A 55,629-nucleotide genomic window follows, 5' to 3' on the forward strand; every position below is an offset into this window, starting at 1 on the left:
TTCGAGCACACGCACGTCCTCGACGGCGAACTGGCGTTCGACTTCTTCGCCGGAACGGATGCCGGCGACGGAACCGCTGGAACCCCGGGTTCGTCGGGGTAGCTAGACACCGGCTCGCCGCGAGTGCAGGCACCGGTCTGGACGTTCGAGACCGAGACGCGACTACTCCACGTACACCCGCGTCACGTGCCCGCCGCAGCCGCATTGCTCGACGTACTCGTACTCCAAGTTCCCGTCGAACCGTTCCGCGAGCGCGTCGTACAGGTACGTCTCCGGGTGGCCGTGGTCGCCGTGGGTGACGAGGTTGACGTGGTGGCCGGCGGTCGTGTGTTCGACCGCGGCGACCGCCTCCGCAACGACGAGGTCGCGGTCGGCGGCGTGTCGCGGGAGTTCGAGGTTCGCGGACCACGAGGTGTCGTGGACGCGGTCGGTCGCGGTGTCGGGCGTGTCGTGGTCGTGGGCCGCGGGTCGCGAATCGGTCGTCATTACGCTTCGAGGAACGGCGTCCGGCTCAAAGAGCGACTATCCGAACATGTTCGTCCGAGCTGTGCGAGGCCGGGAAGCGGCGTGTAGAGCCTATTGCAGGCGTGTGAACCACGACGTGTATGGAGATACAACGCAAGACCATCGCGAAGGCAATCGTCGTCGTGTTCGTCTTCAACCTCGTCGTGATGGGTGCGGGCGCGTGGTTCGCCTATCAGGAGGCCCCACCCATCCCCGACGAGGTGGTCGGACCCGACGGTGACGTCGTCGCCAACGGCGACGTGATTCGAGAGGGCAAGACGGTGTTCCAGAAAGACGGCCTGATGAACCACGGGTCGATACTGGGCAACGGCGCGTACTACGGCGCGGACTACACCGCCGACGCGCTGGATTTGAAAGTCGGGTTCATGCGGAACTACTACGCCCAAGAGCGCTACGGTGAACCCTACGACGAACTCGACTCCGCAGACCAAGCGGCCGTCGCCGACGTGGTGAAATCCGACCTCGACGACAGCTACGAGGGCGGCGCGATTCGGTACACCGCGGCCGAGGTCTACGCCCACGAGCAGGTTCGACAGGAGTACGTCGAGCGCTACCACGAGGGCGACCACGAGCGCGGCGTGCCCGTGAACATGATCGACTCCGAGGAGGAGGCGCGGGCGTTCGCGGACTTCGCCATGTGGACGGCGTGGTTCTCGCACACCGACCGCCCCGACGGCACCCACTCGTACACGAACGACTGGCCGTACCAGCCCGGCGCGGGGAACGACGCCACCGCCGCCTCGATGACGTGGAGCGTCGTCGCCATGGTGCTTCTCGTCGCGGGGGCGGGCCTCGGCATCTGGCTGTACAAGTCGGTCGAACTCCCCGAGCCGTCGGCCGAGAACATCACGGTGCCCGAACCGGGTGACGTGAGCGTCTTCCCGAGCCAGCGGGCGGCGCTCCGGTTCATCCCGGTCGCCGCCGGGTTGTTCTTGGCGCAGGTGCTGTTGGGCGGTCTGCTCGCGCACTTCTACATCGAGCGCGCCGGCTTCTTCGGCATCGAGTCGCTATTCGGCGTGCCCATCCTGCAACTGCTCCCGTTCGCCATCGCCAAGACGTGGCACATCGACCTCGGCATCCTCTGGATAGCCGCGACGTGGCTCGGCGCGGGGCTGTTCCTCCCGCCGCTTCTGACCGGCTACGAGCCGCCGAAGCAGTCGAGGTACATCAACGTCCTCCTCGGCGCAATCGTCGTCGTCGTGGTCGGCGGCCTGTCGGGCATCTGGCTGGGCGCGAACGGCTACATCGACGGCTCGCTGTGGTGGATTCTCGGCAACGAGGGGCTCGAATACCTCGAAGTCGGGAAGCTCTGGCAGTTCGGCATCCTCGCCGGCTTCCTCATCTGGGCGGGGCTGGCGGTCCGCGGCCTGAAGCCGCTTCTCGACAAGGAACCGCCGTACGGACTGGCGCACATGATTCTGTACGCCGGCGGCTCCATCGCCCTCCTGTTCACCGCGGGCTTCCTCTTTACCCCCGAGACGAACATCGCCGTCACGGAGTTCTGGCGCTGGTGGGTCGTCCACATGTGGGTCGAGGGGGCGTTCGAGTTCTTCATCGTCGCCATCGTCGGCCTGACGCTGGTGTCGATGAACCTGCTGTCCCGCCGGAGCGCAGAGAAGGCCGTCATGCTCCAGGCGCTGCTCGTCATGGGGACGGGCATCATCGGCGTCTCGCACCACTACTGGTGGGTCGGCATGCCCGACATGTGGGTGCCCATCGGGAGCGTCTTCTCGACGCTCGAACTCATCCCGCTGGTGTTCATCCTCTACGAGGCGCTCGGGCAGTACCGCGCGATGTCGGGCGAGTCGTTCCCGTACCGCCTGCCGTTCATGTTCATCGTCGCCAGCGGCGTCTGGAACTTCGTCGGCGCGGGCGTGCTCGGCTTCTTCATCAACCTCCCGCTCATCAACTACTACGAACACGGGACGTACCTGACGGTCGGCCACGCCCACGCCGCGATGTTCGGCGCGTTCGGTTTCCTCGCGCTCGGCATGGTCACCTACATGCTCCAGCTCTCCATCGACCCCGAGCGCTGGGACGGCTCGTGGCTGCGCGCCGCCTTCTGGTGTTGGAACGTCGGCCTCGTGTTGATGGTGTTCGTCTCCGTCCTCCCGGTCGGCTTCCTCCAACTGGAGACGGCGTTCACCGGGAGCTACGCCGCCGCCCGGAGCGTCGCCTTCTACGACCAGCCGCTGATTCAGACGCTGTTCTGGGCGCGGCTCCCCGGCGACACCCTCATCATCCTCGGGACGGTCATCTACGCGGCCGACCTCGTCAGAAAGCGGTTCGTCCTCCGGCAGTCCGCCGACGACCCGAGCGTCGAGGACATGGCCGTCGCCGAGGGAATCCTGGGCGACGACTGACGGGCGAGGCTCTGTCGAACCTCGCATTTTCTGATATTTGTCGGAGTCGTGCTGCATAGAGCGCGCGAGTCGGTCACTGGCCAGCTCTCATCTGACGAGATGCGAAGCGATAGACACCCCCACAAAACTTATCGAATATTTGTTAGTAGTCTAATTCATGGATGTGGTTCTTACTAATCTAATCTGGCTCGTCGTATTTCCGGCGGCTATCGTTACTGGGTCTTTCTATACAATACAGCGTTTGCTGAGGAGGTTGCTACAAAACCAAAATATCGACAGTAATCAAATTGGTGTCGCTGTGTTTGTGATTGGTGCCTACTTCCTCGGACACCCACTGTATCCTTCTTTGGTCCCTCTTATTAGAGATTCAACCCCGTGGCTGTTCTCAGTTGGGGGAGTCTACTTTACGCTTGGATTATTTTCGTTTGTACATCAGCGATACCCATACTGCTCTGCCATCGGATGTTGGCTCGCATCGCTGGCGGGAGTTGTGGTCGCTCTCCTTGCTGCGAATAGACTTCAATTCTCTGCAGTTCTTCGTCTCCTCGGTTCCAATAGTATCGAGATTTCGCTATACTTGTCCCTTCCACTCGCAGCAATGTTCCCTGTGGGTTATGTTTCTCGGCAGAGTAGTCGTAAGCCGATTATTCTCTCTCATCTACTCGTGTTCTCGGTATATGTGCTTGCGTTAGTCAACTCAATTCCAATGACAGAGCGAGTGCGAGGTCCAGCAGCACTCGTATTCATTGCATTTGGCGTTATCGGGGTTCTGCTTGGAATACCACTATACGTTCTCGGTAACACGCTGACCCCCAGTTCGCTCGGATGACCAACTCGCACGTGATTTCCTCGGTCTATTCACTCACTTCGGTGCGAAACAAAGGATAGCGAATTACTGCATACAGCCTCTGTCCGTGTCACACCACCTCATCAGATAACGGATGCACAACAGCGCAACCGACGACTGATTCACCGTCTCTGTTTTTCGCCGACATCGGACTGCCGACTCACTCCCACGCGAGCACCAGCCCCGTCGCGGCCCCGACGACGACCGTCCCGCCGAGCGTCGCAATCACGCCCAGCGCCCCGAGGAACAGCGGGACGACGAGAAACAGGGCAACGCTCCTCGCGAGCGCCGCAACCGGCCCCATCCCGACCGGCGCTTCGAACGGGCTCCCCTCCATCACGACCACCGCGAGTTCGAGCAGGTACATCGGGACCGGGAGCGCGAGCAACCCGACGAGGCCGCCGACGAGCGCGCCGCGGAGTCGGGAGGTCGGCCCGCCGAGTCGCCGCCAGAGCAGACTGGCGAGCAGGCCGCCGCCGAGAAACCCCCCGGCGACGAGCACCGCCATCGGTCCGGAGGGGACGGCCGGGTCGCCGCCGGTCAGCAACGCGACCACCGGCTCAGCGAGCACGTACCAGAGCGCGAACGCGCCGCCCGCGAGGGCGAACGTGAGCGACGGGCGACGACGCGCGGCGGCGAGGACCGAGGTCCGAGGCATACGAGAGATTCGTCGTACCGGGAGAAGAGGTTCGCGGGCGGGGGAGAACCGACCGACGGCGGGCGAAACCGGACCGAGAAACGACGCGGTCGGACGCTACTCGACGACGATTGCGCCCTTCATCCCGACCGTCTCGTGGGGCGTACAGGCGTAAGTGTACGTCCCGGCCGCCTCGAACGTGTGTTCGAACGTGTGACCGCTACTGCCCGCCAACTCCGATTCGAAGGAGCCGTCGGCGGCGGCGACGTTGTGCGACCCGCCCTTGCCGTTCCACTCCCAGACGACCGTGGTGCCGGAATCGACCCGTACGGCGGCCGGGCCGAAGCCGAACGCCCCGCCGTTGGCCTGTGATCCCACCGTCACCGTGACTGTCGACTGCCCGGTCGCGTCCACGACGCCGTCGTAGTTGTCCACGTTGTCGAACCAGCCGTCGAACTGCGGGGCGCTCCCGCCGCCGGACCCGCTCTCCGCGCCGGTCGTCTCGCCGGAGTCGGTCGTCGGCTCCGCGGTCGATTCGGCGGTCGTCTCGCCGCCGTCGTCCGCCTCGGCCGCGTTCGCGGCGTCGCCGCCGGAGCCGGAACAGCCGGCGAGCGCCGTCGACAGCGCCGCCGTCGCAGTCAGTGCCGTAAAACGCCGTCTCGTGAGGTTGGTGTCGCGCGTCATCGGCTGTACCTCGGCGGCGACGGATGCAAGCGATTGTCCCGAACGTGTTCGGGTTGACTCCCGCGGACCGCTATTCCGAGGCGTCAGTCGCCCGCCGACCGAGTCGCGGGCATCGGGCCGTCGTAGCCGTCGGGCACGTACGCACAGAGCGGGTCGCTCGCCAGCGGGTCGCCGGTGTGTGCGTAGGCCCGCGAGCGACTGCCGCCGCAGACGTGGCGGAACTCGCACGCGCCGCACTTCCCGCCGAGGGCGTCGCGGTCCCGGAGCGACCGGAAGAGGTCGCTCTCACGGTATCGTTCGACGAGTCCGCCGTCGCGGACGTTGCCGGCGGTCGCCGGGAGGAACCCCGACGGGAACAGGTCGCCGGTGTGGCTGACGAAGGCGAAGCCGTCGCCCGCGGTGATGCCGAGCCGGCGGCCGATGCCGTCGGTCGGGGGCGCGTCGCTCGCGTCCCGCCGGCGCTGGATAGCGACCCGCCGGTAGTGGGGCGCTTCGGTCGTCTTGACGCCGAAGGGCGCGTCCTCGCTCACCTCGGTCAGCCACTCCATGACGCGCTCGGCGCGCTCGGGGGAAATCGGGTCGAGGACGCGCCCGCGCCCGACGGGGACGAGGAAGAACACCGACCAGAGCACCGCGCCGAGGTCGGCCACGAGGTCGCAGAGCGCGGGGAGTTCGTCGACCGTCTGGGCGCAGACGGTCGTGTTTATCTGGAGCGGGAGGCCGGCCTCGCGGGCGGCGCGGGCGGCCGCGACGGTCTGGTCGAAGCTCCCGTCTTCTCCTCGGAAGGCGTCGTGTGACGCCGCGGTCGCGCCGTCGAGGCTGAGCGCCATGCGCCTGACGCCCGCGTCGGCGAGGTCTGCGACCGTCTCGGGCGTCAGCGACGACGTTCCGCTCGGGGTGAGCGTCATCCGGAGGCCGAGGTCGGTTCCGTACTCGACGAGCTCCGCGAGGTCCGAGCGCGCCAGCGGGTCGCCGCCGGAGAGGACGACGAGTTGCCCCGGGCCGAACTCGCGGGCCTGGTCGAGCAGGCGTTTTCCTTCGGCGGTGGTCAGTTCGTCGGGGTGTCGCGCGGGCGTCGCGTCCGCCCGGCAGTGGTCGCACGCGAGGTCGCACGCCTGCGTGACCTCCCAGATGAGGACGAACGGCCGCCGCGAGGTGTCGATGCTCGACGGGTCCGGCGGGGCGGTCGCAGTCGGCGGCGCGCCGGCGTCACTTCCCGCGTCGGCGTTGGCTTCGGTGTCGACGTGTGGCGGTCGAGACATGGCTCTTGTCGTGCGGTTCGGCGTCGCGGAAGGTGAGCCACGCCCCGAACGTGTTCGGCCGACTGGCCGGGGAAACCGAATCGAACACGTTCGGGGTGAGCTTCCTGCGCTGTCGCCCCCACGACACGCATATGGACCGCGAGGCGTACCTCGACGGACTCGACGCACCGACCGAGCGAGCGGTGGACTTCCTCGACGTGCGGGAGCTGCCGCCGCCGGAACCGCTCACGGAGACGATGAACCGCCTCACCGACCTCGACGGCGAAACCGTATTCGTCCAGCTTAACGACCGCGAGCCGAAGTTCCTCTACCCGAAGCTCGACGACCGGGGATTCGCCTACTGTTCCGCCGAGCGCGACGAGGGCGTCGTCACCGCGATTTGGGAGCCCTGAGTCGGCGCGGTCTCCGACACCCCTCCTGCGTGCCCCTCGTCAGCACCGGGAGCGGCTCCGTTTTCGACCCGAAACGTATCGGTCGCACCTAATTTGGCATAATCGTTAATGTAATAATACCCCATGCGTTTGTACGTGGTATGAGTTCAGACCACACGAATACCACCCACTCCGAATGGTGTCCCGACTGCGGCTCCGAGATGGCCTTCACCGGCACGCAGCCGGCCGGGCTCGCGCAGTTCTTCTGCGAGCAGTGTCGGTACCGCCGCGACCGCTTCGTCGGCGGCGACTGAACCCCCGTTCGTCTTCTCGGGATTCGCGCGCTCGTTTGCGACCGCGCCTCTCCGCGTCTCACGGCGTGGTACGGTTCGCGAAGATGTTCGGAGCGCGTCTCCAACCCGGACAACCAGTGTCCGTTTATACCAGTATCCGGGCACTCGATTCAACCGGAGGGAGACACAGATGCTATCCACGACTCGGCGGCGGACGCTCCAGTGGCTCGGACTCGGCGGCGTCGCATCGCTCGCCGGCTGTGCGACGAAATCGCCGACCGCCGCGCAGTCGCTCGACGAGACGGAGGAACCGACACAACAGGGTTCGACGAACCTGGTGGACCAAGTCGCGGCCGACCCGACGGACATCCCCGGTCCCATCGACCGGAGCGAGCCCGCCGAGGTCGACGTGAGGCTCCGGCCGGAGGAAGTGACCGCCGAGGTCGAAGACGGCGTGACGTTCACCTACACGACGTACAACGGGCAGGTTCCCGGCCCGCTCGTCCGCGTCCGGCAGGGCGACACGGTGAACGTGACGTTCGAGAACCCCGAGGAGAACACCATGCCGCACAACGTCGACTTCCACGCGGTCGCCGGCCCCGGCGGCGGCGCGGAAGCGACGATGACGAACCCCGGCGAGACGGCACACCTGCGGTTCAAGGCGACCTACCCCGGCGCGTACATCTACCACTGCGCCGTGCCGAACATGGACATGCACATCAGCGCCGGGATGTTCGGGCTCATCCTCGTCGAACCGCCGGAGGGGATGCCCGAGGTCGACCACGAGATATATCTCGGCCAGCACGAACTCTACACCGACAAGGACGCCGGCGAGGAGGGCCAACACGCCTTCGACTACGAGGCCATGCGGAACGAGGACCCGACGTACGTCCTCATGAACGGCGAGAAGTACGCGTGGACGCCCAACGGTCGGGGGCCGGCCGCGACGGTCGGCCTCGACGAGACGGTTCGGGTGTACTTCGTCGACGGGGGGCCGAACCTCTCCAGTAGCTTCCACCCCATCGGAAGCGTCTGGGAGACGCTCTACCCCGAGGGGTCGCTGACGACCGAGCCGCAGACCCACATCCAGACGCGACAGGTGCCGCCGGGTAGCACGACCATCGCGACGATGAGTTCGCCCGTCCCCGGCGACTTCAAGCTCGTCGACCACTCGCTGTCCCGCGTCGTCCGCAAGGGCTGTATGGCGGTCGTCCGAGCCGAGGGGCCGGAAGACCCCGAGATATTCGACCCCGACCCTGACCCGCAGTAGCGCCGTTGCACCGACTGGCAACCATTGATCGCTGTTTTTCGCCCGTCTCTGTCGAAACCTCTCGGTGTTGAGAGCACACGCGTGCAACGCTTAGCGGGTGAGTTCAGCGCGTCAACGTCGCTGCCGTGGGAGTTCACGTCTGTAAATCTCGGAAACGTATCGGAGCACTACTCCCAGTAGGAATCGACCGATTCACCGGCGAGTCGTGCGCGGACGAACAGGTACGCGAAATGAACTGGAACGTAGCCGAGACAGAGTATCCAGCCCTGTGGCTTCGAGACTAAGTCCCACGTGCGTTCAACGCCTCTCGGAGCATCCATCGAGAGCGTTTCCAAGCCGGCTATCGAATCAAGCGCAGGTCCGACGACTATCACAAACACGCAGATGTAGAGGATAGCCACGACGAGGATTTCGAGCGATTGGTGAGAACGCATCGTTCCGCAAGTGGTGTACCGTATCGGGCCGAAAATAAAGCTACTCTGAGGCCGGTTGGCATCCATCGTGTACTCGACCGTTCCGACCGCAACGGAGCGCCGGCACCGACCGGTCGTCCCCGGACTGACCGGGTTTCCCCTGACGCTGTTGACCCCCGCCGGAGCTAACAGAACCCGCGTGTCGGAAGCGACTGCCGAGAATCGGCCACAGCATTATCCCGTTCGCTTTCGAAGTGCCAAGGATGCCAGACGACAAACAGGGCCGAAACAAGCAAGCGGCCAACGAAGAACAGCGCCAGCGCGAACGAGCGCTCCAAGAGGCGCGTGACCGCGCCGACGAACCCGCCCCCGGGGAGCAGCTCGGTGACCTCGACGATGCGCTTGAAATTCAGGACTATCCGACCACGACGGAGCAACTCGTCGAGAACTACGGCGACTACGAGGTCGAAACGCAAGGCGGGTCGAAGCCCATCCACGAGGTGCTCGCCTCGGTCGACAACGAGATTTACGACTCCGCGGACGACGTTCGCGACCGGATTCAGCGATTGATAAATCGGAGATGAGTGCGTCCGGATCCGTCTCCGTCGTGGCGATATTTCGGTAACCTGCGCTCCGAGCCGTGTCCGGGCTGTCTGTGCCACTCGTTGGCCCGTCCACATCAGTAGCTCCCGCCCCGCGACGACGTGTTTTGACAGCACCAAGCACCATCGACTCGTGCCACGACCGCGACGAGCGCCGCACCGAACAGTGAATTGAACGTGTTCGGGGGTGGGCCTACGCCCGTGGCGACCCCACTTCGAACTATGCCAGACATTCCGTCCCTGTTCGGCGGCGGGTCGCGAGCCGACCGCTTCGACGATATCGACCAGTTCGTCCCCGAACACCTGCCCGACCCGGACGCCTTCCTCGACGGCCACCGCGTCCTCGACGGCGACGACCACGTCGCCGTCCACCGGGTCGCCCGCGACCTGTTCGAAGCGCGGGGCGTCTACGACGTGACGTTCGGCTACAACCTCGCGCGGCTGAACCTCGACCGCCGCCACCCGGACGCGGGGTTCCGCTACGCGGAGGACCGAGACGACCCGTCGGTGCTTCTCGCGGAGTTCACGCCGACGACGCCGTTTTGCCCGCAGTCGAAGACGCTCACCGTCGGCGCGTTTCGGGCGTGGAACGGCCTCGACGACCGTCACGACTACGACCGCGTCCGAGTCCGCGTCGCGCCGATGCACCAGCAGGCAGACGCCATCAACGCGGAGCTCGACGCGATGGACCCGGCTGACGCGCAGGCGGAGACGGACGACTCGGTCCCCGATACCGGGTCGTCGACGGGTGAGCGCGACAGCGACGAGCCGGATTCGGTTTCGCTGTCCGAGGAGTTCGAGGCGGCACTGAAGCGGCTGTCGGGCGAGCCGGAGTAAATCAGGTGTTCGTCCGCGGGAGTTGGCCCCGCGGTTCAGTCGTCGACAGCCGGGGCGAACACGAGCACTGCGGTGCTGTCGACCGGCGCGCGCGGCGAGATGTCGCGGTCGCCGCCGAACCGCAGCAGCTCTCCCGCGGCAACCTCGTGCGTCTCGCCGTCGAGCGCGAGTTCCATCCGGCCGGTGACGACGTGGAAGACGATGTCGAACCCGGGGTGGGAGTGCGCCGGCACCTCGTCGCCGGCTTCGAGGCGGAGTCTGACGGTTTTCGGACGGTCGGTCTCGAAGACGGGCGCGTGCATCTGCGGCGGGAGGTCGTCGAGCGCGGCGTGTTCTGGCATCACGAGTGAGTCGTCGACCGCACGGTCGGTAAGCCTGCGGCCGAACGCGTTCGGGGGACGCGGGACCGGAAGCGACCGGATGTGAACGAGAGCCAGCGCGAGCGCGACCGAGGTGGCGAAGGCAGGTGCTCTTTTCACCTTCGCGGGCGATGACGTGTTCAATGCCCTCCATAGTTGACGAAACCCTGTTCAGCGAACCCACCGGCGGCCTCTTTCCAGTCGTCCAACTCTCTGGCGCGCTCGTCTTCTCGGGTCTGTACTGGCAGTACGCAGTCGTGGAACAGTCCCTATCGGGCGGGTGGCTACTGTTCATGATAGCCGGGACCGCCCTGTCCGGCATCGCGGAGTCGCTCCCGGAGGACCGACGACGAGCGGCCGGCATCCTGCGTGTCGCGGCGGTTCTCGTCCTGACGTGCCTGCTCGCACTCCTCTTTCTTGCACCCGAACTGCTCGGGATGTGAGTGGGTGCGAGACCGTCCCTGACGCGCCGACTCAGTCAGCGCCGTCGTCCGCACCGCCAGCCGACGCGGCCGCGCCGCCGACCAGCGATTGCGGGCTGTGGAGCCAGATAACTCGCAGGAGGTTCGCAGCGAACGCCGCCACACCGGCGAGCACGAGCGCCCAGCCCGCCGTCTCGACGCCCGTCGAGAGACCGGCGAGGTCGCGTGCGACGACGGCGGCGACGCCCGAGACGACGAGACCGAAATCGAGGCGGGCGAGGCGGGCGTCGTAGAGGTCGTCGAGCATCGGCACGGGTTCGAGGCCGAGGCGGTCGCTGTATCGGTGGACCCAGACGATGAAGGGGACGACGTGGTAGAGCGTCCCGAGCACGACGAAGCCGACGAAGCCGAGCCGGAACAGCGACCCGGTTCCCGGCGCGCCGAACAGTCGGTCCCCCGCCAGCGGGTCCGCGAGCCACGCGGGGAGCGTCAGGACGGCCCACCCGGCGAGCGCGACGGCCGCGACGGCGTACCGGGTGAGCATGGGCGTCCAATCGACCGCCGACTCGACGAGGCGACGGGCGAGAATCGCGGCGATGCCGAAAAGCGAGAGGGCGACGAGCGCGCCGCCGACCCGCGCGAGCGTCGGGTCGGAGGCGAGTCGCCCACCGGCGAGCGCGACGACACCGACGGGGTAGCCGACCTCCTCGAATCGGCGGAGCCACACGTCGACGCCGCGGAGCTTCGTCTGGGTGAACATCGTCGCGAGTTGGTAGAGCGCGCCGACGACGGTCGTCACGACGACGCCGAAGACGGCGAGCGTGACGTGGGCCGCGCGGACGCTCGCGTGGCTCACGCCGATACCGGCGAAAAGCGGGCGCGTGAAGTCGACCGCGAGCAGGACGCCGAGCGCGGTGACGACCGCGAGAAAGCCGAGTGCGAGGCCGAAGTGGCGCTCGGTCACGTCGAAGTCGTCGAGTCGGGAGAGCGTGCGCGCGACGTTGTAGGCGAACGTCCAGAAGCCGAGGAGCGCGACGGCACCGAAGACGGGGAGCCACGCGAACGCCCCGAGGAGGAAGCATCCCGCGAGGCCGGCGAGACCGACGCTGACGACCCACAACTGCGTGGTCGCGAGTCGTCGGGAGTAGAGTTCGACGCCGGACCAGACCGGGACGAACTGCGTCATCGCGCCCATGATGGTGACGCACACCCACCCCGCGAGCAGGAGGTGGACGTGCGCGAGTCGGGCGGCACCGGGAGCGACGCCGACGGCGAGAGCGACCCGGAGGCCCACCGCGGCCGCGAGGAAGCCGAGCGCGACGACGAAGTGCCGGAGCGGAATCGTCATCGGGGGCTGTCGGGCCGTGTCGACATCGGCGGGAATGACGCTCATACGCGGACTAGCGCGGCGCGAAGCCCTACCGGTGACGCCGAACATATTCGACGAGAGTGGAGAAACGGCGGAGACGGGTCGGGACAGCGATGTACGACTCGCGGCCGCGACCCGCGACCCGCGGCCGCGGCGCTACCGCTTCGGGAACGTCGCCGCGAACTCGTCGGGAGCGCGTTGTTCGACCGTGTAGTTGTCGACGTCGAACGCGTCGACTTCGGCCTGCATTTCGTAGAACAGCGGCTTCGGGTCGTGGTCGTTGAGAATCGTCAGCGACTCGCCGGCGTCGAGGTCGTCGAACGCGGCGTGAATCTTCGGATGGCGCTCCGCCGGTGGGAGGTCGCGCACGTCGAGGGTGGTGTCTGCCATACGCGTCGTACCTCGCCGGGGACCGCCGAGTCAGTTGCCCCGAACACGTTCGACGACCGGGCGACCACAGACGTACCGCAGCCGTAAGCAGTCAGAACTGATATACCTCCCATTTCGGAACTACCACTACGACATGGACATCGAAGCGAGGATCCAACGTCGGCAACGCCGGGACGGTGAGCCTCGCCTCCTCGTCGATTACGACTCGCTCTCGCCGGTCGCGCACACCGACGACCCGGTGAACTGCGGACCGGTGTTAGAGCGACTGCTCGACTACCTCGACCCGGTGTTCGACGGTCACCTCCCGCCGAACGCCTACGTTTACGGCCCCAAAGGGTCGGGGAAGTCGGCGGTCGTGACGGCGCTGTTCGACCACCTCGTCCGCGTGTCGAGCGTCAACAACGCCGCCATCCACACGACGACCCGCGTGCAGGCGACGTTCGCGCCGCGGTTCGTCTACGTCGACGCGCGCGAAACGACGAGCGCGTTCGCGTTCTACCACGCCGTGCTCGACGCGCTCGTCGATGAGTCCGTGCCCAAGCAGGGTATCAAGACCGAGGCGCTCCAGTCGCGGCTCAAGGACGCGCTCGACGGGCCGAAGACGGGTGCCGTCGTCGCCGTCGACCACCTCGAAGAGCCGGGGACGCTCGACGGCGAGGCGTTCGTCGACCTCTGTGCCGGGCTTCCGAGCAAAGTCAGTTGGCTGGCTATCGGGCGCGCGCCGCCCGACGAGACGGTGCTGACCGACTACACGGCCGGCGCGATTCAGTTCGAACCGTACCAGAGTCAGGTGCTCGTCGACGTGCTGATGACGCGAGTGTCGGCGGCCGGGTCGCGGCGGACGCTCGACCACCGACTCGCTCGCGACATCGCGGAGTGGGCCGACGGCGACGCTCACGACGCGCTCGCGGCGCTGTTCGGCGCGGCCGACGAAGCGGTCCGTAACCAACACCGGAGCATCACGGCCGCCGACGTCGCCGCCGGAATCGCCGCGGTCCCCCAACCCTGCGTCTCGCTCGGCCGCGTGTTCTCGCTCCCGGAGAACCGCCGGCAGGTGCTCCACGAACTCCTCGCGTTGCGCCCCGACCAACAGCAGTCGGTGCAGGCGACGAGCCAGCACATCGCCAAATCGGTCGACCTCTCACCGACCACGGTCAAGCGCATCCTCTACGAACTCGCAGAAGACGGCATCACCCGCCGGGTCACGGCGGAGCGCGTCGAACGGAAAGGCCGGCCGCCGAGCCGACTCGAACCGCAGTTCCCGACGGTCGTGTTCGAACGCCTGTTCGACGCTCGGTAATCTGCTTCCACTGAGCGACAACGAATTTATTATAGCAGATTGTCACAATTTCGTATGGGATTGACGATTAAGCGACGGTCCAGCGCTGCCCTCCTCGCTGTCTGTTGTGGATTCCTTTCTACAATGATTGCTGTGGAGGTTATCGGTGGCTATCTCTCGATGGAAGGAATGCCAATCGTGTACGGCCTTCTGGGACTGTCAGCAGTCGGAACTCTCGTGTCGAACCGGTGCAGCCGAATCTCGTCGTGGAAGTCTGTGCCGCTGTACGGAGCATTGACGTTTGGCAGTTCGATTCTCCTATTTCTCTATCTGTTCTCTCTCACAGCTGCATGATGGTCCGTGACTCGACGCTGGTGCATCACGAGACGCCGTCGGTTTCGAACCGATACCCGACTCGCGCCTGTATTCAGCACGGCCCCGACAGCCGCTCTGCGACTGAGGATTCGACCAGCGCCCGAGTCGAAAACCCGCCACCAACGCCGTCGTCGCCGCGGTGCAACGCTTACGCGCGGGGACAGAACTATACTTCGCCCACGGGACCAGTAGGTAATGACGACCACCTCGACGCTCGTCCGCGCGCCGCCCGGCGGCGCTCCGTCGAACCGCTTCGGTGCAGCCGCGGCTCCGAAGGGCGTGTCGAACGCATGACAGACGTATCGAGTCGGGAGGACGACGTGGTCGACGCCGTCGTCGAGACGCTCTGTGCGGCCGCGCCGTCGATTCGGGCGGGACTCCCCGGCCGTCGCGTCTACGAAGAGGGCACGAACCCCAGCGGCGAGCGCCAGATGGAAGCCGACACCTACGCCGACGAACTGCTGTTGAAGCGGCTTCGCCCCCTCGACGGCGTCGGCGAGTACGCCAGCGAGGAGCGCCCCGACGTCATCGACATCGGCGAGGGGCTTTCGGTCGCGCTCGACCCGCTCGACGGGTCGACGAACCTGAAGCCGAACAACGTGATGGGGACGCTGTACAGCATCTACGACGAACCGCTCCCCACGGGCGGCGAGAACCTGCTCGCCGCGGGCTACATCCTCTACGGCCCGGTGACGACGCTCGTGGCCGCCCGCGACGGCGTCGTCAGCGAGTACATCCTCGAATCGGGTATCAAGCGCCCGCTCCGCGAGGAACTAACGCTGCCCGGCGACCCCGCCATCTTCAGCTTCGGCGGCCGGGTCAACCGCTGGTTCGACGACTTCGAGGCGTTCGCCCGCGAGACCGAACGCACCGAGGGGATGAAGCTCCGCTACGGCGGGTCGATGATCGGCGACGTGAACCAGATTCTCCACTACGGCGGCCTCTTCGCGTACCCCGCACAGACCGACGCGCCGGGCGGCAAACTCCGCCAGCAGTTCGAGGGCTTCCCCATCGGCTACATCATCGAGTGCGCCGGCGGGCGGTCGTCCGACGGCGAACAGTCGCTCCTCTCGGGAACGCCCGAGGACATCCACGACCGCGTGCCGGTCTACATCGGCAACGACTCGCTTGTCGAGTCGTTGGAAGCGCGGCTGGACTGACGGTCCCGATTTATCGGCGTCACGGCGAGTCGCGGGTGCTGACGTGACCTGTTTCTGCGCCTGACACGACGCAGTTCCGAAAACCAGTCGTCGAGCCGGCGGTCCGTCACCCACTGGAGACGCGGAAGAATGAACTCGGGAGGAGCCAAGCTAACAAATATGATATATGTATTTTTTCTAGATATATTAGGGTGGCAGAGGTTGGGCCTATATTAGCCATATGTCGATATATTCGGAATAGTATACTTGATTTTTAGGATAAATCGGAGTTAATTCGATAGTTATCCTTAGTTTTGAGATCACATGGACAATAGCCCGTCTCTGTTCATTCGCGGCGCTTGCGATTGAAACACCCAATAGTCGCGCTTTAGGCGCAGAAATACGATACTACGGATTTCGAGTTCGGCATCGGAGACCCGACCGAAAACACAGTATTTTGATACTACTTGCTAAATATACTATTTCGGGTATTTTTGCTGGCGAAGCGAGCAACTGCCTGCGGTCTGCGACGGAGTGCCGGTTCCAACAAACCGAGTTGGTCGAGTGACCGTCGGACGACAGAGCGCGCGAGAACCCGATTAGCATTACACGCTTATCGATGTCATGGAAGTCGGCCGGTGCGGCTCAGTCGAAGCGCCCGTTGTTCGAACTCCGCGCGGCCATGTTCATGTTCACCTCGATGATGTTGGCCGTGCTCGTGACCATCTCGGGGATGGTGTCGCGGAACTGCTCGCCCTTGATGCGACTCGTCGGCCCGGAGACGCTCAGCGCGCCGAGGACGGTGCCGTTGCGGTCGCGAATCGGCGCGCCGACCGCGCGGAGTCCCTCGATTTCCTCCTCGTCGTTGCAGGCGTACCCTCGCTCGCGGATGGCGTCGAGTTCGTCGAACAGCTCGTCGCGGTCGGTGATGGTCGCGTCGGTCTTCGCCGGGAGGCCGTGTTGGTCGACGATTTCCTCGACGCGACTGCGCGGGAGGAACGCGAGGATGGCCTTCCCGGTCGACGACGCGTGGAGGTTGTCAGGGCGCTGAATCTTCGAGCGCTGGTACTGACTCCCGACGGCGCGCTCGCCGCGCACCTTGAGCAGACTGATACGCAGGCCGTGCTGTTCGGTCGAGAGGTGGGCGTACTCGCCGGTCTTCTCCGCGAGCGCCTCGACCTCCTCCTTGCCGACCTGGTAGAGTATCTGCTGGTTGCGCACGTACTCGCCCAGAAGCAGGAACTGGAGGCTGAGGTGGTAGCTGTCGCCCTCCTTGGCGACGAGGTTGTTCTTCCGCAGGGTCGCAAGGTGGTTGTACACCGTGGACTTCGAGAGGTCCAAGTAGTCGACTAACTCCGCGACGCGCGCCCCGTTCAACTCCTCGAGCGCCCGGACGACGCTGACCGCCGTGTCCACCGTGCTCAGCGTGCGGGACGGCGCATCGGTGTTGGGGTTCTCGGGCATGCTACCAGAACGTCCATCTGGTGTGATAGCTGTTCCGAATATCTTGCAATCGAACTCGGACGAGGGGAAACGGTGTTGGGACCGGCTATCAGAGCTGCTATCGCTCGATGATTGTCCAGCAAGCGACCCCCCGTGGGACGGCCGGAACCCGACTGGCGTGTGAACGAGCGCGCGACCCGAGACAGGACCGAGACACACCCGAAGCGACGCCCGTCGCCAGACTCCCATCAATTGTCGGATACGTGGAATCGGCTTCGTACTCGATATCCGACCGCTCGGCGTCGCTGTGTGCGGTTGCGCCGCATACGGCTTAGAGAGTAGTTGCATATAGCGACAACACCCGGAGTAAAGCGCGTATCCGCATGATTCTCGGGAGTAATCCGATAACTCACGGGACGGGGATTCGACCGACGCGGCGTAGAAAACTACGGTTCGAGTTCGAGCGCCCACGCACTGCCGGGATACGGGGTTCCACGCGGAACACGGGATAATTCGGAGCCGCGTGTCACATATCGAGACAGGCGACGCGGCCGCGACGAAATCGCGGCAGAGGCGCGAATCTGGCCACGAACTGTCTGAAAACAAAGGATTAGTCCACAAGCGGGAGCAGGCCGTCGGCCGCGACTCACGCGCCGGCGAGGCGTGCGAGCGTTCCAGCGAGAACCGACGCCGCGGTCGCGCAGTCCGCCCAGTCGGTCCATTCGCGCGGGTTGTGCGAGAGGCCGTCCGCCGACGGCGCGAACAGGAGCACGGCATCGGTGACGCCGGCAACATTTGCAGTATCGTGCATCGCCGCGGAGTGCATCCGTTTCGCGTCGATATCCTCGGTCGCGGCGGCGTCGAGGGCGGCGGCGACGCAGTCGTCGGCCATCCGACTCGGGCGCTGGTCGCGGTAGCGGTCGAAGCTCGTCTCGACCGGGTGGGCGGCTTCGAGTTCGTCGAGCGCGGCCTCGGCCCGCTCGGCGATGGCGTCCATCGCGCGGTAGTCCACGTCGCGGATGTCCATCTGGAGCGTGACCTCGCCGGGGACGATGTTGCGCGCGTTCGGGGCCACGTCGAACTGGCCGACGGTCCCCACGGCGGTCGAACTCTGGTTCTGCGCCACGTCGTCGGCCGCGGCCCGGACGTCGACGACGAACTCGCTGGCGGCGACGAGCGCGTCGCGGCGCTCGTCCATCGGCGTCGCGCCCGCGTGGTCGGCCTCGCCGACGATGTCGGCCGCACAGGTCGTGATGCCGGTGATGGCGTCGACGACGCCGACCCCCGCGCCCGCGGACTCCAGCACCGTCCCCTGTTCGATGTGGAGTTCGGCCCACGCGTCCCACGCCGCGGCGTCGATGGTGTCGGTCCCGCGGAAGCCGATGGCGTCGAGGTGGGCGTCGAGCGTCGTGCCGTCGGCGTCGCGGAGCGCGAGCGCGTCGTCGGCGTCGCGCGCACCGGTCGCCACCGACGACCCGAGCAGGCCGTGCGAGAAGCGCGCGCCCTCCTCTTCGGTGAACGAGACGACGTCGATTGGGCGGTCGAGGCTCGCGCCGGCGTCTCGTTCTTGGAGCGTCCGCACCGCTTCGAGCGCCGCGTAGACGCCGAGCGGGCCGTCGAAGATGCCGCCCTCGGGGACCGAATCGAGGTGACTGCCGGCGGCGACGGGGGCCGCGTCGGGGTCGGCCCCGTCGGGAACCCACCGCCCGGCGATGGTTCCCACGGCGTCGATGCGGACCGAGAGGCCGGCGTCGCGCAGTCGCTCGACGAGGAACTCGCGGGCGCGGCGGTCTGCGTCGCTCCCGGTCAGGACGGTGCGGCCGCGCCCCGCCGGCGCGTCGATGTCGCCGAAACGGGCGTTCGCTTCGATATCCTCGCGGAGTCGTTGCTGGGAGGCCTGCATGTGCGACTCAACTCGCGAACAGCGGATAATAGTTGTGCGTGTTCGTGGCAGATTCTACGGGTCGAGGGGGACGACGGCCGGCGAGACGCGCGGCTGGTCGGGGTCGAACAGCCGGGTCTGACCGCCGCGTTAGAGTGCGCGAATCGTCTGACACACCACGTCGACGCCGATGTCGAGGGCGTCTTCGTCGATGTCGAACCGCGAGGTGTGGTGGCCGAACTCGTTGCTCGCGCCGATGCCGACGTAGGTCGCCTTCCCGCCGTGTTCCTGCACGCGCCGGATGAGGTAGGAGGCGTCCTCGCTGCCGCCGATGTCGAGTCGCGGGACCGTCTCGGTCACGTTGTCGAGGTCGGCCGCCGACGCGAGGACGGCTTCTATCATCTCGTCGTCGGCCGTGAACGTCGCCGTCTTCCCGTACAGCCCCGTCTCGACCGATACGTCGTGCATGCCCGCGGCGTGGTCGAGGACGCGCCGGGCCTTGTCGAGCATGTACTCGTTCAGGTCGGCGGTCCCGCCGCGGACCTCGACGCGGAGGCGCGCCTCCTCGGCGATGATGTTCTGCGGGTTGGGCGATTCGAACTTCCCGACGTTGATGCGGGTCGTCCCGTCGGCGTGGCGCGGAATCCCGTAGAGGTTCTGGACCGCGGCCGTCGCCGCGTGGAGCGCGTTGCGCCCCTCGTTGGGCGCGTTGCCCGCGTGGCTCGGCGCGCCCTCGAATGTCACGTCGAGTTTCGCGTTCGAAAGCGGGTTCTCGTAGGCGGCGATGACGGTTCCCGTGGGGTTGCCGAGGCCGAGGTGGAGCGCGAGGAAGTAATCGATATCCGCGAGCAGGTCGGTCTCGCTCATCGGTTTGCCGCCGCGGCCGCCCTCCTCCGCCGGCTGGAAGAACAGTCGGAGCGTGCCGTCGAACCCGCCGTCGTCGTCGAGGGCGCGGGCGATTCCGAGCCCGATGGCGGTGTGGCCGTCGTGGCCGCACGCGTGCATCTCGTTGGGATGCGTGCTCGCGAAGCCCAACTTCGCGGGGCGGTGTTCCTCGTCGCTCGACTCGGTGCGTTCGAGGGCGTCCATGTCGACGCGGACGCCGACGGTCGGCCCGTTTCCGAAGCGCTTCTCGGCGACGAGACCCGTAACACCGCCCATCTGGTCGAGATAGGCTTCGGGTGCGCCTTCCTCGCGTGCGCGTTCGACTGCGGCCGCGACCGCGTCGTCGTCGGGGACGCCCAGTCGCTCGTCTTCGGCGACGGCGTCCGAGCCGAGGTGAAGCGTGAACTCGCGGTCGTCGAGCGCGGCGGCGATGAGGGCGGTCGTGCGGAACTCCTTCCACCCGGACTCGGGGTGAGCGTGAAGGTCCTGTCGTAACTCTCGCAGGGAGAGCGTGCTGGCGTACGCCATGAAGCCGACATTGCAACCACCCCGTTAAACTGTTTGGGAAGCGGTAGCACAACGAACGCGCACGGCTCCATTGCGATATAGTACCAAGATTGTGAGAGGTTGCCAAAGCTATAAATAACGGTGTTTCATGAGCTAAGGTATCACGCGTACCGCTACAAGGGTGTGTACGTAGCTCCAGAAAACAATGTCAGACGACAACATTACCGAGATAAACATGGACAGACGGCAATTTATTGCGGCCGCGAGCGCGGTCGGCGCAACCGCGTTTGCGGGCTGTACCGGCGGTGACGCCGGTGGTTCCGGCGGTTCCGACGGAACCGAGACGAGCGGCGGGAGCACCGACAGCAGTTCGTCGGGCAACTCGGGAGAGACCGTCCGCGTCAACGTCGCGCTCGCCGCGGAGCCGTGGAACTTCGACCCCGCGCTCTGGACGGACACCGCGACCAGCACCATCGGCGGCCTCATCTACGACGAGGTCATCGAACTGACGCCCGACTCCGAACTCCAGCCCGGACTCGTGACCGAGGTTCCCGACCCCGTCGACGGCGGGACCGCCTTCGAATACACGCTCCGCGAGGGCATCACGTTCCACAACGGCGACGAAGTGACCGTCGAGGACTTCAAGTACTCCGTCGACTGGATTCTCAACCCCGACAACAAGTCGCCGGTCAAGAGCCGTCTCCCGTTCGTCGAGGATACCGAAATCGTCGGCGACCGGACGCTCCGGCTCAACCTCTCTCAACCGTTCGGGACGCTCAACTGGTGGCTCACGCGCGGCCTGGAGGGTATCGTTCCCGAGGGCTCCCGCGGCGACACCGCAGACGGGAAGGGGCCCAGCGGCCTCGCGACCGACCTCACGCAGGACCCCTCCGGCGCGGGCACCGGCGCGTTCAAATTCGTCGAGTGGAAAAGCGGGAGTCACGTCCTCCTCGAAAAGAACGAGGACTACTGGAAGGAGGGTGCGCCCGCCGTCGACGAGTTCAAGTTCGACTTCATCGGCGAGGACTCCACGCGCCTCGCGAACCTCCGCTCGGGCCAGCTCGACCTGACGGACAAGGTCCCCCCGAAGGACTTCGAGAGCCTCAGCGGCCAGCCCGACATCACGACCGAGTCCGTCCCCGGCAACTTCACGCAGGTGCTGTACGTGAATCTGATGGAGTCGGAGGGCAACCCGATGAGCAACCGGCACAACCGCCGCGCGGTGCTGTTCGGCATCGACCGCGAGGAGATTCTCGACGAGGTGTTCTACGGGCAGGGCGCGGTCCAGAAGGGACCGTGGTACCCCGACAGCGACTGGACCTCGCCGAAGCTCAAGGAGATGCAGATGTACGACCCCGAGAAGGCGAAAAAGGAACTCGAACTCGCGGGCAACCCCGACGGCTTCGAGATGGACATCATCGCCACCAAGGGCTCGTGGTTCAAAGACGAGGCCGTCGTCATCCAGAACCAGCTGTCTGAAATCGGCATCGAAGCCAGCGTCACCGCCGTCGACAAGTCCACGCTCCTCAACCAAGTGTACAGCACGGACACGTGGCACGCCGCGATGGAAGACTGGGCGCAGTCGATTCCGGTCGCCACGTCGTGGCTCGACGCCGGCTACGCCGACAACAACCACAACCACAACAACTGGCACCACCCGTCGGACGACCTCGAAGACATCTACGCGCCGAGCGGCCCCGCCGCGCCCGAAGACGCCGACGGCGACTTCTCGAACGGCCACGAGTGGTACGTCTCGAAGCTCCGCGAGGCGCAGGCCTCGACGGACGAACAGGAACAGAAGGAAATCGTCTGGGAACTGGAGGAGTACCTCGTCGAACACGGCATCCAGATCGACATCGCCTACGTGAACAAGCTCGAAGCGTGGCGCAACGCCGTCAACGACTACGACGTGGGCACGTTCCAGGACAACTACCGCTTCGTCTCGAAGGGTGAGTGACGAACAGATGCACACGCGTTCGCGCCAGCCCCGTCGATTTCCAGCGGCGACCCGGGGGGTGACTCAGCCGTGAGCATGTTCCGGTTCGTCCTCAAGCGCCTGCTGTTGAGCCTGCCCGTCCTCCTCGGGGTGAGCGTCGTCGTCTTCGCGCTCGTCCACCTCGCGCCGGGCGGTCCGGTGCGGGTGATGCTCGGCCCGCTCAGCAGCGAGGAGCTCGTCAGGCAGATTCGTCTCGAGATGGGGCTCAACCGCCCGCTGTACGTCCAGTACGGCCTGTGGATGCTCGACGCCATCCAAGGCGACTTCGGCGTGTCGTGGACGGTCCAGCAGGGAACGCCCGTGACCGACATCATCGTCGAGCGCATCCCGCTGACGGTCGAGCTGTCGATTCTCAGCATGATTACGGCGATTCTCATCGCCATCCCGGCGGGCATCATCAGCGCCGTCCGCAAGGACAAGCCCGCGGACCACGCCGCGCGTGTCGCCGCGCTGTCGGGCATCTCGATTCCCGACTTCTGGCTGGGTATCATCCTCATCATGATATTCGCGGTGCAGTTTTCGTTCCCGTGGGCGACCGGCGGCTGGACGCCGCCGTGGGTCGACCCGGTGGCGAACCTCCAGCAGTTGTTCCTCCCGGTCATCACGCTCGGGACGGCCTACTCCGCGCTCATCGCCCGGATGATGCGCTCGGAGATGCTGGACACGCTCAGTCAGGATTACGTCAAGACCGCCCGCGCGATGGGCATCGGCGCGCGCGAAATCGTCCTCAAGGACGCCTCGAAGAACGCGCTCATCCCCGTCGTGACGGTCATCGGCGTCGGACTCGGCCAACTGATGAACGGCGCGATTCTGACCGAGACGGTGTTCAACCTCCCCGGTATCGGGAAGCTCCTGATACTGGCCATCGACCGCCGCGACTACCGCATCATCCAGGCGCTCATCCTGTTCATCGCGAGCGTGTTCGTCTTCGCGAACCTCGCGGTGGACGTGCTGTACGCCTACCTCGACCCCCGCATCAGACACGATGGAAACTAACATGGCAACGACAGACCAGACGGACGAGGCGGTGCCCGCCGCGCAAGCCCCCGGCACGCACCACAGTCAGTTCGAGATGTTCTGGAAGGAGTTCCGCCAGAACACCCTCTCGCTCGTGGGGAGCGCGATTATCCTCACGATGCTCCTGACCGCGCTGTTCGCGCCGTTTCTCGCCCCCCACGACCCGACGACGCAGTTCGAGGCACCGGACGGCGAACACAACCCGATGCCGATGGGCACCGAGATGCTCATCGAGAACAGCGCCGGCGAGGTCGTCGGCACGACGACGGCCTACCTCGGCACCGACCACCACGGCCGGGACATCCTCTCGCGCATCATCTACGGGTTGCGGACGCTGATGACCGTCTCACTCGGCGTCGTCGGCTTCGCGATGGCGCTCGGCGTGACCGCCGGCGCAATCGCCGGCTACTACCGTAACACGTGGGTCGACGAGGTCGTCATGCGCTTCATGGACATCCTGTTTTCCTTCCCGAGTCTCATCCTCGCCATCGCGGTGCTCGGCGTGCTCGGGGTGGGAAGCACGGAGTACGGCTCCTTTACGCTTCCGAACATCGTGAAGGTCATCGCCGTCATCGGCGTCGTCTACATCCCGAGTTTCGCGCGCGTCATGCGCGGGTCGGTCCTCAAGGAGATGGAAGAAGACTACATCGACGCCGCGAAATCCCTCGGCGCGAGCGACCGACACATCCTCGTGAAGGACATCGCCGTCAACACCCTGCCGACCGTCGTGGTCCAAGGGACGCTCTACATGGGGACGGCCGTCCTCGCCAGCGCCGCGCTGTCGTTCCTCGGACTCGGCATCCAGCCGCCGAACGCGAGCCTCGGACTGATGCTGTCGAACGCCCGCGGCTACCTTTACAGCGGCGAGTGGTGGTACTCGGTGTTCCCCGGACTCGTCATCGTCGTCACTATCCTCGGGTTCAACCTGCTCGGAGACGGCCTGCGCGACGCGCTCGACCCCCGCAACGACGGAGGCGAGCGATGAGCGCCGACCCGGACGAACAGCCGGTACTCGAAATCCGCGACCTCGTCACGCGGTTCTACACCGACGAGGGGACGGTCAAGGCCGTCGACGGCTCGTCGTTCGACCTCTACGAGGGCGAGACGCTGGGCATCGTCGGCGAGTCGGGCTCCGGCAAGTCCGTGACCGCGCTGTCGATGCTCCAACTCGTCGACAGCCCCGGCCGCATCGAGCGGGGGAGCGTCCGCTACCGCGGCGACGACCTGCTCGAAAAGAGTGAGGCGGAGATGCGGTCGATTCGGGGCAACGACATCGCGATGATGTTCCAAGACCCGATGACGAGTCTCAACCCCGTGTTCACCGTCGGCGACCAGATTAGCCGAGTCATCAAGACTCACCAGGACGTGTCGGACGCGGCGGCCCGCGAGCGGACCATCGAACTCATGGCCGACGTGGGTATCCCCGAACCGACCTCGCGCGTGGACAACTACCCCCACCAGTTCTCCGGCGGGATGCGTCAGCGCGCGCTGTTGGCGATGGCAATCTCCTGCGAACCGGACGTGCTCATCGCCGACGAGCCGACGACGGCGCTCGACGTGACCATCGAGACGCAGATATTCAACGTCCTCGACGAACTCCAGGAGAAGTACGGGATGAGCGTCATCCTCATCACGCACGACCTCGGCGTCGTCGCCGGGACCTGCGACCGCGTCGCCGTCGCCTACGGCGGCCGCGTCGTCGAGCGCGCCGGCGTGGACGACCTCTTCGAGAACCCGCGGCACCCCTACACCCGCGGCCTCATGCGGTCGATTCCGCGGCTGACCGACGACACCGACCGGCTGACGCCCGTCGAGGGCGACGTGCCGAACCTCACCGACCTGCCGTCGGGCTGTTCGTTCCACCCGCGGTGTCCCCACGCGACCGCCGAGTGCGAGTCGTACGACCCCGAACTTCGGGAGGTCGAACCCGGCCGGGAGGCGGCGTGTCTCCACGCCCGCGGCTACGACCTCTCGCCGTCGGCCATCGAGACGGAGACGGAGCGCGCGGAGGCGGACGGCGGCGGCCCCACGGCCCCCGCGACCGACGGGGGTGCGTCCCAATGAGCGACGACCCGCTGTTGTCCGTCTCGGGACTCCACAAGTATTTCACGCAGAACGACGGCTTCATCGACCGCCTGCTCGGAGCCGACGAGACGGTGAAAGCCGTCAACGGCGTCTCGTTCGACATCGAGCGCGGCGAGACGCTCGGGCTCGTCGGGGAGTCCGGCTCCGGCAAGTCGACGACTGCGCGGTCGGTCCTCCGGCTGGACGAACCGACGAAAGGGACGGTCAGCTACGACGGCACCGACCTGACGGCGCTGTCGGACCGGGAGATGACGGAGATGCGAAAACGCATCCAAATCGTCTTCCAAGACCCCGCGTCGAGTCTCAACCGCCGGAAGACCGTCGGCCAAATCATCAAACAGCCGATGGAGATTCACGGCCTCTACGAGGGCGAACGCGACGCCCGCGTGGACGAACTCATGGAGACGGTCGGCCTGCCGCCGCAGTACTCGAACCGCTACCCCCACGAGTTCTCCGGCGGCCAGCGCCAGCGCGTCGGCATCGCCCGCGCGCTCGCGGTCGACCCGGACTTCATCGTCGCCGACGAACCCGTCTCCGCGCTCGACGTGTCGATTCAGGCGCAGATTCTCAACCTCCTCGACGATTTGCAGGAGGAGTTCGACCTGACGCTTCTGTTCATCGCCCACGACCTCAGCGTGATTCGCCACGTCTGCGACCGCGTCGCCGTGATGTACCTCGGAGAAATCGTCGAACTCGCGGACGCCGACGAGCTGTTTTCGAACCCGCAGCACCCCTACACGCGGGCGCTGTTGGGCGCGATTCCCCAGCCGGTGCCCGAACTCGCCCGGCAACGACAGGTGCTCGAAGGCGAGGTTCCCTCGCCGCTCGACCCGCCGTCGGGCTGTTCGTTCAACCCGCGGTGCCCCGCGGCGACCGAGGAGTGCACGTCGGTCGACCCGACGCTGGACGACGTGGCGGGCGCGACCGGCGGCCACAAGGCCGCCTGCATCCACGTCGACGAGTTCGAGACCGGCGCGGGCGTCCCGAGCGCCGCGCAGGGCGTCGACGAGCGGTTCAGCATCGAGAACTTCGACGCCGAACCGACGCTCGTCACCGACGGCCGGGGTGACGACGACAGATGAGCGTCGCCGTCAAGCCGATGCTCCGCATCGTCCTGACGTTCGCCATCGTGTGGTTCTACCGCGGGCTGTTGCCGCCGCTGTCGCCCGTGGCGAGCACGGTCGCGTTGGTCGTCCTCGCGGTGCCGACGTGGGTGGTCGTGAGCCGCCTGCTGTTCAACGCCGGCGGGGCGCTGGCGATGATAGACGACGAGTTCGACCGCACGTAGCGGGAGCGCTCGAACCTCGGTAGCTGTTCGGGAGCGTTTCGCGCAACCGGGTGGCGCCGTTCACTTCGCTCTCCCACAAGTAGAGTATAGCGAAGTCAGTCTCCCGAGAGCACCGATAAATATAGTATTAACTAAGCAATAATCCACCACGAAGTGACGCATCGAGTCGAATCGCCCAATTAGACAATTCTAGCTATCCACCGCACTTAACATACTATTTAGTATCGCATGTTCTTATATCTGGTTGGAAAGTGTAATAAATGCTATTTTAAGTTTGGAATTAATATCTCCCGAATCAGATAGAAATCCAAGTCCCCAAATTATATTGTATATTTCTCACAATATTTTGTTGTCAGAATTACGTCCTCGATGACCCGTCGTATGCCTACTCGGGGAGACTAACGGTCCCGCGGACTGCGCCGCGGACGACGAGCGAGACACCAGTAGGGGTGCATCGAAACAGCGACTCGTCTGACGAGACGGTGCCACGGCCATGGAGTAAAAGCGCGGTTACGAGGTTGTTCGCCGGGAAATCACCGCTCGGTGAGTAGTTCTGTCGGGTCGAATCGAGTGGCCGCGATGTGTCGTTGACCCCCGTCGACAGCGACGTCGTCGTCCTGTTCGTTGAAATAGTACGTGGCGAGGATGGTCCCGTCGTCGAGCACGGCCGCCCGCGGGTAGCCGAGGTCGTAGTTCGCGCCGTCGTCGCGGAGAATCCATTCGCGGCTCCACGTGGCACCGTCGTCGTGACTCACGCGGGCGCGGATGCCGTACGGCGGGTGGCGGTAGCCGTAGATGCACACGAGCGACCCGTCGTACTCAAGGAGTTTGCTCGGTGCGCCGAGGTCGTTCACGCGCGAGACGAACGACCAGTTGCGCCCGTCGTCGGTCGAGCGATAGATTTCAGTCCACTCGCAGTCGACTGATATCTTACACCGAACGGCCGCGACGAGCGTCCCGTCCTCGAGCAGGACTGGCGAGGGACACAGCATGCGGTACTTCTCGCTCCCGTCGATCTGCGACAGGAACGTCCAGTTCTGCCCCCCATCGAACGACGCGTACACGATTGGCACGTCGTGGGGGTCGCTTCCCGTCTTCCCCGTCAGCATCAACAGGAGCGTGCCGTCTTCGCGAGTGATGTACGACGGACGGCCCTGTATTCGCTCGAAGTCGAACATCGGGAGACGCTTCGCGTCGCTCCACGAGTCCCCACCGTCGTCGGACAGCTTCACCCAGGGAACCGCGTCCGAGGCCGCTGAATGCGGAGACGACCAACAGGCCATGAGGGTGTCCCGATTCGAGAAGTCGTGGGGCTCGATGTCCGGAATCTCGTTGTAGAGCACCTGTTCGGAGGTCTCGACGTTATCCGAGATGACCCCGTCGTCCGTCCACGTGTCGCCGCCGTCGGTCGTTCGCATCGCACGGATAGCGCCGTAGGTCTCGATGCGTGCGTGGCTCAGCTGATTCTGCTTGTTCTCGGTCGGGGAGACGACGCTCCCGTAGCGAACGACCTTGGCGTCGTGGAGGTTCTCGGGCACCGAGTAATCGCAGTCGTGGTTGATGAACGCGACGACCACGCCATCGTCGGTCTTCCACATCCCGCCGTTGAAGGGCCACGCCGAGAACTCGCCGTCACCGTGGTAGACGACGGTGTGTTCGGCACTCTCGACTCTCTTGGGTGAAGCTAGCATGCGTCCGTTTCAGAGAGTTGGGGCGGAGATATTAAAGATACCGCAGGCGGTGGTGAAAACGGGTCACGCCCCGACGACTTCGACGAACGAGGCGTCGCAGTCCGCACATCGCATCGTCGTGACGGTTCGCGTCCGACAGCACGTCGCTTCGGTTCGACGCTGAAAGCCGGGGTCGCCGCCGCAGGACGGGCAGCGGTCGAGGAACAGTCGAAGCTCGCCGAGGGCGATGCCTCGCGTTCGCGAAGACAGCCCGTGCCATCCCGGGAGTTCGCTCGCCAGCGCAACCGCACCGGCCGCGTCGGCGAGGAACGCTTCGCGCGAGGGCCACCGACCGGCGTGCGCCCCATCGACGGAGACGGCGAAGTCGCCGGCCGATTCGTCGACGACGAACTCGGACGACTCGGCATCGACAAGCGCGGACTCCGAGAGTGCGGCGTCTACGTCGGCACCGATGGCGTCGAGTGCGTCCGTCCACGCACGACGAACGGCGTCCGTCAGACAGAAATCCGCCCCGCCGTCGCACGGCACAAGCACGCCGTGTTCGACGAGGACGTTGTCGCGGTCGCGGCCACTCACGTCGGCCGGTTCCGGATGCGAATCGAGGGCCGTCTGTGCCGACCCGTGTTCGAAATACGCCACCGCCCGCGAGGGGAGGTATCGCTGTGTCAGGGTCGGTGTCCCCGGTATCAGATACCCCCGGAGACCGATGACTGCGGCCGACGCCGCGAGTGAGACAGCACCCAAGAGCGGCGACCCCGCCCACGCGACGACTCCGGCGAGGGCAACGGCGAAAACAGCGTTCACGCCGGTACAGGGGAGACACCGATTATCACCCGTGTACGCTGGATTCCTGACGCGGTCGAGCACGGTCGAGCCGCGGTGACGTAGCCAGTGCATCGGTCACCTCGTCATACGTCCGGGCCGCGGGTCACGACGTCGTCGGAGCCGGAATCGAAGAGATGCGTCGCCCGAGTCTCGATAGCGAGGCGAACCACCTCGCCTTTTTCGTAGGAGTTGTCGGCCGGGAGCGTCACCCTGACTTCGCCCTGCGGGCCCTCGATGGTCGCCAGCATCTGCTTTCCGATCCGCTCGATGAGGGTGATTTCGCCTTCGAGATCACCGTCGTTCCGGTCGAGCCTGACGTCTTCGGGCCGGACGCCAACTGTGATGTCGTCTCCGACGCCGACCGCTGTGGAGTCGACCACCTGAAGCTCGACGTCTCGACCGTCGACCGATACGACGACCGTCTCGCCGCTCGCGCGGTCGACGGTGCCGTCGAAGAAGTTCATCGACGGGTTGCCGATGAAGTTCGCCACGAACCGGTTCGCCGGCCGCTGGTAGAGTTCGTCGGGCGTCCCGATCTGCTCGATGCCGCCGTCGTTGAACACCGCGATACGGTCGCTCATCGTCATCGCCTCCTCTTGGTCGTGCGTCACGTAGATTGTCGGCTTCTCCACGCGGTCGTGGACGCGCTGGATTTCCTTGCGAATCTCGACTTTGAGCTTCGCGTCGAGGTCACTCAGCGGCTCGTCCATCAGGAACGCCTCCGGTTCGTGGACGATGGTTCGCGCCAAGGCCGCCCGCTGTTGCTGGCCACCGCTGAGTTCGCCGGGGTACTTCTCCAGCAACTCGCGAATCTGCATGATGTCCGCGGCTTCCTCGGCGTTCTCGTATCGCTCCTGCTTCGGAACGTTCCGGACTTTCAGCGGGTAGGAGATGTTCTCTTTTACCTTCATGTGCGGGTAGAGAGCGATGTTCTGGAACATCATCGCTAAGTTCCGCTTGTGAGCCGGCTTCCCCGTCATGTCCTCGCCATCGAATCGGATGCTCCCGCTCGTCGGCGTTTCGAGCCCCGCGATACAGCGGAGCGTCGTCGTCTTCCCGCAGCCCGATGGGCCGACGAACGTGAAGAAATCGCCTTCGTCGATGCTGAAATCGATGCCATCGACGGCCGTTATCGTGCCGGACGGCGAACTGAACTCTTTCCGCAGGGAGCTGACCTCAATAGTCATGATTAACAACCACACACATCTTGTGAGACGGTCCCATTATACGTTTCGGTGGATGCAGATTCTCAGCTCGACTGCGAGCGAAAAACGAGGGCACAGGACTGCGGTCAAGCGTTACATCTGTCCGCCGACTTCGAAGCCTTCGAGGAGGTACTTCTGGAGCGCGAAGACGAAGATGAACGCCGGGATTACCATCATCACGCTCGCGGCCATCACCTCCCCCCAGAGCGTCTGCTTCTGTATCGTGAACATGTGGATACCGACGGTCAGCGGCCAGTTCTCACTGGTCGGCATGATGATGCGGGGAATCGTGTACGCCCCCCACGCCGTCGCGTACGAGAAAATCGCGACCGCGATGACGCCGGGCTTCGCCATCGGCAGTGCGATCTCGTAGAACGCGCGGAACGGCGACGCGCCGGCCATCTGAGCGGATTCCTCGAGCGAGATGGGGACGTTCTGGAAGAACTTCCACATCAGCCAGATACCGAACGGAAGCGCCGTCGCCGTGACCGCAAGAATGAGACCGAGGTGACTGTTGATGAGGCCGATGCGACTCCAGAAGATGAACATCGGGATCGCGAGGAGAATCTGCGGGAACATGTACCCGAAGAGGATGATTCTCGCGAACGTCTTCTTGTGTGGGATGTCGATGCGCGTGAGCCCGTAGCCGGCCAGCGTCGACATCGACGTCGTGACGCCGACGACGCCGACCGAGAGAATCATGCTGTTCGTGAAGTACGTCGGGAAGTTCGTCCCCTCGAACGTATTGACGAAGTTCTCGACGGAGAACGTCTGCGGCAACAGCGTCTGCGGAACGTTGTAGATCATGTCGGTCGGCCGCAGCGCCGTGCTGACCATCCAGAAGATGGGGAAGATGACGACGAAGAGCAGCAGCACCAACAGGGCGTTCAAAAGCAGGTTCCACCCTCTCGACCGACCTTGGTGCGAGAGGTGCGTCAGCGGGTTCCACGGCTTGTCTACGGTTCGCTGCTTGACGCTCGACCACTTCCGCCCGATGTCGTTGCGGATGCTCATTCTGCACGCACCTCCGCGGACGGTTCGAAGATGCGGAAGTACAACACCGCCGCGACCAACAACACGAGGAACAACACGGTCGAGACGGCCGCCGCGATACCGAGTCGACTCGTCCCGAAGGCGACGTTGTACGCGTAGATGGGTGCGGTGGTCGTCGCCCCGCGAGGGCCGCCCTGAGTGAGGACCCAGATGTAGTCGAAGGTGTTGAACATCCATACCGCACGCAGCAGCAACACGATGAAGAACACGCCCTTCAGGTTCGGGAGGGTGATATCCCGGAAGCGTTGGTACGCCGTCGCACCGGACATCTTCGCGGCCTCGTAGAAGCTCTCCGGGATGGCCTGCAACCGAGCGAGCACCATCACCGTGACGAAGATGGAGTCTTTCCAACTACTCGTGAGAATCGCCGCGAGCATCGCAGAGCCCTGATTGCCGAAGAACGACACGTACCCCTCGGTGAGTCCGATCTGGACGGCGAGTTGGTTGACGATTCCCCACTGCGAGTTCAGCATCCAGAGCGCCATGAAGCCGATGACCGCGTTCGGGATGAGATACGGGAGAATCGCGAACGTCCGCGCGATGTTGACGAACTTGAACGACCGATTGAGTAGCAACGCGAGGGCGGTGCCGAAGACCACCTGAATGACGACCGAACCGCCCGCGTAGACGACCGACCGGCTGAGCGCATCGTAAAACGAATCGCTCGACAGGAGCGTCTCGAAGTTCGCGACACCGATCCACTGCCACTCGTTCGAGAACGCGTTGATGCTGAAGAAACTCGCGCCGATGACGCCGACAATCGGAACGAGATTCACGAACGTGAAGAGCAACATCGGCGGGAGAATCGTCAGCGCGGCCAGTACCTTCTTCTTCGAGAGGAACTCGAACGCCTCGTCTCGTAGTTGTCGAGCCCGAGAGCCATGCTTGTTGATTGTACTCATGGAACGTGCCAATTCTTCATGAACCAATGGTAAAAATCTTCCCATCACCGTAGTCATCGGGGTGAGTGAAAAGGACGAAACCAGGCGGAGCGCGACCCGACGAGACGTATCCGCCCCCATAGATTATTATAGGAGTATGCGAGAACGTACTGACGACCATGGTATTTGGAGAGCCGAGAGTGGGCTTCGGAACGTGGCAGAACACCGACCCGGACGCCTGTGCGGAGAGCGTCCGAACGGCGCTGGAGATGGGCTACCGCCACATCGACACGGCGCAGCTGTACGACAACGAAGCCTACGTGGGCGACGGAATCGAGCGTGCGGACGTCGACCGCGAGGAGATAACGCTGGGGACGAAACTCTGGCCAGGCGACCTCGCGTCCGACCGCGTCCCCGAAGCGGTCTCCGAGAGCCTCGACCGCCTCGGCGTGGACTACGTCGACGTCCTCTACGTGCACTGGCCGGCGAAAGACTACGACGCCGCGGACACGTTAGGCGCGTTCGCCGAACTCCGGGACGAGGGCCTGATTCGACACGTCGGCGTGAGTAACTTCACCGCCGACCTGCTCGACGAGGCGCAGGCCGCCTGCGACGTTCCAATCGCCGTCAATCAGGTCGAACTGCATCCGCTGCTCCCGCAACCGGACCTCATCGAGTACTGTCGCGGTCACGATATCGAAGTCGTCGCCTACTCGCCGCTCGCCCGCGGCGAGGTCTTCGAGATTCCGGAGATAACCGACATCGCCCGCGAAAACGGGCTCAGCGAGGCGCAGGTCGCCATCGCGTGGCTGCTCTCGAAAGACGGGGTCCACCCCATCCCGAAGGCGTCGAGCGAAGACCACATCCGTGGAAACCTCGAAGCCGCGGATATCGAACTCGCGTCGGACGAACTCGCTCGTATCGACGATATCGACCGCGAGCTACGAATCGCCGACCGAGACTGGGTCGACTGGTAACACCGACCCGAGAGCGGGCTTTTACGAACCGTCTGGAAGAACCACCAGCGGTGGCACACGAGTGACGGGTGCTGCGGGTTCCGAACCGAACACGCCTCGGGGTCGGTACCTAGGTGGCACAGAAAAGAAATCGGCAGGGGACGCCGACTGCACGCCGGGTCGTCGCAGGCAGGAGCGACACCGGAATCTGCGTCGCGGTTGGACGGCAGACAGATTCGGGGCGGGAGACGACTGCCCTAATCGTCGGCGGCGACCACTTCTCTGGCTCCTCGTTCGCGCATGTGTGCGACGGCCTGCTCGATTGCCGCGCGTTTCTCGTCGCCGTTCGTCACCTCGTCGAACGGGTGGAAGAGATGGCCCGGGTCGCGCCCGAGGACGTCGATGGCCGCTTTTTCGCCAGCGGGGAAGTTCGACTCGTAGTCTTCCATCGCGGCGCGGATGAGCGGCACGATAGAGAGGTGAAGCTCGCGAGCACGGTCGTAGTCGCCGCGTTGGGTGGCTTCCCAGATTTGGACGGAGATACGCGGGCAGACGCTGCTGATACCCACGATACCGCCGTTGACGCCCAGCGTGTATGTCGGGAACTGCGCGATGCTCATCCCACCGAGCACGAAGCCGTCGTCGCCGATGGCTCGGAGATAGCGCGTCAAGTTACCGAGCGTGCTACTGACCTTGATGCCGACGACTTCCGGAATCTCCCGGACGAGGTCGCCGACGAGTTCCGCGTCGAGGTCGAGCAACGACATGACGTCGTAAACGACGATCGGGAGCTCCGAGACGTCCGCAATCGCGCGGTAGTAGTCGCGAATCGAGTCGTTGTCAGCCATATGCGAGCCGGCGTACCCCGTCGGTGGCATCACCATGAGGAAGTCAGCGCCGGCGTCGCGAGCGAGCCCCGCTTTCGTGGTGGCCTCGCGCGTCTGCCGCGCGATGACTCCCGCGACCACGGGAACGGCGCCGTCGACTTCGTCGACCGCGACTTCGTAGAGGTGCTGGAGCTGGTCGTTGTTCATCCGCATCCCTTCGCCGGTGCTTCCGCCGACGACGACGCCGGAAACGCCGGCGTCGAGATGGTAGCGAATCTCGTCTCTGAACGCGTCGTCTTTCAGTTGGCCATCAGCGTCGAGCGGGGTGATAAGCGGGGGGTTTACGCCGTGAAGTTCGTTGGTCATCTGTTGTTGGGGTCGTGTGTGAATCGGTGTGTCGTTTGGAACGTAACGGAGTCCGCTGTCGCGGTTACGGGGCCTTCGACACGTCGAGACGGAGGCCTCCGGCGTCGGTGGCTGTGACGTGAGTCACGCATCGTTACGGCCCTTTCGCCTGGTTCAGCGACTCGCGGGCGCTCTCGGCGACCTGGTCGACCGCCTCGCCGGGTGCCATGTCCTCGCTGATCACGAGCGAGATGGCGGTCGAACCCGGTCGCGTCGTGAAGATCGAATCGACGTAGGGGTTCGGTGGGCTGGTCTCGTGCGCCGGCGGAATCGCGTCGGTGACAGATTTCCACGCCGCGATATCCTCGTCGGTGTAGGAGTCCGGGAGCTTCTCCCGCATGTCTATCTCCTCTTTTTGTTTCGGGTACAGCGGCGCGTTCTGGATGTTGATGTAGCGCTCGTAGTACTCCGGTTGGAAGATGAATCGGTCGAGGAACGTCTTCGCCATGTCCGTGTTCGACCCCTCGAACGAACAGATCGACTTGATGACGCCGAAGAACTCCCCGGGGCCGTCGGGTCCCGGAATCGGCTCGGCGCGGATGTGTTGGTGGAAGTCGCGGTCGCGTTCAATCGACTGAATCTTCGGCCGTGCACCGCCGTACGTCGTGTGCGCCGACGATTCGGTGTGAAGCGCGTTGATTCGCTCCTCACAGCCGATGTCCGAACCGGGACCCGTGTAGGGCTGGAGCCGTTTGCGGAATTCGAGCATCTCGATCCAGCGCTCGCGGTTCTCTCCTTGGTCGATAGAGACCACGACCTCGCCGTCGTCGTTCCGAGTCGCCATGTTCGCGCCGTTACTCCGAAGGAAGCACTGAGCGACGAGTTCGCTACAATAGTGCGTCGACCACGGGAGCAGCGTCGCATCGGTCACCTCGTCAGAGTTGCTGGCTTCCTCCATCCAACTGACCATGTTCTCCCAGGAGTCCGGCTTCGACTCGGCGATGTCCTCTCGGTACCATTGCAGGTAGGGAATCGCGAAGAAGGGAATCGTGTAATGCTCGCCGTCGCGTTTGAGAAACGACCGCTCGTGGGGCATGCCCAGTCGGTCCGTAACCGTCTCGACCAAGTCGGTCATCGGCGCGAGCGTCCCCTGATTCTGGAGCTGCGTCGATTGCGTCACCGACGTGGGGAACAGCTCCGGTGGGTTGCCGGACTGAATGAGCTGAATGATTCGCTCTTGGATGCTCTGGCCCTCCGCACCGCATTCGAGGGTGACTGACGCGCCCGTCCGGTTTTCGAACTCCGCGAACGCGTCCTCCCAGACGCGCTTGAACACGTCCGAACACTCGTCGGTGACGACGCGCATCTCGCGCCCGCTGTAATCCGGCCAACCGTTTTCCTGGACCGAACCGGTCGTACTTCCTTCCGTGGGCGTCGACCCTGAACCACCGCCACCGCCGCCGATACACCCCGCAAGCCCGGCGACCGCTGAGCCGCCGACGGCTCTCAGGACGTTTCTGCGTCGAGTGACACTCCTCTCGCTGTCTCGGCATTCGTTCGATGCCATGAAACCTGCTTCATGATTGTAATGTAAATACATTTCTAATCATTGTTGACATTTGTCACACAACGGCCGAACATTCATGAGGGCGGGGCGGAACCGGTCGGTATGACCGAGTTGCACGCAGTCGTCATCGCAGACGACATCACCGGAGCGAACGACACCGGCAGTCGATTCGCCAGTCGAGGGTATCGGACGGACGTCGCGTTCGACCCGAACGCACCGACGGACTGTGACGTTCTCGTCGTCGACACGGAGACGCGGGAAGCGCCGCCGACGGAGGCGTACGACTCGGTTCGAACCGTCGTGGCAGCACACGACGCGCCCGTCCTGTACAAGAAACTCGACTCGACGCTCCGCGGGAACGTCGCTGACGAACTGACGGCGCTCCTCGACGCCGCGACGCCGGACCTGCTGTTGCTCGCGCCGGCGTTTCCGGCGAACGGACGGACGACGGAAGACGGCGTCCAACTGGTCGATGGGGACCCGGTCCTTCAGACGCTCACCGACTCGGAGAACCTCCCTTCGGCGTCATCCGTCGTGGATTTGCTCTCGTCGGTCCCGTACCCCGTCGAAACGATGCACACGGGCATCGTAGACGCGGGACGGCAGGCCGTCCGGTCGCGGCTCACCGAGATACACAGACGCCACAACGAACCGACCGTCGTCGTCGCCGACGCAACGTCGCAGACACACCTTCGGTCGCTCGCCGACGCGGCCGACCGGCTCGCCGCCGATATCGCCTACGCGGGGAGCGGCGGGCTCGCGGGGGCGTTGTCGCTCTCACCCACTGACGGGGACGAAGGGGCGGTACTCGGGGTCGTCGGGAGCGTCAGCGAGACCTCGTTCGAGCAACTCACCGCAGTCCCCGACGGTGCGCTCGTGGTACTGGACCCCGAGGCGATGCTCGAACGCCCCGAAGAAGCCGCGGCCTCTGCGCTCGGCCCGCTTCTCGACGCACAGCGCGTCCACGGCTTCGCTGTCGTCACGTCGGCCGCGTCTCCCGGGGCCGTCGACGCGGTACATCGGACCGCGGACGCGCTCGGACTCGACGAAAGCGCCGTCAAAGACCGAATCGCGACGGCGTTGCGCGAGACCGTCCGACGAGTCCACGAGTCGCGGCCACTGACCGGCCTGTTCACGACCGGCGGTTCGACGACTATCGCGGTGCTCGACGAACTCGACGCGACATCGCTCGACCTGACGGGAATCGAACTTTCGGAGGGGGTTCCGCTCACCAGAATTCGCGGCGGACCGGCGGACGAGACGTTGCTCGTGACCAAGGCGGGGTCGTTCGGTGAGCCGACGACAATAGTTAATTGCCTCGACTTCATCGGTACGCGGTGATGACGGAAGCAGAGAGACCCCTCGTCGGCGTGACGATGGGAGACCCCGGTGGTATCGGAAGCGAGATAATCGTCAAGGCAGCACCGCAGGTGACCGACGACGCGGACGTGGTCGTCATCGGTGACGCAGACGCGGTCCGGAACGCGGTAGCGCAGTGCGGGAGCGACCTGACCGTCGAGGCGGTCGACACCGTCGCTGACGTTCGGTCCGCCCCGTCGACGCTGCCCGTCCTCGACCTCGACAACGTCGCGTCGCTCGCTCACGGCGAAATCGACGAAGCGTACGGACGAGCCTCGCTGGAGTACGTCGAGCGCGCCATCGAACTCGCCATCGCAGGCGACATCGACGCCATCGCGACGGCTCCGATTCACAAGCAGGCGACGGCACGGGCCGGAAGTGAATTCGCGGGCCACACCGGGATGCTCGCGGCGTACACGGAGACGGACAACTACTCGATGATGCTCATCGAGGGAGGACTGCGCGTCACGCACGTGAGCACGCACGTCCCGCTCCGCGAGGCCTGCGACCTCGTGACGACCGAAAACGTCCGCGACACCATCACGGTCACCGCTCAGGGGTTGCGCGACCTGGGAATCGACGACCCGACGATCGCCGTCGCCGGCTTGAATCCCCACGCCGGAGAGGGCGGCCTCCTCGGAGCGGAAGACGACGACGCCATCGAACCGGCGGTCGAACAGGCCCGTGCGGCGGGCATCGACGCCGAAGGGCCCATTCCGCCGGACACCGTCTACGTCAAGGCGGCCGCCGGCGACTACGACTGCGTCGTCTCGATGTACCACGACCAGGGCCACATCCCCATCAAGATGCTCGGCTTCGACAGCACCGACACTGTCAGCGGCGTCAACATGACGGTCGGACTACCGATTATCAGGACGAGCGTCGACCACGGCACGGCGTTCGACATCGCGGGACAGGGAATCGCATCCGAGTCGAGCATGGTCGACGCGATTCGAACCGCCGCCCGCGTCGCCGTCGAGCGAGCGTGACGAACACGGAGCCCTCGTCAGGTGGTTTCGGCGGCTTTCCAACTGGCGTGGAAACATCGCATCGTCGGTTACGCGTGTTCTATCTTGAGTTCGATGATGTTGGTCCCGTTGAGAATCTTGTGTGAGAGTTCCTCTTCGACGCGGTCGTCCCGGAGTTTGTTCGACGGGACGGTCACGCTGATCGCGCCGACCGGGTTGCCTTCGATGTCCTGAATCGGCGCGCCGACACAGCTGATGCCCACGTCGCCTTCGTCTCGCTCGATAGCGTACCCGCGTTCTCGTGTGGCGTCGAGTTCCTCGAAGAGCGCCTCGCGCGTGTTGACGGTGTTTTCGGTGACCGCTCGAAGCCCCCACTTGTCGACGATGTCGTTCACCTCGTCGTCGGAGAAACACGAGAGGATGGCCCGCCCGAAGGCCGGTCGGTGGAGGTACGAGTGCTTCCCCACGGGCGCGAGGTCGACGGCGGCGTTGTCGCCGCGCGCCATGAAAATCACGACGCCGCGACCGCTCTCCTCGATTGCGAGATTGACAAGTTCACCGGTCTCTTTCGCCAAGTCGTGGACGACCTTTCGCCCGTGTCGGTAGACCGGAAGTCGCTCTCGAATCTTGCCCCCGTAGTGGAGGAACTGAAGCGAGAGTCGGTACTTGCTGTCCTCCTTGACGACGTACTCGTTCTCTCGGAGCGTTTGTAGGTGGACGTAGACGGTGCTCGTCGGGAGTCCGGTTCGCTCCGACAGTTCCGTCACCCCGAGTGAGTCCTCCTCCACTAGCGCCTCGACGATTTCGAGAGTCCGTTCAACCGCCTCGAGCGTTCGTGGTTCGTTGGTTGCCATACGATAACACACTGTTTCCAACCTGATTAAATATTTGGGTTTGAAGCATAGTTGAGCACGGTTATCACCGCTGAATCGAACACTAGCCGAGAAAGCGACCCTAGGTCGGGGTATCGGCTGTCTCACCGGCCACCATTCGGCGTAGGGCTCTCCGTCTCCGTCTCGAAACGGGACCGTTGCATGCAGAGAAGCGCTTTCAGAACGTCCGCCTCCGTGTGCGACAAGTGGACGGTTCCGGAATCGTCTGCGTTGTAATGCCACGATTACGAACGGTTCGGGTCGAGAGTTTCGTTTCCACTCCGAGTGAAAGCACTAAACGGTACGAGTTGCACTGCGTGGGGACTTGCTCCGTGATAGCCACGCGAACGCACGGTTTCGAGTGTCGTTGGAGTGGTTCGGCGGCGAGCGAGCGACCCGCGGAACCGTAACGCCGATTGGAATGGTCGCCGCTGGTCGGAGCCGCCGTGCATCGCTTTCCACGTGAGTTGGAAACCGTTTCGGAGCGAGCGGTCACGCGCTTCGCTCGGATACGAGATAGGCAGTATCGATTACAGGTGTATGCTTGTAATACATCGACGGATTACGGTTCCCGCGTCCGTGCCGTCGACGCGGTCGGTCGTCGTCCAGTCGGCGGGCCACGCCGTCACGGTCGATGTCACTCCCGTTGATAGAACGCCGCGATGTCCCGCCATCGGTCGAAGTACGCCTCTTTTTGCGTATCGAAGTCCGCGCTGACCGACGGGTCCGGCTCGATAACGTCACGCTCTCGGAGGAGGTTTTCCGCCGCCGTCTCGACGTCGCTGTAAATCGACGTGATGAGCGCGGGAGCCATGACCGCGCCGGCAGTCGTTCGCGGTTCCATCTCGACGACCGGGCGGTCCCATATCGACGCCCGGAGCGTGTTCCACCAGTCGTAGTTGCCGTCGAGCGTCGGCGTCCCGTCGTTGATGACGAGCACGCGGTCGATGTCCGTGTCGAAGTGTTCTTCGACCAGCGAGATGTACGTCCACTCGGTCAGGATGATGCCGGTAATGAGCCCGCGCGCCAGTCGGCCGTGGACCTCCTCGGTCGACAGGGAGTTGTCGTAGTTGAGGCCGAGGAGCGACCCCGCGACGTCGGCGTCGAAAAACGGGCTTCGGTTGCCCTTGAGGAACACCTCGTAGCCGTGGCCACTCGGGACTTGTCGGGCGAGTTCGAGCCCGCGCTCCGGCGTGCAGTTGAGGACGCGGTCGAAGAACCATCGGAGGAGGTTGCCGGTGTCGAACGACGCACCTGGCAGATAGCCGTCGATAGGGTGGCGGTGGTAGTACAGCGCCGGGTGGGGCGAGACGGACTCCGAGACGTACTTGACGACGCTCGACGCGCCGAAGGTGATGCTGAAGTCCCCGGGTTTGACGCCGCCGTTCGCCAGCACCGAGGCGTTGCCGTCAGTGAGCCCCTGAAAGAGTTTGATACCGTCGAAGTCGGTCCGCTCGGCCAACTGACCGTCGGCGACCCCGATGAACGAGCCGGGGGGGCGAATCGCCGGAAAGAGCGACCGAGGCAGGTCGAGCGTCTCGAACAGCGACTCGAACCACGTGGGGAGTGGCGTCGTCACGTCGGCGCCGAACTTCAACGCGTTCGTCCAGTCGGTCTCGATATCGCGCCACGGCGTCGACGCGTCGAATCGGAGCCGGTACAACAGCCACGTCGTCGGGCTGAGAATCCACTCCACCCGCTGGAACTTTTCGGGGTGCTCCTCGCGAAGCTTCAGAATCTTCGGAAGAGGGCTGGTCGGAGAAAACGCGATATTCTGGTTAATCGAGAGGTCAGACAGGTCGAGGTCGCGGAGCTTCGACGCCTGTTCGGGCGCGGAATCGAAGTACATCTGCGGGGGGAACACCGGCTCGCCGTACTTGTCGACGAGCACGGCGGTCCCCGACGTACTCGCGACCGAGCCGATGCCGGTCTGCGGGAGCGCCGGCGCCGCCTCGTGGAGCGCTCGCTCCCATGCGAGCGTCGTCTGCTCGGCGACGGGTGCCTCACCGCCGGCGAGTCGTTCGCCGTCGGTGCTGTACACATCGACATGCACGCTCGCGGTACCGAGATGAACGCCGACCAGTTGCGGGCTCTCCATACCACGCTGTCACGCAGGACGCCATTAAATCCTTCCGAGGATGGTACCTCGACGAGGGCGCGAGGGCGCAGTTCGGCCGACTGGCAACAGCGGGGTTCAGTTGGCAATAGTTAGCATACGCTCTAGCGGAGAGCATATCTGGGTGACAAATGGCTCCGGTTCGGGAGAATACAATTAGATAACCGCAGAGAGAAGAGACATAATCTGATAGACCGTAATTATTGTTGGAGTAGCATGCATTCTGTATTTAAGAACGAATGTACACTCAGACTGAACAACACCGTCAGAGCCGGCGGCGACTTGCAAGAGCCGTCGAGATATTCATTACAACTGTATTCTTGTAATCTTTAGTGGTTCGTGTGGAGTTCGATGACGTTGGCGGCGCTCTGGACGATGTCGGGAACCTCGTCGGTGAACCGCTCGTTATTCATGCGGCTGACGGGTTGCGAGACGCTGATTGCACCCAGGACGGTCCCGTCTTTCGCGATGATGGGGGCGCCAACGCATCGGAGCCCTCTGATGAGTTCCTCGTTGTCCACGGCATAGCCCCGGTCGCGGACCGTCGCCAACTGTGCGTCGAGTTCCGCTCTGTCGGTAATCGTCTGGTCGGTCTCCGCGGGAAGGCCGTGTTCCTCGATGATTTCGTCGACGCGCTCGGACGGGAGGTGCGCCAGTATCGCCTTTCCGAGACCGATGGCGTGGAGCGGCCGTCTGAGGCCGGGGTAGATGTCTAAATCGACCGCCCGCTCACCCTGTTCGGAGGCGAGATAGACGCCCTGTCCGTACTCCTCGACCATCAGGTTCGCGAGCTCACCGGTCTGGGACGCCAACCGGTGGACCTCCCGCTTCGCCACCTGATACAGCGGGTGGCGGTGCTGTACGTATCCCCCGAACCCGAGCAGGCGGAGACTCAGTTCGTAATCGGTCCCGTCGCGGACGACGAACTTCTCGGCTTCGAGCGTGCTGAGGTGGTTGTGAACCGTGCTCTTGTTCATCCCGAGTTCCCGCGCGAGGAACGTCACACTGCTCGACCCGTGTTCTCGAAGCGCGTCGAGCACCCGAATCGTCTTCCGACTCGTTTCGATCCGGTTGGGCGCGTTTTCTGTCATAACTGCGTGTCGTCGAGGCAACCCTAAATAGTTTGTTCCACCGAGCAGAACAACTGTTCGACTCGGTGAGACAATGGAGCGAACCACCGACACCGTCCGAACGGTGGTTGTAGAAGGGAGAGCCCAAGATATCTGCCGCCTAACGGTCGCTGTGCGGCGTTCGGGAGATTGTCGGCAAAAACTATTTACGCTCACTCCCTGAGCTACGGTGTATGGAGATACAGACAGAGAGCTTCTCCATCGAGAGCCACAGCAGGTTCGAGATTCTGAGCGTCACTCCCGAGGTGGAAGCGACCATCGAGGACCTCGGCGTGACCAATGGACTCGTGTACGTGTCGACGCCCCACACGTCTGCGGCGCTCTCGACCAACGAGTACGAAGAGAAGCTCCTCGACGACATGATTGACAAGTTCAAGGAGATAGCCCCCCCGGACGACGGCTACTACCACGACCTCGACCACATCACCGCGGGCGAGCAGCCGAACGCCCACGCGCACCTCATCTCCGCGATGATCAAGCGACCGGTCCTTCTCGTCCTCCGCGACGGGGAGCTCGACCTCGGGACCTGGGAAGAGGTCATGTTCTTCGAACTGTGCGGCCCGCGCGAGCGAACGATTACCACGACGATTCTACGATAACCATGACGGACCAACGACTCGGACAATCGGTGACTGTCGCCATCGACCACGGCCTCCATTGGGGTTCGCTTGAGGGGTTCGAGGACCCCGCGGCGCTCCTCGACACGGTGTTGGACGCCGGCCCCGACGGTATCCTGGCGAGCGTGCCGTTTCTGAAGCGCTTCGAGGACCGAATCGACGCCGCCGACGTCCACACCATCGGCACGCTCGACCTCCTGTACGACTCGACGATGCCGGGCGACGTCGAGAACGCCGAAATCCACTCCCAGGTGTTCAGCGTCGAGGACTGCGCCGAGGTGGCCGACGCCGCGAAAGTCGCGCTCGTCTTCGGGCGGGAGAGTCCCGACGTGCTGAAGGAGAACGCCGAGTTCGTCGCGGCCGCGGCCGAAGACTGCGACGACGCGGGGATTCCGCTCATCGTCGAGCCCACACTCTGGGGCCAGCGCGCTGACGACGAGTTCGACACCGACTACCTCGTCAACGCCAACCGCCTCGGCTTCGAACTCGGCGCGGACATCCTGAAGACCCCGTACCCGCCCACGGGCTTCGAGCGCATCGTGCACAACGCGCCGGTGCCGACGTACATCGCCGGCGGCCCCACCGTCGAGACGGACCGAGAGGTACTGGAGATGGTCCACGGTGCCGTCGAGGCCGGTTCGCAGGGCGTGATGTTCGGCCGGAACGTCTGGCAGCGGGACGACCCCGCGGCCATCATCGACGCGCTCTCGGCCATCGTCCACGAGGGCGCGACTATCGAGGAGGCGGCGACGCTGTTATGACTCCCCGAGGTAGTTCCCGGACCCGCTCATGAACCTTCCGTACCCCCACTTTCAGGTCAACTTCAAGGTGTATCCGGACACGAGCGGCGAGGACGCGCTCGCGTTCGCGCGGCTGCTCGAAACGATAGAGGCGGAGACCGACGCGCGCTTCGTGTTGACGCCGCAACTGCCGGACATCCGGCTGATAACCGAACACACCGACCTCGCCGTCACCGCGCCCGCGATGGACGCCGTCGAGCCCGGTCGCGGGATGGGGAAAATCCTCCCGGAGACCGTCGCAGACGCGGGGGCCGACGGCGTCGTCATCAACCACGCGGAGAACCGCGACACGCTGTCCGACCTCGTGTGGAAAATCGAGCGCTGTCGCGACCTGGACCTCGACTCGGTCGTCTGCGTCGACAGCATCGAGATGGGTCGCGCGGTCGCGGAGTTCGACCCCGACTCGATGATATACGAGATGCCCGAGGACATCTCGTCGGACCGCGCGATTACGCAGACGCACCCCGACCGCGTTCGCGACTTCATGTCGATGGTCGAGACGGAGAATCCGCGCACTCGCGTCCTCGTCGGCGGCGGCATCTCGACCGCCGAAGATGTCCGCCTCGCCTTCGAACAGGGAGGTCACGCGACCGGTGCCGCGTCGGCCGTGTCGCTCGCGTCGGAGCCGGAGCCGCTCCTCCGCGACATCGCCGCGAGTTTCCCCTGAGACGGCCGCCGACGGCAGACAGTCCCGTCTCGCTCCGCTCGGGACTGCGGCGCGTCGGACCGGCGCAATCTTTTTAGTGGTCATCGATGATGTGCAATACACGACAATGACAGCGAAAAACATCCTCGTAGTGTGTGGCACATCGGTTGCGACGTCGACGGTCGTCAAGGAAGCGCTGAAAGAGAAGCTCCCGGAGCGCGGCCTCGACATCGGGACCATCGCCAAGGCGAAGGCGACGGAAGCCCCCGGCAAGGTCTCGTCGGGGAACTTCGACCTCATCGTCACCACGACGCAACTCAACGAAGACAAGTTCGACATCCCGGTCATCCACACGACGGCGTTCATGACCGGTATCGGCCAAGACGAGGTCCTCGACGACATCGCCGCGGCGCTCGAAGGCTGACCGATACGTCGCCGACACGAATCTTTCACGAATGACAGCAACATTTATGTAGAGACACTCTCATTCTGAGACAGGGTTGTGAGTTAATAACATGGCAGTACCAGACGTATTCTTACAGAGTGGTGTGAGTTCCCTGTTGAATTCTATCAACAGCGTAATCCAATCGTTGGGCGTGAGCGTCCTCCTGCCGATAATCATCTTCCTCATCGCGCTCGCGTTCCGGGTGGACGTGTTGAAGGCGGCGCGCTCGTCCATCCTCATCGGCATCGGCTTCATCGGCATCAATCTCGTCATCGGGCTGTTCAGCGAGAACATCAGTCCGCTGGCCCAACAGATGGTCGAGGTGACCGGCATCACGCTTCCGGCGGTCGACGTCGGCTGGCCCGCCGCCGCCGCCATCGCCTTCGGTATCGCGGAACTCGGCGTCTGGATGATTCCGCTGTTCGTGGTGATGAACCTCGTCCTCTTCGCTATCGGCTTCACGTACACGCTCAACGTGGACATCTGGAACTACTGGCACTTCGCCTTCATCGGCGGACTGGTCTACATGAGCACGAACAACTGGCTGTACTCGGTGGCGGTCGGGCTGACGCTGGGGCTGTTCGTCCTCGTGGCCGCGGACTGGACGCAACCGGCCGTCGAGGAGACGTTCGACACGCCCGGAATCTCCATTCCGCACGGGACCTCGGCACCCTACGCCGTCACCGCGATTCCGATTCACTGGGCGGTGGATAAGACGCCGCTCGGGAACATCGAAGCCGACCCCGACGCGATTCAAGACCGGTTCGGCATCCTCGGCGAACCAATCTTCGTCGGCCTCGCCATCGGACTCGTCATCGGTATCGCCGCCTACAGTAACGCGCTCTTCGTCGCCGAGAGCTGGTACGCCATCCTCACCGCCGGCATCTCGTTCGCCGCGGTGATGCACATCCTCCCGATGATGGTCGGCATCCTCATGGAGGGGCTGACGCCGCTTTCGGAGTCGATTCGGAACTACATGACCTCGCGGTTCGAAGACCGCGACATGGCGATTGGCCTCGACTCGGCTATCCTCATCGGCCACGAGTCGGTCATCGCGTCCAGCCTGCTCATCGTCCCCATCGCCATCGTGATGTCGATTATCCTCCCCGGCAACGACGTGCTGTGGGGAATCGACCTGGCGACGTTCCCGTTCTTCTTCGCGCTGATGGTCCCTATCATGAACGGCAACATCGTGAAGATGGTCGTCACGGGCACCATCCTGCTGGTTCCGCTGCACTACATCTCCTCCGCGGTGGCTCCGCTCCTGACGCAGGCGGCTGGGAGCGCGGGCTTCGACCTCGGTGGTCGCGGGCTCATCACGTCGCCCGTCGCTGACGCGGGGTCGCCCGCGACGGGCATTCTGGCCCTCATCCCGGCACCGGTCGCCCTCGCGGTCGGACTCGTCGTCGTCCTCGGCATCTGGGTCGCGCTTCGGATGTGGCCCCAGCGGATGTACATGGTCGCCGGCGCGTCCGAAGAGAAAGCGCGGGAGACCGTCGAACGTCGTCACACCGGCAAAGGCGGCGGCCTCCTGCCCAACAAACTCGGCTCGACCGTCGACGCCTCGGGCGCAGAGGGTCGCTCCGACGACTGACCGCGCAGTTACCCGTCGGTGTCCGCGACTCGACCGCGACGAGTCGCCGCGTTTTGCGGCATCGCCGGCGAACCGGTACCAACACTTTTCTCGGAGACCCGCGTACGACTCATCGATGCGAACCGAAAGCCTCGAACTGACTGGCGAGACGGACGAAGCGGTCCTCACGGAACTCGGCGCGTACGCCTACGACCAAGGCTGGGCCGACAAGAGCTACGCGGACGCCCTTCTGGCACGCGAAGCCGATTACCCGACGGGACTCGACATCCCGACGATGGGGTTCGGTATCGCCATCCCCCACGCCGACCCCGACCACGTCACAGAACAGGCCGTGCTCCTCGGACTGCCGCCCGCGGGCGAGTCGATAGCGTTCCGGAGCATGGACAACCCCGACGAGCGCGTCGACGCCGAAGTCGTCGTGTTACTCCTCGTGACAGACACCGACGGGTACTCGTCGTTCCTCTCGAACCTCGCGAAACTCTTCCAGGCCGAGGAGTTCGCCGAACTGACGAAGCGCCGCGACGCCGACGGCCTGCTCGACCTCGTCGTCGAGCGCTGCGTCGATTTCGACGGTTGAAAGGGAGAAGACGACGCCGCGGAGTGGTGCTTCACGACGAGCGAGCGACCAGTACTCCACTTCACTCCATTCCACTCTCCTCCAGTTCTCAGTCGACGAGCGCTCGCACGTCCTCGCGGGTCTCGTCGCTGAGAGTCGCCTCGGCGAGCGCCGGCGTCGAGTCCGCGTCCGCCGGCAAAGGCGCTCGCCTAGCGGAAAAGCCTTAGTACCGGCGTGGGAAATGCCCGCACGGATGGCAGCGAAATCAGCGACAGTAGTCGTAGAGCACGAGACCGGTCTCCACGCACGCCCCGCGTCGATGTTCGTCCAGACGGCGTCGAAGTTCGAGACGGATATCTCCGTGCGGAAAGCCGGCGGGGAGACGGAAGTAGACGCCAAAAGCAGTATCGCCGTTCTCTCGCTCGGCGTCGGCCCGGACGAGGAAATCGTCATCACCGCCGACGGTAACGACGGCGAACAGGCCGTCGAGCGACTGGTCGAACTCGTCCGGAACGACTTCGACCTCGATACGTGAACCGCCTCGGAGTCAGGCCCCGAGGCACTCGCCTCGCGTATCCGTAGACGACCGCTCGGACTCGTGGCCGAGCCGACGCCCGACGACGGAATGGGCGCGACGAGTGACTACAAAGCCGCCTGCAACCGCGTCGGTGCTTCGACCGTGGAGGGGAGCGGCCTCGCGGAATCGGTCGCGATTCCCCCAGCCGAGTCTTAGATAGATACTTGATATTTTCCAATACTATCCAGATACTTTATGATTTCATCCGACAGTCCGAGAGCAAGCGATATATCTCGCATAGAGAAACTGAGAGTGGATTTAACCGCAGATTGAGATTTCAGACAGTCAGGAATCGCAGTCGTAGTCCGACGAAGCTATCTGAGTTTCTCGTCGCTCTCAAACGCGTTTATCGGGGTTTTCAGATATATCTCTCTACTCCGACGATATCGAATGGCATAATTTCTGATATGTATTACAAATGAGTAGGTCTGGTGACGAACTTGGGTCGCGGGATGCGTATGTGTCGCTACCGAGGAACGAGCGCCGTCACGCTGTGGTGGCCGCGTCACGACGGACTCGCCAAGGTCGGAGCGACGACTACTCGGTCGTCGTGTCGTTCGTCGCGGCCGGCGGGCTGAAGTCGCTCGGCGGTTCGGACCCGTTCGGTGGCTCGGACTCGTTCGGTGGCTCGCCCGGGCCGCCGCCACCGGCCGAAAACGAGTCGTCCGCGGCCGTTCCGCCGACCGCGAGCGCCTGCCGCCGCGTCAGCAACCGACCGACCGGTTCGTCGTCGGTGTCCATAGTCGTCTGTTCGCCGTCGGGGACGTCGCGGCGCACCCGACGGTCAGGCGGTCAAAAAACACGTGCCGAAGTGCGGCCTGTCGGGAGGTTGGCGCGCCTAGTGGAACAGCCGCCACACCAGTCCGAGGAGGATGAACGGCGCGAACGGAATCATGAGCACTGCGATCCCAGCGACGATGAGCGTCCCCATGAGACCCATCTGGGTGTTCGAGTAGTCGGTTCGAACGGGGTTGACTGCGCGGGCCATACGTAGTCGTCCGTTCCCATCATACATAAGCTGACTGAATAGTTAATATATAAATATCGGCGGACGAGGGCGGCGGTTACGGGCGGGGAGACGGCGGAGCGGCGCGCGGGGTTACGCCCGCGACGGTTCCGGCGCGCGGAGCGCCAGAAGCACGCCGACGACGGCGACGCCGCCCGCGGCGAAGAACGCGGGCGCGTAGCCCGCGTAGTCGATGATTGCGCCGGCAGCGATGGGCGCGGCGAACGCGCCGAGGAGGCCGACGCTCGTCAGGAGCGAGACGGCCGTGGTTCGCACCGACGGGGCGACGAGTTCGGCGATGTACGAGAAGATGAGCCCCGTCACGAGTTGGATGGCGAAGCCGACGACGACGACCGCGCCGACGACGGGGCCGAGTCCCGAGACGAACGCGAAGGCGACGACCGCGGGCGTGGCGACGGCGAACGACGAGACGATGACGCGGCGGCGACGGCCGCCGAACACGCGGTCGGTCACCACACCGCTCGTCGACCGCGCGACCGCGCCGATGGCGGGGAACAGCGCGGTCAGGAGACCGCTCGCCGCCAACGAGATTTCGAACTCGCTGGCGAGGAAGCTCGGCAGCCAGGTGTTGACGAACAGGTACAGCGAGTAGGCGAGAAAACAGAGCCCGCAGACGGTCCAGACCGCCCGGCTGCCGAACAGTTCGCGGAGTGCCGCCCCGTCGGGGGACGGCGCGTCGACACCGGGGACGCGGCGGCGAGTCGCGGCCGCGAAGAACACGACGCCGACGACGGCGACCCCGGCGTACAGCGGGAGAATCGCGGGCCAGCCCGCCGCGTTTGCGATGAGCGGGCTCCCGAACTGCCCGAGGGCGAACCCGACGGGCGCACTCGCGGTGAACACGCCGACCGCGGTCGCGCGCCGTGCCGGCGGGACCGCGTTGCCGACGACGTTCGCGCCCGCGTTCCAGAACGTGACGTAGGCGAGTCCGCCGAGCACCCGCGAGGCGAGGAGCCAGCCGAACGCGCCGGCGGTGGCCGCGTACCAGCCCCAGCCGCCGGCGACGACGAGCGCGACGGTCGCCAGTCCGACCACGCGGCGCACGGAAAAGCGGTCGAGGACGACGCCGACGGGGACGCTCGTGACGACCGCCGTCGCGTACATGATGCTGACGAGCCAGCCCGCCGCGCTCGAACTCAGTCCGAGGGAGTCCTGAATGGCCGGAAAGACGCTCGCCGGGGCGATTTCGTAGGCCGCGGCCGCCGTCGAAAGCAGGAAGAAGCCGACGACGATGCCCAGTGTCTCGCGTCGCGTGCCCGTCGTGTCGTCAGTCGTACTCACGGTTTCGCTACCTGCTCGGCGGAAGGATATGAAACCGCGTGATTGCGGTCCGATTGCGCCGCGGCCGCGGGTGCCTCACCGACTCAGTCGTCCCCGCGGAGCGCCCGCTCGATGGTCGTGTCGCCGCCCGTGAGCGTCAGCGTCTCGCCGACCGTCCGGTCGATATCGAGACTGGCGACGACCGCCTGTGCGACGTCGGCCCGCGGAATCTCGGGCGTGTCGCCGTCGAGACTCTCGACGGTCAGCGAGACGGAGCCGGTTCCCTCTGCGTCGGTGAGCCTCGTGGGGCGGAGAATCGTCGCGTCGAGCGACGACTGTTCGAGGTAGTCGTCCGCGCAGCGCTTGGCGACCAGATACGGGCGCAGCGCCTCCGGGCCCGAAAGTGGGTCGCCCGCGCCGATGGAGCTAATCATCACGAAGCGGTCGATACCCGCCTCGACGCAGGCGTCAACCACCCGCCGAGCGCCCCAGAGGTCGACCATGAGCGTCTTGTCCGCGCCGGTCGACCCGCCGGAGCCGGCGGTGAACACGACCGCGTCGGCTCCGTCGAGCGCCGCGTCGAAGTCGCCTTCGAGGTCGCCCAGTCGCGGCTCACCGCCGCGGTCGCGAACCGCCTCGAACTGCGATTCGTCGCGGACGACGCCGACGGGGTCGTGCCCGGCGTCCGCGAGTCGGGGGAGTAGCTCTCGGCCGATACCGCCGTTCGCGCCGATGACTGCGACCTGCATCGTTCGCTGTCCCGTAGTCGCCCCGGCCAGATAGGGGCTGGGTTCAGCGAAGGTGACGTGCGCGACTCGTCGCGGTGGAGCACCGACCCCGACACCCGATATCCCTCGTCGAACCGGCGGGTGCTGCTGGAAGCAACACCGTCGTTGGTCCGCAGGTCGGTGTTCACGTATGCGCGATTCGAACCGCCAGTGGATATTCGCCGAACGGCCCGAGGAAGAACCGGACATGGACAGTTTCGAACTCCGCGAGGGCGACCTGCCGGAGCCGCGACACGGGGAGCTCCTCGTTCGCGTGCGGTACCTCTCTGTCGACCCGTACATGCGCGGCCGGATGCGGGACGCGGAGTCGTACGCCGAGCCGTGGTCGGTCGGTGACCCGATGCAGGGGGCCGTCGTCGGTGAAGTCGTCGAGAGCGAAAGCGACGCGTACGACGCGGGCGACCTCGTGAGCGGTAACGGGACGTGGGCCGACTACACCGTCCTCGACGCCGACAACGTCGCGCCGGTCGACCCATCGGTCGCGGACCTCCCCGCCTATCTCGGCGTGCTCGGGATGCCCGGGCGGACGGCGTACTTCGGCCTGCTCGACGTGGGCGACCCCTCGCCCGGCGAGACGGTCGTCGTCTCCGGGGCCGCCGGCGCGGTCGGCTCCGTCGTCGGCCAGATTGCGAAGTTCAACGGCTGTCGCGTCGTCGGCTTCGCTGGCTCCGACGAAAAGGTGTCGTGGCTCACCGACGACCTCGGCTTCGACGCCGCAATCAACTACAAGGCGGTCGACGACTACCGGGCGGCGCTCGACGACGCCGCCCCCGACGGCGTCGACGTCTACTTCGACAACGTCGGCGGCCCCATCACCGACGCGGTGTTCACGAAGCTGAACCTCGACGCTCGCGTCGCCGTCTGCGGGCAAATCGCCCACTACAACGACGAGGGCGTACCGACCGGCCCGCGAAAGCTCCCGCAGCTCATCGCGCCGCGCGCGAAAGTCCAAGGGCTGCTGGTCGGTGACTACGCCACCCGCTTCGGACAGGCCAGCGAACAGCTCGGGTCGTGGGTCGCGTCGGGCGACCTCGAACACCGCGAAACCGTCGTCGACGGGCTGGGGAACGCGCCCGACGCATTCCTCGGACTGTTCTCCGGCGACAACATCGGCAAGCAGGTCGTCGGCGTATCGGAGCCCTAACCCGACGCCGACGCGGGCGGCGGCGGAGTCCCGGTCGACTCCCGGACGCGGACCGTCGTATCACTCAGTTTTAGGCCGGACTAAATTTCGAAGCAGCTATATTGTTTTAGGCTGGCCTAATTCGTATGCTGGACGACGCTGACGAGAACGCGGAACCGACGCGGAGAGATTACCTGAAGTACGGCGGGGCGCTTTTCGGTGGCGGAGCGCTCGCTGGCTGTGCCGGGCAGTCGGGCGACGGCGCGACGACGACGGCGACCGAGACCGCCACGGCGACGGAGGCCGAGGCGGAAGCCACCGAGACGGCGACCGAGACGGCCGAATCGAGCTACGCGGCCGAGTTGTCGCCGGTCGGGACGGTCACGTTGGACGAGCCGCCGACGAACGTGTTCACCCACTTCCCGTGGTTCCCGGACATGGCGAGCGCGCTCGGGCAGGGCGACACCGTCAACAACCTCTGGTGGGACGGCACCGTCGCGGGGCTCGAATACTTCACCGCCGGCTTCGACGGCTTCGAAATCGAGTGGGCGGACGCGGCGGGCGAGTACGGCTTCACGAAGGAGCGACTGTACGAACTCGACAGCGACCTCCACCTCGTCGACCCCGCGTGGGTGACCACGCAGGACAACTGGAACCGAGCTGACACCGACGAAGTCGCGGACAACATCGGCCCGTGGTTCGGGAACTATTACAGTAACTTCAACGCCGCGCCGCCCGAAGAGTGGGCCGACGGCTACGAGTATTACGACCTCTGGGAGCTGTTCGAGCGCGTCGCGTCGCTGTACGGCGAACGCGAGCGCTACGAAGCGCTCCAGTCCGTCCGCGACGACCAGCTCACTACCGTCGAAGACGGCCTGCCGCCGGAGTCCGAGCGCCCGACCGCCGCGTACCTCTCCATCTCGACGGACCTGTCGAGCATCTACCTGCTCCGCCTGAACGCGCCCGGCTACTGGAACGCCCACACCCGGCCGCTCGGCGCGGTCGACGCCTTCGGTGACGAAGAGTTCACGGGGCCGTTCCAAGAGGTCGACGTGGAGGCACTTCTCGAAGCCGACCCCGACGTGATTCTCGCGCTGTGGACGGTCACGGAGACGTTCGACTTCGACGGGCTGAAACAGAACCTCCGGGACGACCCGGTCGGCCGCGAACTGGCGGCCGTCCGGAACGACCGCGTCTACCCGCAGGGGACCCGGTGGCAGGGGCCGCTGATGAACCTGTTCCAGACCGAGATGACGGCCAAACAGCTCTATCCCGAGCGGTTCGGCGCGTGGCCGACCTACGAGGACGGCGACGACTACCCCGACTTCGGGGCCGACGAACAGCTGTTCGACCACGCGCGGGTCGAGGAACTCGTCGCGGGAGGGAGTTTGTAGGTGCGGGTCCTCGTCAGTCGTCGGTCGACGAGGGCGAGCCGCGACGGTCGCCGGCGTCCCCGGGGGCTTCGCCCGGCTGGTAGGTAATCTGCCACCCGGTCACGCCCATGAGGAGCAAGACGAGCGGCGACAGCAGGCCGAAGAAGTAGTACGGCGCGTACTCGAGGGTACCGACGCCGAGCGTGCCGGCCATGAACAGCGCCCCGCTGTTCCACGGGATGAGCGCGCTCGTCGTCGTCCCCGCGGACTCGATAGCCCGCGAGAGGTTCTCGCTTTGGAGTCCCTGTTCCTCGTAGAGGTTCCGGAGCGTGATGCCGGGGACGACGATGCTGATGTACTGCTCGGCGGCGAGGACGTTCATCGACACCGCGGAGACGGCGGTCACGCCGGTGAGACTCGCGACACCGCGGCTCAGCCGGCCGAGGTGGTGTGCGAGCACGGCGAGGATGCCGGCGCGTTCGAGCATCCCGCCGAGCGACAGCGCCGCGATGGCGATGGTGACCACCCACGCGCCGCCGATCATCCCGCCGCTGGCCAGCAGGCCGTCGACGAGTTCCATCCCGGTCGACGGCGAGGTTCCCGACTGCGCGATGGACCACACGGCCCCGAACGCGGTTCCCTGCATCACGACCGACGTGAGTGCGCCCGCGAACACGCCCGCGCCGAGCGTCGGCAACGCGGGCACGCCGTAGAGCGCGAGGCCGAACGTGACGACGAGCGGGGCGAAAGTGAGCGCCGATATCGCGTACGACCCGGTGAGCGCGCCCTGAATCTCGGTGATGCGGCCCACCGGGATGTTCCCGGAGGCTTGGACGCCGAGGACCGCGTACAACACGACGGCGATGCCGAACGCGACGAGCGAGCTGTCGCGCATGGCGTTGACGTGGTCGAACAGGTCGGTGTTCGTGACGGCGGCCGCGAGGTTCGTCGTGTCCGACAGCGGCGACTGTTTGTCGCCCATGTACGCCCCCGAGAGGATGGCCCCCGCGGTCATCGGGGCCGGAATCCCCAACCCGGCGCCGATGCCGATAAACGAGACGCCGAGCGTGCCGGCGGCCGTCCACGACGACCCGATTGCGAACGTGACGATCGACGCGAGTACCGCCGTGATGGGCAGGAAAATCGTCGGCGTCAGCAGGTCGAGGCCGTAGTACATCAGGCTCGGAATCGTCCCCGCGGCGACCCACGTCGCGATGAGCGCGTAGACGACGAACATGATGAGGATGACCTGAATCCCCATGTGGAGGCTGTCGGTGATGCCGTCGTAGAGCTCCGCCCAGGAGATGCCCAGCCAGTACCGACTGAACAAACCGGTGAAGCTGATGCCCCAAAACAGGGGGAACTGCGGGTCGAGGCCGTAGACGACGATGCCGACGCCGAGGAAGACGAGCATCCCGAAGACGGGGACCAACGCTTCGAGCAGCGAGGGTCGGTCGTCGGCGTCGAGTTCCTCGTACAGGCGGGGCTCGAACGCTAACCCCATCGTGACACCTCCACCGGTCGCCGTCCGTCGCCCGCCCGCCCCGTCGGGGTTCCGCGGCCGAGGCCGCCCGAGACCGGACCGGCGCGGTCGGCGCGTGCCGTCGGTCCGCGTTCACCGACCGTCGTTGGAAGCCGATACGTGCGCGCTCGCACCCGGTCCACCGCGGGCGCATCCCGGCGGCGGCCAGATGGTTGACAGACCATACCACTCGAACAATCATGAATGTCCCATATAAATTTTTATTTGGAGATTTCACCAGCGAATGTTTGATAAAGTCAAACAAGATGGCGACTAGAGCGGACAAACGGGGTTGTCAGTCGAATCGCAGTTTGATATAACAGAACTAATAGCACTCCACCGAGTTCGGGGTCGTATGGACGACAGTCGCCCCGCGGACGGCCCGCGTCGAATCAAATCCGTACAGACGGCGAGCGAGATTCTGGCCGCGATACAGCGGCGGTCCGACCCGACGTTCAGCGACGTCTGCGACGAACTCGACGCCTCGAAGGGGACCGTCCACACCTATCTCGCGACGCTCGAAGCGGAGGGACTCGTGGCGAAGGACGACGGCCGCTACCGCCTCGGCCTCCGACTGGTCACGATGGGCGAAACCGTGCGCAACGAGACGCCGCTGTACCGCGCGGGGCAAGTCGAGGTGGACAAACTCGCAGAGACGACCAGCGAGTACGTCCACCTGACGGTCGTCTCCCGCGGCAAGGAGGTGACCATCTACGAGAGCCGCGGCGACAACGCGGTCGCGACCGACTACCACCTGCGGATGCGCGAGGCCCCGCAGTACCTCCATTGTACGGCGACCGGGAAGGCGATGCTCGGCCACTTCGACGACGACCGCGTCCGCGACATCGTCGACGACCAGGGGCTCGTCGAGCAGACCGACAACACCATCTCCGACGCCGACCGCCTGTTCGACGAACTCGAGGAGATTCGCGAGCGGGGCTACGCGGTCAACGACGAAGAGGAGCT

55 protein-coding genes (2 of these 55 cut by a window edge) are annotated in these 55,629 nt (G+C 65.0%); 29 read left to right on the plus strand and 26 right to left on the minus strand.

Annotation, left to right across the window (positions count from 1 at the left end; all coding sequences use genetic code 11):
• Positions 1–102, plus strand: the end of a protein-coding gene (locus DEQ67_RS12345) for a hypothetical protein (protein ID WP_115891451.1). The gene continues 522 nt to the left of window position 1, outside the view; only the last 102 of its 624 coding nucleotides appear in the window; its start codon lies off the left edge, out of view; it ends in the stop codon at positions 100–102.
• A gap of 60 nt (positions 103–162) precedes the next feature.
• Here DEQ67_RS12345 and DEQ67_RS12350 read toward each other — a convergent pair whose 3' ends face one another.
• A complete protein-coding gene (locus DEQ67_RS12350) occupies positions 163–486 on the minus strand; it encodes a CGCGG family rSAM-modified RiPP protein (protein ID WP_115891450.1) in 324 nt (107 codons plus the stop codon).
• A 119-nt stretch (positions 487–605) separates the two neighbouring features.
• Here DEQ67_RS12350 and DEQ67_RS12355 point away from each other — a divergent pair, with 119 nt between their 5' ends.
• Positions 606–2,888 (plus strand): nitric-oxide reductase large subunit, encoded by a 2,283-nt coding sequence (locus tag DEQ67_RS12355; RefSeq protein ID WP_008607482.1) that lies wholly within the window; start codon positions 606–608, stop codon positions 2,886–2,888.
• Between the two features lie 1,007 nt (positions 2,889–3,895).
• On the opposite strand, the gene DEQ67_RS12360 is transcribed toward DEQ67_RS12355, so the two are convergent.
• From DEQ67_RS12360 to DEQ67_RS12370, 3 genes are all read right to left on the minus strand, one after another.
• On the minus strand, positions 3,896–4,393 hold the full coding sequence (locus DEQ67_RS12360; protein ID WP_115891449.1) for a hypothetical protein: 498 nt from the start codon (positions 4,391–4,393) through the stop codon (positions 3,896–3,898).
• A 96-nt stretch (positions 4,394–4,489) separates the two neighbouring features.
• On the minus strand, positions 4,490–5,056 hold the full coding sequence (locus DEQ67_RS12365; protein ID WP_115891448.1) for a halocyanin domain-containing protein: 567 nt from the start codon (positions 5,054–5,056) through the stop codon (positions 4,490–4,492).
• 83 nt (positions 5,057–5,139) lie between these two features.
• Complete coding sequence (locus DEQ67_RS12370; RefSeq protein ID WP_115891447.1) at positions 5,140–6,318, minus strand: TIGR04053 family radical SAM/SPASM domain-containing protein; 1,179 nt, start codon at positions 6,316–6,318, stop codon at positions 5,140–5,142.
• A gap of 32 nt (positions 6,319–6,350) precedes the next feature.
• Between DEQ67_RS12370 and DEQ67_RS12375 the strand changes: the two genes are divergently transcribed.
• The 3 genes from DEQ67_RS12375 to nirK all read left to right on the plus strand — a co-directional run bounded on the left by DEQ67_RS12375 (position 6,351) and on the right by nirK (position 8,252).
• On the plus strand, positions 6,351–6,710 hold the full coding sequence (locus DEQ67_RS12375) for a DUF2249 domain-containing protein (RefSeq protein WP_004042025.1): 360 nt from the start codon (positions 6,351–6,353) through the stop codon (positions 6,708–6,710).
• A gap of 140 nt (positions 6,711–6,850) precedes the next feature.
• Positions 6,851–7,003 carry an HVO_2142 family zinc finger protein gene (locus DEQ67_RS12380; protein WP_155821732.1) on the plus strand — a complete coding sequence of 51 codons (153 nt, stop codon included), beginning with the start codon at positions 6,851–6,853 and terminating at the stop codon, positions 7,001–7,003.
• Positions 7,004–7,172: 169 nt separating this feature from the next.
• A complete protein-coding gene (gene nirK, locus DEQ67_RS12385; RefSeq protein ID WP_115891446.1) occupies positions 7,173–8,252 on the plus strand; it encodes a copper-containing nitrite reductase in 1,080 nt (359 codons plus the stop codon).
• 167 nt (positions 8,253–8,419) lie between these two features.
• On the opposite strand, the gene DEQ67_RS12390 is transcribed toward nirK, so the two are convergent.
• Positions 8,420–8,686 (minus strand): hypothetical protein, encoded by a 267-nt coding sequence (locus tag DEQ67_RS12390; RefSeq protein WP_115803069.1) that lies wholly within the window; start codon positions 8,684–8,686, stop codon positions 8,420–8,422.
• Between the two features lie 242 nt (positions 8,687–8,928).
• Between DEQ67_RS12390 and DEQ67_RS12395 the strand changes: the two genes are divergently transcribed.
• Together DEQ67_RS12395 and DEQ67_RS12400 are read left to right on the plus strand one after the other, a co-directional pair.
• Positions 8,929–9,249, plus strand: coding sequence for a DUF5789 family protein (locus DEQ67_RS12395; RefSeq protein ID WP_004062748.1), 321 nt, complete (start codon positions 8,929–8,931; stop codon positions 9,247–9,249).
• A 240-nt stretch (positions 9,250–9,489) separates the two neighbouring features.
• The gene (locus tag DEQ67_RS12400) at positions 9,490–10,104 is read left to right on the plus strand and encodes a hypothetical protein (protein ID WP_004062749.1); all 615 of its coding nucleotides are present in this window, start codon (positions 9,490–9,492) and stop codon (positions 10,102–10,104) included.
• Between the two features lie 35 nt (positions 10,105–10,139).
• Here DEQ67_RS12400 and DEQ67_RS12405 read toward each other — a convergent pair whose 3' ends face one another.
• Positions 10,140–10,445, minus strand: a complete 306-nt coding sequence (locus DEQ67_RS12405; protein ID WP_004062750.1) for a cupin domain-containing protein — start codon at positions 10,443–10,445, stop codon at positions 10,140–10,142.
• Between the two features lie 161 nt (positions 10,446–10,606).
• On the opposite strand from DEQ67_RS12405, the gene DEQ67_RS12410 reads away from it, so the two are divergent.
• On the plus strand, positions 10,607–10,906 hold the full coding sequence (locus tag DEQ67_RS12410) for a hypothetical protein (RefSeq protein WP_115803073.1): 300 nt from the start codon (positions 10,607–10,609) through the stop codon (positions 10,904–10,906).
• Positions 10,907–10,937: 31 nt separating this feature from the next.
• Here DEQ67_RS12410 and DEQ67_RS12415 read toward each other — a convergent pair whose 3' ends face one another.
• Positions 10,938–12,278 carry a hypothetical protein gene (locus DEQ67_RS12415; RefSeq protein ID WP_004062752.1) on the minus strand — a complete coding sequence of 447 codons (1,341 nt, stop codon included), beginning with the start codon at positions 12,276–12,278 and terminating at the stop codon, positions 10,938–10,940.
• Positions 12,279–12,410: 132 nt separating this feature from the next.
• Entirely contained in the window at positions 12,411–12,644 is a 234-nt protein-coding gene (locus DEQ67_RS12420; RefSeq protein WP_115891445.1) for a DUF2249 domain-containing protein, read from the minus strand.
• A 133-nt stretch (positions 12,645–12,777) separates the two neighbouring features.
• Here DEQ67_RS12420 and DEQ67_RS12425 point away from each other — a divergent pair, with 133 nt between their 5' ends.
• Positions 12,778–13,944 carry a Cdc6/Cdc18 family protein gene (locus DEQ67_RS12425; RefSeq protein WP_115803075.1) on the plus strand — a complete coding sequence of 389 codons (1,167 nt, stop codon included), beginning with the start codon at positions 12,778–12,780 and terminating at the stop codon, positions 13,942–13,944.
• Positions 13,945–14,588: 644 nt separating this feature from the next.
• A complete protein-coding gene (locus DEQ67_RS12430) occupies positions 14,589–15,458 on the plus strand; it encodes a class 1 fructose-bisphosphatase (protein ID WP_115891444.1) in 870 nt (289 codons plus the stop codon).
• A gap of 624 nt (positions 15,459–16,082) precedes the next feature.
• On the opposite strand, the gene DEQ67_RS12435 is transcribed toward DEQ67_RS12430, so the two are convergent.
• From DEQ67_RS12435 to DEQ67_RS12445, 3 genes are all read right to left on the minus strand, one after another.
• Complete coding sequence (locus tag DEQ67_RS12435) at positions 16,083–16,901, minus strand: IclR family transcriptional regulator (protein WP_006601246.1); 819 nt, start codon at positions 16,899–16,901, stop codon at positions 16,083–16,085.
• 625 nt (positions 16,902–17,526) lie between these two features.
• The gene (locus DEQ67_RS12440; RefSeq protein WP_115891443.1) at positions 17,527–18,783 is read right to left on the minus strand and encodes a M20 family metallo-hydrolase; all 1,257 of its coding nucleotides are present in this window, start codon (positions 18,781–18,783) and stop codon (positions 17,527–17,529) included.
• Between the two features lie 129 nt (positions 18,784–18,912).
• Positions 18,913–20,175 carry an amidohydrolase gene (locus DEQ67_RS12445; protein WP_115891442.1) on the minus strand — a complete coding sequence of 421 codons (1,263 nt, stop codon included), beginning with the start codon at positions 20,173–20,175 and terminating at the stop codon, positions 18,913–18,915.
• Positions 20,176–20,359: 184 nt separating this feature from the next.
• Here DEQ67_RS12445 and DEQ67_RS12450 point away from each other — a divergent pair, with 184 nt between their 5' ends.
• The 6 genes from DEQ67_RS12450 to DEQ67_RS12475 all read left to right on the plus strand — a co-directional run bounded on the left by DEQ67_RS12450 (position 20,360) and on the right by DEQ67_RS12475 (position 26,540).
• On the plus strand, positions 20,360–22,111 hold the full coding sequence (locus DEQ67_RS12450; protein ID WP_008575213.1) for an ABC transporter substrate-binding protein: 1,752 nt from the start codon (positions 20,360–20,362) through the stop codon (positions 22,109–22,111).
• Between the two features lie 75 nt (positions 22,112–22,186).
• Positions 22,187–23,146, plus strand: a complete 960-nt coding sequence (locus DEQ67_RS12455) for an ABC transporter permease (RefSeq protein ID WP_115891441.1) — start codon at positions 22,187–22,189, stop codon at positions 23,144–23,146.
• 1 nt (position 23,147) lies between these two features.
• On the plus strand, positions 23,148–24,152 hold the full coding sequence (locus DEQ67_RS12460; RefSeq protein ID WP_004062762.1) for an ABC transporter permease: 1,005 nt from the start codon (positions 23,148–23,150) through the stop codon (positions 24,150–24,152).
• Entirely contained in the window at positions 24,149–25,231 is a 1,083-nt protein-coding gene (locus DEQ67_RS12465; RefSeq protein ID WP_115891440.1) for an ABC transporter ATP-binding protein, read from the plus strand. Before DEQ67_RS12460 ends, DEQ67_RS12465 begins: the two co-directional genes overlap by 4 nt.
• Positions 25,228–26,334: an ABC transporter ATP-binding protein gene (locus DEQ67_RS12470; protein ID WP_004042006.1), complete on the plus strand. Its 1,107-nt coding sequence runs from the start codon at positions 25,228–25,230 to the stop codon at positions 26,332–26,334. The genes DEQ67_RS12465 and DEQ67_RS12470 overlap by 4 nt, the downstream gene beginning before the upstream one ends.
• Positions 26,331–26,540 (plus strand): hypothetical protein, encoded by a 210-nt coding sequence (locus DEQ67_RS12475; RefSeq protein WP_004062765.1) that lies wholly within the window; start codon positions 26,331–26,333, stop codon positions 26,538–26,540. Before DEQ67_RS12470 ends, DEQ67_RS12475 begins: the two co-directional genes overlap by 4 nt.
• Positions 26,541–27,073: 533 nt before the next feature.
• Here the strand turns inward: DEQ67_RS12475 and DEQ67_RS12480 are convergent.
• From DEQ67_RS12480 to DEQ67_RS12500, 5 genes are all read right to left on the minus strand, one after another.
• Positions 27,074–28,231, minus strand: coding sequence for a sialidase family protein (locus DEQ67_RS12480; protein ID WP_115803080.1), 1,158 nt, complete (start codon positions 28,229–28,231; stop codon positions 27,074–27,076).
• Between the two features lie 63 nt (positions 28,232–28,294).
• Positions 28,295–29,128, minus strand: coding sequence for a hypothetical protein (locus DEQ67_RS12485; RefSeq protein WP_233509314.1), 834 nt, complete (start codon positions 29,126–29,128; stop codon positions 28,295–28,297).
• Positions 29,129–29,139: 11 nt separating this feature from the next.
• Positions 29,140–30,243, minus strand: coding sequence for an ABC transporter ATP-binding protein (locus DEQ67_RS12490; protein ID WP_008605533.1), 1,104 nt, complete (start codon positions 30,241–30,243; stop codon positions 29,140–29,142).
• A 111-nt stretch (positions 30,244–30,354) separates the two neighbouring features.
• Complete coding sequence (locus DEQ67_RS12495; protein ID WP_004062769.1) at positions 30,355–31,275, minus strand: carbohydrate ABC transporter permease; 921 nt, start codon at positions 31,273–31,275, stop codon at positions 30,355–30,357.
• Positions 31,272–32,216 carry a carbohydrate ABC transporter permease gene (locus DEQ67_RS12500; protein ID WP_006601242.1) on the minus strand — a complete coding sequence of 315 codons (945 nt, stop codon included), beginning with the start codon at positions 32,214–32,216 and terminating at the stop codon, positions 31,272–31,274. The genes DEQ67_RS12495 and DEQ67_RS12500 overlap by 4 nt, the downstream gene beginning before the upstream one ends.
• Positions 32,217–32,395: 179 nt before the next feature.
• On the opposite strand from DEQ67_RS12500, the gene DEQ67_RS12505 reads away from it, so the two are divergent.
• Entirely contained in the window at positions 32,396–33,172 is a 777-nt protein-coding gene (locus tag DEQ67_RS12505; RefSeq protein ID WP_004062772.1) for an aldo/keto reductase, read from the plus strand.
• A gap of 236 nt (positions 33,173–33,408) precedes the next feature.
• Here the strand turns inward: DEQ67_RS12505 and DEQ67_RS12510 are convergent, their stop codons facing one another.
• Complete coding sequence (locus DEQ67_RS12510) at positions 33,409–34,344, minus strand: dihydrodipicolinate synthase family protein (protein WP_004062773.1); 936 nt, start codon at positions 34,342–34,344, stop codon at positions 33,409–33,411.
• Positions 34,345–34,477: 133 nt separating this feature from the next.
• Positions 34,478–35,689 (minus strand): ABC transporter substrate-binding protein, encoded by a 1,212-nt coding sequence (locus tag DEQ67_RS12515; RefSeq protein ID WP_004062774.1) that lies wholly within the window; start codon positions 35,687–35,689, stop codon positions 34,478–34,480.
• Between the two features lie 303 nt (positions 35,690–35,992).
• Between DEQ67_RS12515 and DEQ67_RS12520 the strand changes: the two genes are divergently transcribed.
• Both DEQ67_RS12520 and pdxA read left to right on the plus strand, forming a co-directional pair.
• Positions 35,993–37,231 (plus strand): four-carbon acid sugar kinase family protein, encoded by a 1,239-nt coding sequence (locus DEQ67_RS12520; protein ID WP_115891438.1) that lies wholly within the window; start codon positions 35,993–35,995, stop codon positions 37,229–37,231.
• Complete coding sequence (gene pdxA, locus DEQ67_RS12525; protein WP_008605501.1) at positions 37,231–38,238, plus strand: 4-hydroxythreonine-4-phosphate dehydrogenase PdxA; 1,008 nt, start codon at positions 37,231–37,233, stop codon at positions 38,236–38,238. Before DEQ67_RS12520 ends, pdxA begins: the two co-directional genes overlap by 1 nt.
• 68 nt (positions 38,239–38,306) lie before the next feature.
• Here the strand turns inward: pdxA and DEQ67_RS12530 are convergent, their stop codons facing one another.
• The 3 genes from DEQ67_RS12530 to DEQ67_RS12540 all read right to left on the minus strand — a co-directional run bounded on the left by DEQ67_RS12530 (position 38,307) and on the right by DEQ67_RS12540 (position 42,296).
• Positions 38,307–39,071: an IclR family transcriptional regulator gene (locus DEQ67_RS12530; RefSeq protein WP_004062777.1), complete on the minus strand. Its 765-nt coding sequence runs from the start codon at positions 39,069–39,071 to the stop codon at positions 38,307–38,309.
• A gap of 655 nt (positions 39,072–39,726) precedes the next feature.
• The gene (locus DEQ67_RS12535; protein WP_008605504.1) at positions 39,727–41,187 is read right to left on the minus strand and encodes an FGGY family carbohydrate kinase; all 1,461 of its coding nucleotides are present in this window, start codon (positions 41,185–41,187) and stop codon (positions 39,727–39,729) included.
• Between the two features lie 347 nt (positions 41,188–41,534).
• Complete coding sequence (locus DEQ67_RS12540) at positions 41,535–42,296, minus strand: IclR family transcriptional regulator (protein ID WP_004041991.1); 762 nt, start codon at positions 42,294–42,296, stop codon at positions 41,535–41,537.
• A gap of 212 nt (positions 42,297–42,508) precedes the next feature.
• On the opposite strand from DEQ67_RS12540, the gene DEQ67_RS12545 reads away from it, so the two are divergent.
• From DEQ67_RS12545 to DEQ67_RS12575, 7 genes are all read left to right on the plus strand, one after another.
• Complete coding sequence (locus DEQ67_RS12545) at positions 42,509–42,934, plus strand: secondary thiamine-phosphate synthase enzyme YjbQ (RefSeq protein WP_115891437.1); 426 nt, start codon at positions 42,509–42,511, stop codon at positions 42,932–42,934.
• A gap of 2 nt (positions 42,935–42,936) precedes the next feature.
• Positions 42,937–43,713, plus strand: a complete 777-nt coding sequence (locus DEQ67_RS12550; RefSeq protein ID WP_115891436.1) for a class I fructose-bisphosphate aldolase — start codon at positions 42,937–42,939, stop codon at positions 43,711–43,713.
• A gap of 28 nt (positions 43,714–43,741) precedes the next feature.
• Positions 43,742–44,419, plus strand: coding sequence for a triose-phosphate isomerase (locus tag DEQ67_RS12555; RefSeq protein ID WP_004062781.1), 678 nt, complete (start codon positions 43,742–43,744; stop codon positions 44,417–44,419).
• Between the two features lie 106 nt (positions 44,420–44,525).
• Positions 44,526–44,822 (plus strand): PTS sugar transporter subunit IIB, encoded by a 297-nt coding sequence (locus tag DEQ67_RS12560; protein WP_004062782.1) that lies wholly within the window; start codon positions 44,526–44,528, stop codon positions 44,820–44,822.
• A gap of 172 nt (positions 44,823–44,994) precedes the next feature.
• The gene (locus DEQ67_RS12565; RefSeq protein WP_115803086.1) at positions 44,995–46,437 is read left to right on the plus strand and encodes a PTS galactitol transporter subunit IIC; all 1,443 of its coding nucleotides are present in this window, start codon (positions 44,995–44,997) and stop codon (positions 46,435–46,437) included.
• 115 nt (positions 46,438–46,552) lie between these two features.
• Positions 46,553–47,014 carry a PTS sugar transporter subunit IIA gene (locus tag DEQ67_RS12570; protein WP_004062784.1) on the plus strand — a complete coding sequence of 154 codons (462 nt, stop codon included), beginning with the start codon at positions 46,553–46,555 and terminating at the stop codon, positions 47,012–47,014.
• A gap of 232 nt (positions 47,015–47,246) precedes the next feature.
• Positions 47,247–47,528 (plus strand): HPr family phosphocarrier protein, encoded by a 282-nt coding sequence (locus tag DEQ67_RS12575; protein ID WP_013035533.1) that lies wholly within the window; start codon positions 47,247–47,249, stop codon positions 47,526–47,528.
• A gap of 579 nt (positions 47,529–48,107) precedes the next feature.
• On the opposite strand, the gene DEQ67_RS12580 is transcribed toward DEQ67_RS12575, so the two are convergent.
• From DEQ67_RS12580 to DEQ67_RS12595, 4 genes are all read right to left on the minus strand, one after another.
• Complete coding sequence (locus tag DEQ67_RS12580; protein ID WP_144858712.1) at positions 48,108–48,311, minus strand: hypothetical protein; 204 nt, start codon at positions 48,309–48,311, stop codon at positions 48,108–48,110.
• A 97-nt stretch (positions 48,312–48,408) separates the two neighbouring features.
• Complete coding sequence (locus DEQ67_RS12585) at positions 48,409–48,558, minus strand: DUF7535 family protein (RefSeq protein ID WP_004062786.1); 150 nt, start codon at positions 48,556–48,558, stop codon at positions 48,409–48,411.
• Positions 48,559–48,669: 111 nt separating this feature from the next.
• Positions 48,670–49,878 (minus strand): MFS transporter, encoded by a 1,209-nt coding sequence (locus DEQ67_RS12590; RefSeq protein WP_115861028.1) that lies wholly within the window; start codon positions 49,876–49,878, stop codon positions 48,670–48,672.
• Positions 49,879–49,961: 83 nt separating this feature from the next.
• On the minus strand, positions 49,962–50,606 hold the full coding sequence (locus DEQ67_RS12595; protein ID WP_115891435.1) for an SDR family oxidoreductase: 645 nt from the start codon (positions 50,604–50,606) through the stop codon (positions 49,962–49,964).
• Positions 50,607–50,775: 169 nt separating this feature from the next.
• Between DEQ67_RS12595 and DEQ67_RS12600 the strand changes: the two genes are divergently transcribed.
• Both DEQ67_RS12600 and DEQ67_RS12605 read left to right on the plus strand, forming a co-directional pair.
• Positions 50,776–51,789, plus strand: coding sequence for an NADP-dependent oxidoreductase (locus DEQ67_RS12600; protein WP_115891434.1), 1,014 nt, complete (start codon positions 50,776–50,778; stop codon positions 51,787–51,789).
• A 125-nt stretch (positions 51,790–51,914) separates the two neighbouring features.
• Positions 51,915–53,162: an ABC transporter substrate-binding protein gene (locus tag DEQ67_RS12605; RefSeq protein WP_115861034.1), complete on the plus strand. Its 1,248-nt coding sequence runs from the start codon at positions 51,915–51,917 to the stop codon at positions 53,160–53,162.
• A 13-nt stretch (positions 53,163–53,175) separates the two neighbouring features.
• On the opposite strand, the gene DEQ67_RS12610 is transcribed toward DEQ67_RS12605, so the two are convergent.
• Positions 53,176–54,645 carry a Na+/H+ antiporter NhaC family protein gene (locus tag DEQ67_RS12610; protein ID WP_115803092.1) on the minus strand — a complete coding sequence of 490 codons (1,470 nt, stop codon included), beginning with the start codon at positions 54,643–54,645 and terminating at the stop codon, positions 53,176–53,178.
• A 373-nt stretch (positions 54,646–55,018) separates the two neighbouring features.
• On the opposite strand from DEQ67_RS12610, the gene DEQ67_RS12615 reads away from it, so the two are divergent.
• A protein-coding gene (locus DEQ67_RS12615; RefSeq protein WP_006601234.1) for an IclR family transcriptional regulator crosses the window boundary here: on the plus strand, positions 55,019–55,629 show its 5' portion. 193 nt of this gene lie beyond the right edge of the window; the window shows 611 of its 804 coding nt (coding positions 1–611); its start codon is at positions 55,019–55,021; the stop codon falls past the right edge of the window.

Source organism: Haloferax sp. Atlit-48N, assembly GCF_003383015.2.
In the GTDB taxonomy this organism is placed as follows: domain Archaea; phylum Halobacteriota; class Halobacteria; order Halobacteriales; family Haloferacaceae; genus Haloferax; species Haloferax volcanii.

Excerpts from the sequence above, each read along its gene's own strand:
- DEQ67_RS12390 (WP_115803069.1), bottom strand. The coding sequence starts at position 8,686 with ATGCGTTCTCACCAATCGCTCGAAATCCTCGTCGTGGCTATCCTCTAC.
- DEQ67_RS12530 (WP_004062777.1), bottom strand. The coding sequence starts at position 39,071 with ATGGCAACCAACGAACCACGAACGCTCGAGGCGGTTGAACGGACTCTC.
- DEQ67_RS12585 (WP_004062786.1), bottom strand. The coding sequence starts at position 48,558 with ATGGCCCGCGCAGTCAACCCCGTTCGAACCGACTACTCGAACACCCAG.
- DEQ67_RS12435 (WP_006601246.1), bottom strand. The coding sequence starts at position 16,901 with ATGCCCGAGAACCCCAACACCGATGCGCCGTCCCGCACGCTGAGCACG.
- DEQ67_RS12475 (WP_004062765.1), top strand. The coding sequence starts at position 26,331 with ATGAGCGTCGCCGTCAAGCCGATGCTCCGCATCGTCCTGACGTTCGCC.
- DEQ67_RS12470 (WP_004042006.1), top strand. The coding sequence starts at position 25,228 with ATGAGCGACGACCCGCTGTTGTCCGTCTCGGGACTCCACAAGTATTTC.
- DEQ67_RS12480 (WP_115803080.1), bottom strand. The coding sequence starts at position 28,231 with ATGCTAGCTTCACCCAAGAGAGTCGAGAGTGCCGAACACACCGTCGTC.
- DEQ67_RS12500 (WP_006601242.1), bottom strand. The coding sequence starts at position 32,216 with ATGAGTACAATCAACAAGCATGGCTCTCGGGCTCGACAACTACGAGAC.
- DEQ67_RS12580 (WP_144858712.1), bottom strand. The coding sequence starts at position 48,311 with ATGGACACCGACGACGAACCGGTCGGTCGGTTGCTGACGCGGCGGCAG.
- DEQ67_RS12425 (WP_115803075.1), top strand. The coding sequence starts at position 12,778 with ATGGACATCGAAGCGAGGATCCAACGTCGGCAACGCCGGGACGGTGAG.
- DEQ67_RS12605 (WP_115861034.1), top strand. The coding sequence starts at position 51,915 with ATGCTGGACGACGCTGACGAGAACGCGGAACCGACGCGGAGAGATTAC.
- DEQ67_RS12360 (WP_115891449.1), bottom strand. The coding sequence starts at position 4,393 with ATGCCTCGGACCTCGGTCCTCGCCGCCGCGCGTCGTCGCCCGTCGCTC.
- DEQ67_RS12445 (WP_115891442.1), bottom strand. The coding sequence starts at position 20,175 with ATGGCGTACGCCAGCACGCTCTCCCTGCGAGAGTTACGACAGGACCTT.
- DEQ67_RS12570 (WP_004062784.1), top strand. The coding sequence starts at position 46,553 with ATGCGAACCGAAAGCCTCGAACTGACTGGCGAGACGGACGAAGCGGTC.
- DEQ67_RS12380 (WP_155821732.1), top strand. The coding sequence starts at position 6,851 with ATGAGTTCAGACCACACGAATACCACCCACTCCGAATGGTGTCCCGAC.
- DEQ67_RS12595 (WP_115891435.1), bottom strand. The coding sequence starts at position 50,606 with ATGCAGGTCGCAGTCATCGGCGCGAACGGCGGTATCGGCCGAGAGCTA.
- DEQ67_RS12485 (WP_233509314.1), bottom strand. The coding sequence starts at position 29,128 with ATGCACTGGCTACGTCACCGCGGCTCGACCGTGCTCGACCGCGTCAGG.
- DEQ67_RS12430 (WP_115891444.1), top strand. The coding sequence starts at position 14,589 with ATGACAGACGTATCGAGTCGGGAGGACGACGTGGTCGACGCCGTCGTC.
- DEQ67_RS12405 (WP_004062750.1), bottom strand. The coding sequence starts at position 10,445 with ATGCCAGAACACGCCGCGCTCGACGACCTCCCGCCGCAGATGCACGCG.
- DEQ67_RS12450 (WP_008575213.1), top strand. The coding sequence starts at position 20,360 with ATGTCAGACGACAACATTACCGAGATAAACATGGACAGACGGCAATTT.
- DEQ67_RS12560 (WP_004062782.1), top strand. The coding sequence starts at position 44,526 with ATGACAGCGAAAAACATCCTCGTAGTGTGTGGCACATCGGTTGCGACG.
- DEQ67_RS12545 (WP_115891437.1), top strand. The coding sequence starts at position 42,509 with ATGGAGATACAGACAGAGAGCTTCTCCATCGAGAGCCACAGCAGGTTC.
- DEQ67_RS12420 (WP_115891445.1), bottom strand. The coding sequence starts at position 12,644 with ATGGCAGACACCACCCTCGACGTGCGCGACCTCCCACCGGCGGAGCGC.
- DEQ67_RS12370 (WP_115891447.1), bottom strand. The coding sequence starts at position 6,318 with ATGTCTCGACCGCCACACGTCGACACCGAAGCCAACGCCGACGCGGGA.
- DEQ67_RS12415 (WP_004062752.1), bottom strand. The coding sequence starts at position 12,278 with ATGAGCGTCATTCCCGCCGATGTCGACACGGCCCGACAGCCCCCGATG.
- DEQ67_RS12365 (WP_115891448.1), bottom strand. The coding sequence starts at position 5,056 with ATGACGCGCGACACCAACCTCACGAGACGGCGTTTTACGGCACTGACT.
- DEQ67_RS12610 (WP_115803092.1), bottom strand. The coding sequence starts at position 54,645 with ATGGGGTTAGCGTTCGAGCCCCGCCTGTACGAGGAACTCGACGCCGAC.
- DEQ67_RS12355 (WP_008607482.1), top strand. The coding sequence starts at position 606 with ATGGAGATACAACGCAAGACCATCGCGAAGGCAATCGTCGTCGTGTTC.
- DEQ67_RS12460 (WP_004062762.1), top strand. The coding sequence starts at position 23,148 with ATGGCAACGACAGACCAGACGGACGAGGCGGTGCCCGCCGCGCAAGCC.
- DEQ67_RS12600 (WP_115891434.1), top strand. The coding sequence starts at position 50,776 with ATGCGCGATTCGAACCGCCAGTGGATATTCGCCGAACGGCCCGAGGAA.
- DEQ67_RS12510 (WP_004062773.1), bottom strand. The coding sequence starts at position 34,344 with ATGACCAACGAACTTCACGGCGTAAACCCCCCGCTTATCACCCCGCTC.
- DEQ67_RS12400 (WP_004062749.1), top strand. The coding sequence starts at position 9,490 with ATGCCAGACATTCCGTCCCTGTTCGGCGGCGGGTCGCGAGCCGACCGC.
- DEQ67_RS12465 (WP_115891440.1), top strand. The coding sequence starts at position 24,149 with ATGAGCGCCGACCCGGACGAACAGCCGGTACTCGAAATCCGCGACCTC.
- DEQ67_RS12440 (WP_115891443.1), bottom strand. The coding sequence starts at position 18,783 with ATGCAGGCCTCCCAGCAACGACTCCGCGAGGATATCGAAGCGAACGCC.
- DEQ67_RS12410 (WP_115803073.1), top strand. The coding sequence starts at position 10,607 with ATGCCCTCCATAGTTGACGAAACCCTGTTCAGCGAACCCACCGGCGGC.
- DEQ67_RS12455 (WP_115891441.1), top strand. The coding sequence starts at position 22,187 with ATGTTCCGGTTCGTCCTCAAGCGCCTGCTGTTGAGCCTGCCCGTCCTC.
- DEQ67_RS12495 (WP_004062769.1), bottom strand. The coding sequence starts at position 31,275 with ATGAGCATCCGCAACGACATCGGGCGGAAGTGGTCGAGCGTCAAGCAG.
- DEQ67_RS12515 (WP_004062774.1), bottom strand. The coding sequence starts at position 35,689 with ATGCGCGTCGTCACCGACGAGTGTTCGGACGTGTTCAAGCGCGTCTGG.
- DEQ67_RS12535 (WP_008605504.1), bottom strand. The coding sequence starts at position 41,187 with ATGGAGAGCCCGCAACTGGTCGGCGTTCATCTCGGTACCGCGAGCGTG.
- nirK (WP_115891446.1), top strand. The coding sequence starts at position 7,173 with ATGCTATCCACGACTCGGCGGCGGACGCTCCAGTGGCTCGGACTCGGC.
- DEQ67_RS12350 (WP_115891450.1), bottom strand. The coding sequence starts at position 486 with ATGACGACCGATTCGCGACCCGCGGCCCACGACCACGACACGCCCGAC.
- DEQ67_RS12550 (WP_115891436.1), top strand. The coding sequence starts at position 42,937 with ATGACGGACCAACGACTCGGACAATCGGTGACTGTCGCCATCGACCAC.
- DEQ67_RS12540 (WP_004041991.1), bottom strand. The coding sequence starts at position 42,296 with ATGACAGAAAACGCGCCCAACCGGATCGAAACGAGTCGGAAGACGATT.
- DEQ67_RS12490 (WP_008605533.1), bottom strand. The coding sequence starts at position 30,243 with ATGACTATTGAGGTCAGCTCCCTGCGGAAAGAGTTCAGTTCGCCGTCC.
- DEQ67_RS12555 (WP_004062781.1), top strand. The coding sequence starts at position 43,742 with ATGAACCTTCCGTACCCCCACTTTCAGGTCAACTTCAAGGTGTATCCG.
- pdxA (WP_008605501.1), top strand. The coding sequence starts at position 37,231 with ATGACGGAAGCAGAGAGACCCCTCGTCGGCGTGACGATGGGAGACCCC.
- DEQ67_RS12520 (WP_115891438.1), top strand. The coding sequence starts at position 35,993 with ATGACCGAGTTGCACGCAGTCGTCATCGCAGACGACATCACCGGAGCG.
- DEQ67_RS12395 (WP_004062748.1), top strand. The coding sequence starts at position 8,929 with ATGCCAGACGACAAACAGGGCCGAAACAAGCAAGCGGCCAACGAAGAA.
- DEQ67_RS12575 (WP_013035533.1), top strand. The coding sequence starts at position 47,247 with ATGGCAGCGAAATCAGCGACAGTAGTCGTAGAGCACGAGACCGGTCTC.